This window comes from Dorea sp. (assembly GCF_977044405.1).
Window position 1 is genome coordinate 1 of record NZ_CDRRQK010000004.1, and the last position, 57,671, is coordinate 57,671.

44 protein-coding genes, 1 pseudogene, 1 riboswitch and 1 other annotated feature are annotated in these 57,671 nt (G+C 41.5%); of the genes and pseudogenes, 6 read left to right on the forward strand and 39 right to left on the reverse strand.

Annotated features, from left to right (window positions below; all coding sequences use genetic code 11):
* Positions 1-55: 55 nt before the first annotated feature.
* Complete coding sequence (locus ACWJAF_RS02765) at positions 56-247, reverse strand: hypothetical protein (protein ID WP_016441025.1); 192 nt, start codon at positions 245-247, stop codon at positions 56-58.
* Positions 248-459: 212 nt separating this feature from the next.
* Between ACWJAF_RS02765 and ACWJAF_RS02770 the strand changes: the two genes are divergently transcribed.
* Positions 460-993, forward strand: a complete 534-nt coding sequence (locus tag ACWJAF_RS02770; protein ID WP_075671347.1) for a helix-turn-helix domain-containing protein — start codon at positions 460-462, stop codon at positions 991-993.
* Positions 994-1,506: 513 nt separating this feature from the next.
* Here ACWJAF_RS02770 and tuf read toward each other — a convergent pair.
* The 11 genes from tuf to ACWJAF_RS02825 form a co-directional block, all read right to left on the reverse strand.
* Positions 1,507-2,700 (reverse strand): elongation factor Tu, encoded by a 1,194-nt coding sequence (gene tuf / locus ACWJAF_RS02775; protein ID WP_138376447.1) that lies wholly within the window; start codon positions 2,698-2,700, stop codon positions 1,507-1,509.
* 114 nt (positions 2,701-2,814) lie between these two features.
* A complete protein-coding gene (gene fusA, locus ACWJAF_RS02780; protein ID WP_448862050.1) occupies positions 2,815-4,932 on the reverse strand; it encodes an elongation factor G in 2,118 nt (705 codons plus the stop codon).
* A gap of 18 nt (positions 4,933-4,950) precedes the next feature.
* Positions 4,951-5,421: a 30S ribosomal protein S7 gene (rpsG, locus tag ACWJAF_RS02785; protein WP_022415687.1), complete on the reverse strand. Its 471-nt coding sequence runs from the start codon at positions 5,419-5,421 to the stop codon at positions 4,951-4,953.
* Positions 5,422-5,601: 180 nt separating this feature from the next.
* The gene (gene rpsL, locus ACWJAF_RS02790; protein ID WP_055281947.1) at positions 5,602-6,024 is read right to left on the reverse strand and encodes a 30S ribosomal protein S12; all 423 of its coding nucleotides are present in this window, start codon (positions 6,022-6,024) and stop codon (positions 5,602-5,604) included.
* 160 nt (positions 6,025-6,184) lie between these two features.
* Positions 6,185-6,700 (reverse strand): VanZ family protein, encoded by a 516-nt coding sequence (locus ACWJAF_RS02795; RefSeq protein ID WP_448862052.1) that lies wholly within the window; start codon positions 6,698-6,700, stop codon positions 6,185-6,187.
* A 107-nt stretch (positions 6,701-6,807) separates the two neighbouring features.
* Entirely contained in the window at positions 6,808-7,746 is a 939-nt protein-coding gene (locus ACWJAF_RS02800) for a nucleotidyltransferase family protein (RefSeq protein ID WP_296032616.1), read from the reverse strand.
* 283 nt (positions 7,747-8,029) lie between these two features.
* On the reverse strand, positions 8,030-9,868 hold the full coding sequence (gene glmS / locus ACWJAF_RS02805) for a glutamine--fructose-6-phosphate transaminase (isomerizing) (RefSeq protein ID WP_448862054.1): 1,839 nt from the start codon (positions 9,866-9,868) through the stop codon (positions 8,030-8,032).
* 116 nt (positions 9,869-9,984) lie between these two features.
* Positions 9,985-11,373 (reverse strand): phosphoglucosamine mutase, encoded by a 1,389-nt coding sequence (glmM, locus tag ACWJAF_RS02810; protein ID WP_296032614.1) that lies wholly within the window; start codon positions 11,371-11,373, stop codon positions 9,985-9,987.
* Between the two features lie 209 nt (positions 11,374-11,582).
* The gene (locus tag ACWJAF_RS02815) at positions 11,583-12,530 is read right to left on the reverse strand and encodes a hypothetical protein (RefSeq protein WP_448862056.1); all 948 of its coding nucleotides are present in this window, start codon (positions 12,528-12,530) and stop codon (positions 11,583-11,585) included.
* A gap of 298 nt (positions 12,531-12,828) precedes the next feature.
* Complete coding sequence (locus tag ACWJAF_RS02820) at positions 12,829-18,471, reverse strand: hypothetical protein (protein WP_448862058.1); 5,643 nt, start codon at positions 18,469-18,471, stop codon at positions 12,829-12,831.
* Positions 18,472-18,957: 486 nt separating this feature from the next.
* Positions 18,958-20,718 carry an AMP-binding protein gene (locus ACWJAF_RS02825; RefSeq protein WP_448862060.1) on the reverse strand — a complete coding sequence of 587 codons (1,761 nt, stop codon included), beginning with the start codon at positions 20,716-20,718 and terminating at the stop codon, positions 18,958-18,960.
* Between the two features lie 266 nt (positions 20,719-20,984).
* Here ACWJAF_RS02825 and ACWJAF_RS02830 point away from each other — a divergent pair, with 266 nt between their 5' ends.
* Together ACWJAF_RS02830 and ACWJAF_RS02835 are read left to right on the forward strand one after the other, a co-directional pair.
* Positions 20,985-22,478, forward strand: a complete 1,494-nt coding sequence (locus ACWJAF_RS02830; protein ID WP_448862062.1) for a hypothetical protein — start codon at positions 20,985-20,987, stop codon at positions 22,476-22,478.
* A 216-nt stretch (positions 22,479-22,694) separates the two neighbouring features.
* Complete coding sequence (locus tag ACWJAF_RS02835; RefSeq protein WP_296091657.1) at positions 22,695-23,258, forward strand: HD domain-containing protein; 564 nt, start codon at positions 22,695-22,697, stop codon at positions 23,256-23,258.
* A gap of 174 nt (positions 23,259-23,432) precedes the next feature.
* Here ACWJAF_RS02835 and ACWJAF_RS02840 read toward each other — a convergent pair whose 3' ends face one another.
* The 19 genes and pseudogenes from ACWJAF_RS02840 to ACWJAF_RS02930 form a co-directional block, all read right to left on the reverse strand.
* Complete coding sequence (locus ACWJAF_RS02840) at positions 23,433-24,518, reverse strand: M24 family metallopeptidase (RefSeq protein ID WP_296032606.1); 1,086 nt, start codon at positions 24,516-24,518, stop codon at positions 23,433-23,435.
* Between the two features lie 196 nt (positions 24,519-24,714).
* Complete coding sequence (gene rpoC / locus ACWJAF_RS02845; RefSeq protein ID WP_296091659.1) at positions 24,715-28,422, reverse strand: DNA-directed RNA polymerase subunit beta'; 3,708 nt, start codon at positions 28,420-28,422, stop codon at positions 24,715-24,717.
* 15 nt (positions 28,423-28,437) lie between these two features.
* Positions 28,438-32,310, reverse strand: a complete 3,873-nt coding sequence (gene rpoB, locus ACWJAF_RS02850) for a DNA-directed RNA polymerase subunit beta (protein WP_296091661.1) — start codon at positions 32,308-32,310, stop codon at positions 28,438-28,440.
* Between the two features lie 372 nt (positions 32,311-32,682).
* Positions 32,683-33,060 carry a 50S ribosomal protein L7/L12 gene (rplL, locus tag ACWJAF_RS02855; protein WP_028086477.1) on the reverse strand — a complete coding sequence of 126 codons (378 nt, stop codon included), beginning with the start codon at positions 33,058-33,060 and terminating at the stop codon, positions 32,683-32,685.
* 61 nt (positions 33,061-33,121) lie between these two features.
* On the reverse strand, positions 33,122-33,667 hold the full coding sequence (gene rplJ / locus ACWJAF_RS02860; RefSeq protein WP_118309485.1) for a 50S ribosomal protein L10: 546 nt from the start codon (positions 33,665-33,667) through the stop codon (positions 33,122-33,124).
* A 48-nt stretch (positions 33,668-33,715) separates the two neighbouring features.
* Positions 33,716-33,863, reverse strand: a sequence feature (ribosomal protein L10 leader region).
* 153 nt (positions 33,864-34,016) lie between these two features.
* Positions 34,017-34,217 (reverse strand): tryptophan synthase subunit alpha, encoded by a 201-nt coding sequence (locus ACWJAF_RS02865; protein ID WP_448862227.1) that lies wholly within the window; start codon positions 34,215-34,217, stop codon positions 34,017-34,019.
* Positions 34,209-34,469: pseudogene (locus ACWJAF_RS02870) on the reverse strand (anthranilate synthase component II); the annotation flags it as partial. The gene ACWJAF_RS02865 and the pseudogene ACWJAF_RS02870, both read right to left, overlap by 9 nt.
* Entirely contained in the window at positions 34,469-35,029 is a 561-nt protein-coding gene (locus tag ACWJAF_RS02875) for a chorismate-binding protein (protein ID WP_448862066.1), read from the reverse strand. The pseudogene ACWJAF_RS02870 and the gene ACWJAF_RS02875, both read right to left, overlap by 1 nt.
* Before the next feature lie 218 nt (positions 35,030-35,247).
* Positions 35,248-35,940, reverse strand: coding sequence for a 50S ribosomal protein L1 (gene rplA / locus ACWJAF_RS02880; RefSeq protein ID WP_296033794.1), 693 nt, complete (start codon positions 35,938-35,940; stop codon positions 35,248-35,250).
* Between the two features lie 57 nt (positions 35,941-35,997).
* On the reverse strand, positions 35,998-36,423 hold the full coding sequence (gene rplK, locus ACWJAF_RS02885; RefSeq protein WP_296033793.1) for a 50S ribosomal protein L11: 426 nt from the start codon (positions 36,421-36,423) through the stop codon (positions 35,998-36,000).
* A gap of 57 nt (positions 36,424-36,480) precedes the next feature.
* Entirely contained in the window at positions 36,481-36,996 is a 516-nt protein-coding gene (gene nusG, locus ACWJAF_RS02890) for a transcription termination/antitermination protein NusG (RefSeq protein ID WP_296033791.1), read from the reverse strand.
* Between the two features lie 33 nt (positions 36,997-37,029).
* The gene (secE, locus tag ACWJAF_RS02895; RefSeq protein ID WP_296033789.1) at positions 37,030-37,272 is read right to left on the reverse strand and encodes a preprotein translocase subunit SecE; all 243 of its coding nucleotides are present in this window, start codon (positions 37,270-37,272) and stop codon (positions 37,030-37,032) included.
* 23 nt (positions 37,273-37,295) lie between these two features.
* The gene (rpmG, locus tag ACWJAF_RS02900; protein WP_028086482.1) at positions 37,296-37,445 is read right to left on the reverse strand and encodes a 50S ribosomal protein L33; all 150 of its coding nucleotides are present in this window, start codon (positions 37,443-37,445) and stop codon (positions 37,296-37,298) included.
* Positions 37,446-37,609: 164 nt separating this feature from the next.
* Positions 37,610-39,514, reverse strand: a complete 1,905-nt coding sequence (locus ACWJAF_RS02905; RefSeq protein ID WP_448862070.1) for a zinc-ribbon domain-containing protein — start codon at positions 39,512-39,514, stop codon at positions 37,610-37,612.
* 65 nt (positions 39,515-39,579) lie between these two features.
* Positions 39,580-40,488, reverse strand: coding sequence for a magnesium transporter CorA family protein (locus ACWJAF_RS02910; protein ID WP_448862071.1), 909 nt, complete (start codon positions 40,486-40,488; stop codon positions 39,580-39,582).
* Between the two features lie 229 nt (positions 40,489-40,717).
* Positions 40,718-42,397, reverse strand: a complete 1,680-nt coding sequence (locus ACWJAF_RS02915; protein ID WP_448862229.1) for a formate--tetrahydrofolate ligase — start codon at positions 42,395-42,397, stop codon at positions 40,718-40,720.
* A gap of 147 nt (positions 42,398-42,544) precedes the next feature.
* Positions 42,545-42,629: riboswitch (ZMP/ZTP riboswitch) on the reverse strand.
* A 139-nt stretch (positions 42,630-42,768) separates the two neighbouring features.
* Entirely contained in the window at positions 42,769-44,025 is a 1,257-nt protein-coding gene (locus tag ACWJAF_RS02920; RefSeq protein WP_448862073.1) for a threonine/serine ThrE exporter family protein, read from the reverse strand.
* A gap of 402 nt (positions 44,026-44,427) precedes the next feature.
* Complete coding sequence (locus tag ACWJAF_RS02925; protein ID WP_448862075.1) at positions 44,428-45,690, reverse strand: threonine/serine exporter family protein; 1,263 nt, start codon at positions 45,688-45,690, stop codon at positions 44,428-44,430.
* Between the two features lie 128 nt (positions 45,691-45,818).
* Positions 45,819-46,361 carry a beta-class carbonic anhydrase gene (locus tag ACWJAF_RS02930; protein ID WP_448862077.1) on the reverse strand — a complete coding sequence of 181 codons (543 nt, stop codon included), beginning with the start codon at positions 46,359-46,361 and terminating at the stop codon, positions 45,819-45,821.
* A gap of 224 nt (positions 46,362-46,585) precedes the next feature.
* Here ACWJAF_RS02930 and ACWJAF_RS02935 point away from each other — a divergent pair, with 224 nt between their 5' ends.
* Positions 46,586-47,716, forward strand: a complete 1,131-nt coding sequence (locus ACWJAF_RS02935) for a [citrate (pro-3S)-lyase] ligase (protein ID WP_448862079.1) — start codon at positions 46,586-46,588, stop codon at positions 47,714-47,716.
* Between the two features lie 164 nt (positions 47,717-47,880).
* On the opposite strand, the gene ACWJAF_RS02940 is transcribed toward ACWJAF_RS02935, so the two are convergent.
* Together ACWJAF_RS02940 and ACWJAF_RS02945 are read right to left on the reverse strand one after the other, a co-directional pair.
* Positions 47,881-49,221 (reverse strand): CitMHS family transporter, encoded by a 1,341-nt coding sequence (locus ACWJAF_RS02940; protein ID WP_448862081.1) that lies wholly within the window; start codon positions 49,219-49,221, stop codon positions 47,881-47,883.
* Between the two features lie 154 nt (positions 49,222-49,375).
* Positions 49,376-51,583, reverse strand: coding sequence for an ATP-binding protein (locus ACWJAF_RS02945; protein ID WP_448862083.1), 2,208 nt, complete (start codon positions 51,581-51,583; stop codon positions 49,376-49,378).
* A 174-nt stretch (positions 51,584-51,757) separates the two neighbouring features.
* Here ACWJAF_RS02945 and ACWJAF_RS02950 point away from each other — a divergent pair, with 174 nt between their 5' ends.
* Positions 51,758-52,444, forward strand: a complete 687-nt coding sequence (locus ACWJAF_RS02950; RefSeq protein ID WP_296091672.1) for a response regulator transcription factor — start codon at positions 51,758-51,760, stop codon at positions 52,442-52,444.
* A 113-nt stretch (positions 52,445-52,557) separates the two neighbouring features.
* Here the strand turns inward: ACWJAF_RS02950 and citG are convergent, their stop codons facing one another.
* The 6 genes from citG to ACWJAF_RS02980 all read right to left on the reverse strand — a co-directional run bounded on the left by citG (position 52,558) and on the right by ACWJAF_RS02980 (position 56,962).
* Entirely contained in the window at positions 52,558-53,478 is a 921-nt protein-coding gene (gene citG, locus ACWJAF_RS02955) for a triphosphoribosyl-dephospho-CoA synthase CitG (protein WP_448862085.1), read from the reverse strand.
* 22 nt (positions 53,479-53,500) lie between these two features.
* The gene (gene citF / locus ACWJAF_RS02960; protein ID WP_448862086.1) at positions 53,501-55,063 is read right to left on the reverse strand and encodes a citrate lyase subunit alpha; all 1,563 of its coding nucleotides are present in this window, start codon (positions 55,061-55,063) and stop codon (positions 53,501-53,503) included.
* 1 nt (position 55,064) lies between these two features.
* A complete protein-coding gene (locus ACWJAF_RS02965) occupies positions 55,065-55,964 on the reverse strand; it encodes an aldolase/citrate lyase family protein (protein ID WP_448862088.1) in 900 nt (299 codons plus the stop codon).
* Positions 55,964-56,263 (reverse strand): citrate lyase acyl carrier protein, encoded by a 300-nt coding sequence (citD, locus tag ACWJAF_RS02970; RefSeq protein ID WP_288663570.1) that lies wholly within the window; start codon positions 56,261-56,263, stop codon positions 55,964-55,966. The genes ACWJAF_RS02965 and citD overlap by 1 nt, the downstream gene beginning before the upstream one ends.
* A gap of 157 nt (positions 56,264-56,420) precedes the next feature.
* Positions 56,421-56,726 carry a type II toxin-antitoxin system PemK/MazF family toxin gene (locus tag ACWJAF_RS02975; RefSeq protein WP_296091689.1) on the reverse strand — a complete coding sequence of 102 codons (306 nt, stop codon included), beginning with the start codon at positions 56,724-56,726 and terminating at the stop codon, positions 56,421-56,423.
* Positions 56,717-56,962: an AbrB/MazE/SpoVT family DNA-binding domain-containing protein gene (locus tag ACWJAF_RS02980; protein ID WP_028086491.1), complete on the reverse strand. Its 246-nt coding sequence runs from the start codon at positions 56,960-56,962 to the stop codon at positions 56,717-56,719. Before ACWJAF_RS02980 ends, ACWJAF_RS02975 begins: the two co-directional genes overlap by 10 nt.
* A gap of 181 nt (positions 56,963-57,143) precedes the next feature.
* Here ACWJAF_RS02980 and citX point away from each other — a divergent pair, with 181 nt between their 5' ends.
* Positions 57,144-57,650, forward strand: a complete 507-nt coding sequence (citX, locus tag ACWJAF_RS02985; RefSeq protein ID WP_448862091.1) for a citrate lyase holo-[acyl-carrier protein] synthase — start codon at positions 57,144-57,146, stop codon at positions 57,648-57,650.
* Positions 57,651-57,671: the final 21 nt, after the last annotated feature.

Genomic DNA, 57,671 nt, shown 5'->3' on the forward strand with positions numbered 1-57,671 from the left:
CACATACCAGGTTCCCTGTGTTTTGTCCTTGTAAGCTGACATCTTAACTCCTCCTTCATACTGCTCTCTGAGAGCATCCATAAAATTTTGTTTCCCAGTAGGGACGTGGAATCTTTCCACGAACTGCTACATATCCTTCCTTTGCCAGTTCATCATTGAGCTGCTTCAGAATAGAATATGCTTTACTGCGTTTCACACCTAATTCTTCCATGACATCATCAACATTCATCATATAATTAGTTCTCATAGCGTCCTCCTTTCCAGTCACTTTTGTGACTCTTACGTTGTTCTCTTATAATAATTCACTTTTGTGAATTTGTCAATAAACATTTGCGAATTTATTTTTTCAATTCCATGCATATTGCTTGCGTATCAGCAATTTGTTAAATCTCACTCTTTTGTATCATTCACTTTTGTGCTAGAATAGAAGCACAAATATTATTAAGGAGGCAGCATGTTATGGTAGGTAAAAAAATCCGGGCATACCGGGAATTCAGAGGATACAGTCAGATACAGTTAGCCGAGCTGTCCGGCATTAACGTAGGTACGATCAGAAAATATGAACTTGGAATCCGAAATCCAAAACCGGATCAGTTAGAAAAGATAGCAACTGCGCTGGGATTAAATGTAAGTGTTTTTCTGGATTTTAATATTGAAACAGTCGGAGATGTACTCTCTCTGTTGTTTTCTATTGATAATTCAGTGAACCTCTCACTTGCCGAGACACCTGAGCAGAAGATTTCACTGACTTTTGATAATCCTACAATGCAGGACTTTTTCAGGAAATGGTGTCAATTTAAAAGTGTCTATGAAAAGGAAAAAGCTGAAATATTAGCTATTGAAGATGAAGATAAAAGACAGGAAGAACTGGATAAGCTCAACGCTACCCAGGAAGAATGGAAACTGCGTGCTATGGGAACTACGATAGGTTGCCATACTATCGTTAAGAAGGGCACTGAAGGCAATGACATCAAGACATATGATCTGACTTAATTTTGTGCATAAGAAAAAGAGCTCACGAAGAGCTCTTTATTTTTGGTGGTCTGGGGGAATTGCTTATTATTCCATGCTACCATTACACCATATCGCCGCAAATACCCAGACCTACTAATAAGATTTCTTTTTTCATAATATCAATTCCTTTCTTGTAAATGCACTTTTCGATGTCATATACTATTCCCGAAATCATAGAACTCAAAAGAATTCCTAATATGGTGGCGATATCTGGAATCGAACCAGAACCTATTGCTAACTTAATTATAGTGGTAGTGTAGCATTGATTTCAAATTTGTCAATCAACTTTCAAAATTTTGTTATCATTCTGTTATCACAAACGGTTGTCAGGACTCTCTCCCGGCAACCGTTTTTCTTTATCATTCGTTATTCTTTTCCGACTTATTTAACTTTTTTAAGCAACAGAAAAACCCCAGAAACACAAGGTTTCTGGGGTATCTTACGTTTGGACACAACGTTATCTTGCGATAACAAATCTATATTCAGATTGTATTACTCGATGATTGTAGCAACACGTCCTGATCCTACAGTACGTCCACCTTCACGGATAGCGAAACGAAGTCCCTGCTCCATAGCAACTGGGTGAATCAGTTCGATTGTCATTTCTACGTTGTCACCAGGCATGCACATTTCAACACCTTCTGGAAGGTCGCAAACACCTGTTACGTCTGTTGTTCTGAAGTAGAACTGTGGACGATAGTTGTTGAAGAATGGAGTATGACGTCCACCTTCGTCTTTTGTCAGTACGTATACCTGAGCTGTGAATTTGTGATGGCATGTTACTGAACCTGGTTTACAAAGAACCTGTCCTCTTTCGATTTCTGTTCTCTGGATACCACGAAGAAGTGCACCGATGTTGTCACCAGCCTGAGCTTCATCAAGAAGTTTACGGAACATTTCAACACCTGTTACAACAGTCTTCTTAGTCTCTTCGTGAATACCAACGATTTCTACTTCGTCAGATACATGAAGAACACCACGCTCTACTCTACCTGTAGCAACTGTACCACGTCCTGTGATAGAGAATACGTCCTCTACTGGCATAAGGAATGGCTTATCTGTATCACGCTCTGGATCTGGGATGTAAGAATCTACAGCATCCATGAGTTCCATGATTTTGTCTCCCCACTCTGACATTGGATCTTCAAGAGCTTTAAGAGCTGATCCCTGGATGATTGGAGTATCATCTCCTGGGAATTCATACTCGTCAAGGAGTTCACGGATTTCCATTTCTACTAATTCAAGAAGTTCTTCATCGTCAACCATGTCACATTTGTTCATGAATACAACGATGTAAGGAACACCTACCTGACGAGAAAGCAGGATGTGCTCTCTTGTCTGAGCCATAACACCATCAGTAGCAGCTACAACAAGGATAGCTCCGTCCATCTGAGCAGCTCCTGTGATCATGTTCTTAACGTAGTCAGCATGTCCTGGGCAGTCAACGTGTGCATAGTGACGTTTCTCTGTCTCATACTCAACGTGAGCTGTAGAGATTGTGATTCCACGTTCTCTTTCTTCTGGAGCTTTGTCGATATTTTCGAAATCTACAGCAGCGTTTCCTTCAACTCTTGCTGCAAGTGTCTTTGTGATAGCAGCTGTAAGAGTTGTTTTACCGTGGTCAACGTGACCGATAGTACCGATATTACAATGCGGTTTTGTTCTTTCAAATTTAGCTTTAGCCATTTTGAATATCCTCCTTAATTTAGTGCCATATGGCATATTAACAAATTGTTCGTTTGCTCGGCTACATTTGATTATATTTCAAATGTAGCACTTTTTCAAGCATTTTATAAATAATTAGTCATTTTTGCTGGATAAAATCTTCTCCTGTACAGACTTCGGTACTGGCTCATATTTCTCGAAGAACATTGAGTAGTTACCACGTCCCTGTGTTCTGGAACGTAAATCTGTAGAGTATCCAAACATTTCTGACAATGGAACGAATCCACGAACGATCTTTCCACCACCGAGGTCATCCATACCTTCGATACGTCCACGACGTGAGTTAATGTCTCCAATAACGTCACCCATGTACTCTTCTGGCATAGTAACTTCAACTCTCATGATAGGCTCAAGAAGAACTGGAGATGCCTTCTTCATAGCATCCTTAAATGCAAGAGAACCTGCAATATGGAAAGCCATTTCACTTGAATCGACTTCATGGTAAGATCCGTCATATACGTTAGCCTTAAGACCTACAACCGGGAATCCTCCAAGGATACCAGACTGCATAGCCTCTTCGATACCTTCGCCTACAGCTGGGATGTATTCCTTAGGAATAGCTCCACCAACTACAGTAGATTCGAATTTGAATGTTTCCTCACCGTTAACATCCATTGGCTCAAATTTAACTTTACAGTGTCCGTACTGTCCACGTCCACCTGACTGTTTAGCATATTTGCTATCAATATCAACTGGTTTTGTAAATGCTTCTTTGTAAGCAACCTGAGGAGCACCTACGTTAGCTTCTACCTTGAACTCACGAAGAAGTCTGTCTACGATAATTTCAAGATGGAGCTCTCCCATTCCGGCGATGATTGTCTGTCCAGTTTCCTGATCAGTATGAGCACGGAATGTAGGGTCTTCTTCAGCCAGTTTTGCAAGAGATTCACCAAGTTTACCCTGGGAAGCTTTTGTCTTAGGCTCGATAGCAAGCTCGATAACTGGTTCCGGGAATTCCATTGATTCCAGAATTACAGGATGCTGCTCGTCACAGATTGTATCACCTGTTGTAGTGAATTTAAATCCGATAGCGGCTGCGATATCACCTGAATATACTTTATCAAGCTCTTCACGCTTGTTGGCATGCATCTGAAGGATACGTCCAACACGCTCTTTTTTATTCTTTGTAGCATTCAGTACATAAGAACCTGAGTTCATTGTACCAGAGTAAACTCTGAAGTATGCCAGCTTACCAACGAATGGGTCTGTCATAATCTTGAATGCAAGTGCTGAGAATGGCTCTTCGTCTGAAGAATGTCTTACAACATCGTTTCCATCCTCATCCACACCTTCGATTGGTGGGATATCTGTTGGTGCAGGCATGTACTCAAGGATTGCATCAAGGAGTTTCTGTACACCTTTGTTTCTGTAAGCTGATCCACAGCAAACAGGAACTGCTGTACACTCGCAAGTTGCTTTTCTGAGTGCTTTCTTCATATCATCGATAGATGGTTCTTCACCTTCAAGATACTGCATCATCAGATCGTCATCAAGATCGCAGATCTTTTCTACCATTTCTGTATGGTAAAGTTCTGCGTCGTCTGCCATATCTTCCGGGATATCTGTAACGGAAATATCATCTCCCTTATCATCGTTGTAGATGTAAGCTTTCATTTCCATCAGGTCAATGATTCCCTTGAAGTCATCTTCTTTACCGATTGGTAACTGAAGACAAATAGCGTTCTTTCCAAGTCTGGTCTTAATCTGGTCTACTGCATTGTAGAAATCGGCACCCAGGATATCCATCTTATTGATGAATGCCATTCTTGGTACATTGTATGTGTCAGCCTGACGCCATACGTTTTCTGACTGAGGCTCAACACCACCCTTAGCACAGAAGACGCCGACAGCGCCGTCCAGTACACGGAGTGAACGCTCAACCTCTACAGTAAAGTCAACGTGTCCCGGAGTATCAATGATATTGATACGGTGCTCAAGAGCTCCCTTTTTAGGTTTTGTGAACTCTTCGAGTGTCCAGTGGCATGTTGTAGCCGCAGAAGTGATTGTGATACCTCTTTCCTGCTCCTGTTCCATCCAGTCCATGGTAGCAGTACCTTCGTGAGTATCTCCAATCTTATAGTTAACACCGGTATAGTACAGGATACGCTCGGTAAGAGTAGTCTTACCAGCATCGATATGCGCCATAATACCGATATTTCTTGTTCTCTCTAATGGATATTCTCTTCCAGCCAAGATTTTTTCCTCCTATAATTAGAAACGATAATGAGCAAATGCTTTGTTTGCTTCTGCCATCTTGTGCATGTCTTCTTTCTTCTTTACAGATGCGCCTGTATTGTTTGCTGCATCCAGGATTTCGTTAGCCAGTCTTTCTTCCATTGTTTTCTCTCCTCTAGCACGAGAGTATACTGTCAGCCAACGAAGTGCAAGAGTCTGTCTTCTCTCAGGTCTAACCTCGATTGGTACCTGGTAGTTAGCTCCTCCGATACGTCTAGCCTTTACCTCAAGTACTGGCATGATGTTATTCATAGCCTCTTCAAATACTTCGATAGCTGGCTTTTCGGCTTTTGCTTCAACTCTTTCAAACGCTCCGTATACGATTTTCTGTGCAACACCCTTCTTACCATCAAGCATAATGTTGTTGACAAGCTTGGTTACCACTTTATTGTTGTATACTGGATCCGCTAATACGTCTCTTTTCTGAGTATGTCCTTTACGTGGCACGGTCCTTCCCTCCTTAAACATCTTAATTTAATTCATCGGTACTCACATGTGTCTTTCTAATGATACTGTGTAGTGCATAGGGCATACATATATATACCTTGCAACTTACATAATCATAGTTCTGTTTGTGATTACATTTTTAATTGGTTTGAAATCTTATCTGTTGTCTATGCAATAGATTTATTTCTTAGCATCTTTTGGTCTCTTAGCACCGTATTTAGAACGAGCCTGTCTTCTCTTAGCAACACCTGCTGTATCAAGTGTTCCTCTTACGATATGGTATCTTGTACCTGGAAGGTCTTTTACTCTTCCTCCACGGATCAGAACAACACTATGCTCCTGAAGGTTGTGTCCTTCTCCTGGGATATAGCTTGTTACTTCGATTCCGTTAGACAGACGTACTCTGGCGATCTTTCTAAGAGCTGAGTTAGGTTTCTTAGGTGTAGCAGTCTTAACAGCTGTACAAACACCTCTCTTCTGTGGTGCAGAAGTATTTGTACTTCTCTTCTTTAAAGAGTTGTATCCTTTCTGAAGTGCTGGTGCTGTAGACTTCTTTACAGATGTCTGACGTCCTTTTTTTACTAACTGGTTAAATGTTGGCATTTCTTTCACCTCCTACGATTATAATAAGTTGCTTATTCATCTTGTGAATAGTCGCACATCAAAACAAAGTTGTCCTGTGCACGCTTGATTAGTTTAGTACGAATCCCGGCTCTTGTCAAGGGATTTTCCTTGATTTATCACGTTTTTTGCCACTTTTCTTCTAGATTTTACATGTTTTTTTCTTTTCACTGGATTTTTCAATTTTGTGCTTTATCAAGCTAAATAGAAGAACCCCGGTCAATGCCCCGGCACTGTCAATACAGACATCCCTGAACTGGCAGCTCCGCCCCGGTACAAACAACTGATGAAATTCATCCGTTGCTGCATACAAGGTTGCCACCCCCCAGCTAAGAAGTACCGTTTTTTTCTTCTGGTCTTCTGAAAATGAGTACGCAGTCCCCAGTATCAATACACCAAGGACTGCGTATTCTGATGCATGTGCACATTTGCGTACCGGAAAATCAATTTTTTCCGCAAATTGCTCCTGCTTATCTTCTGACCAGGATCTAAATTCCGGGATTACAAGCCGTCCTATCTCTTTTCCAACCGAATGACTCATTGCCGCCGATTCATCCGCTTCTCTTGCAGAGAAAGAAAAAATCACTACCATCCAAATGATTGTAATAGTCAGCCAGATGATTCCCGCTTTCTTTCTTTTGATCCTATTTCCTGTCATATTCTTTTTATCTTAATCCTTTATTATTTTTCAGATCATAGACTGTGATCTTCAATACAGATCATTTATATCCGTAAACACCAATCCTATATATCCTTCCTCAGTTATTACGCCTGCAGGTCTGAAAACAGATCATTTTTGTATACACCCTCTGCAATCAGTTTTGCAAATGACTCTACCACAACCGGTTTGTCTTCTTTGTATGTGACGCCAAACCATTTATCCTGTGTCTCCAGAAGTTTAACACTTACTTTTCCTTTTTTCAGGAGTTCGTCAATATAGATTGGAAGCAGGTACTCTCCTTTTAATTCTTTTGCTTCGTCTCCTTTAATATTTTCAAAGAACTCTACAAATCCCTCTTCCAGAAGTCCTACAAATTCAGGAGTCAGTCCCCACATATTCATAGATACATGTGAGTTTACATCGATTTTATTGCCCTGAGACTCTGCTCCGTCTTCTGTCTTTTTAATCTCGTATGTCTCAACAACATCTGTCAGATATTCATTTTCATCAATTGCACAGATTCCTCTTGTAACAGTTCCGTTATCACTTAAAGTATTGCCAAGAATGAATCCTGCCATGCAGAGTTCCTCTGCTTTTTCCGGTGTATAATTACTAACCAGGAATTCATGAATCTTTACAAATGCTTCTTTTCCGTAATAATCGTCTGCGTTGATCACTACAAATGGTTCTTTAATAATGTCTTTACATACCAGTACTGCCTGTCCTGTTCCCCATGGTTTGCTTCTGTCTGCCGGTTTTTCGATTCCTTCCGGAAGATCATCCAGTTCCTGATATGCATATGCAAATTCTACACCAAGCTCATTACAGATTCCTTCGATACGTTTTCCGATTGCATCGTGAAACGCATCTTTGATATCTTTACGAATAATAAATACAACTTTATTGAATCCAGCTTCAATTGCATCATGGATTGAATAATCCATAATAATCTCCCCATTTGGTCCAACTGGTTCCAACTGCTTAATTCCACCACCAAAACGAGAACCCATTCCCGCAGCCATGATGACTAATGCTGTTTTCATAATCCTTTTTCTCCTTTGTTCATTTGTCTTTTTCACGGTTAGATTCAGTATAGCACAATTTTCCGCATTCTTCTATGAAACATTTCTTAAACTTTACTCCAACTTTATCACCGGTAGCTTCTTCCACATACAAGATATTCAAAAAGCTGTGTTACAAACAATGCCAATTCGACATAATCTGTTGTAACACAGCTTTTTATTTTCTAATTTTCATTCCAGAATGTCTTAATATTCTCTTATTACACAATCATAAATGACCTATATTTTCATTCACATTCCTGCATTATTCTACTGTAACACTCTTCGCAAGGTTTCTCGGTTTATCTACATCCAGTCCCTTTGCTACAGATACATAGTATCCAAGCAACTGCAGTGGAATAACTGCCAGCGATGTTGCAAAGTGAGGATCTGTCTTCGGAATGTATACAGAAAAATCTGAATTTTCCTCAATATTATAATGTCCAAATGTTGTAAGTCCCATAAGATATGCCCCACGGCTCTTACATTCTACCATATTACTCAATGTCTTTTCGTATAACTCCGGCTGGGTCAGGACACCAATTACGAGTGTACCATCTTCAATCAGAGAGATGGTTCCATGTTTTAACTCTCCCGCAGCATATGCTTCGGAATGAATGTAACTGATTTCCTTCATCTTAAGACTTCCCTCTAATGAAATCGCATAATCAATGCCACGTCCGATAAAGAAAATATCTTTTGCATTTACCTGCTTTGACGCAAACCACTGAAGTCGTTCTTTATCTTCAATAATTCTGCTGATCTTATCCGGAATTGTCTTTAATTCTTCAATATATCCTGTGTACTGTTCTTCTGTGATCTGTTCTCTGATCTTCGCAAACTGGATTGCCAGTACATAAGACGCAATCAGCTGTGTGCTGTATGCTTTTGTAGTTGCAACAGCAATTTCAGGTCCTGCCAGTGTATAGAATACATTATCTGCCTCTCTTGCGATAGATGAGCCGATCACATTTACAATACCAAGTGTCTTAACACCCTGTTTCTTAGACTCTCTAAGTGCAGCCAGACTGTCTGCAGTCTCTCCGGACTGGCTGATAATGATCACCAGACCATTTGGATCTAAGATCGGATTACGGTAACGGAATTCTGATGCCAGCTCTACGCGGACAGGAATTCTTGCAAGGTCTTCCAGTACATACTGTGCCGCAACGCCTACATGGTATGCCGAACCACACGCCACAATATAGATCTGGCTGATTCCCTTTATCTCTTCCTCTGAAAGTCCTACTTCCGAAAGATCGATCACACCCTCTTTTACCACTGAGTTCAGTGTGTCTGCAACTGCTTTTGGCTGCTCGTGGATCTCTTTGATCATGAAATGCTCGTAACCTGCTTTTTCTGCTGCTTCTGCATCCCATTCGATCGTCTTTAATTCTTTTTCAATCTCTTCACCGTCCAGGTTGTAGAACGTAATCTCACCTTTGCGGACACGTGCCATCTCCTGGTTGCCGATATAATATACTTCTCTTGTATATTTTAAAATTGCCGGTACATCTGAACCGATATAAGACTCTCCATTTGCAACACCAAGAATCATCGGGCTGTCTTTTCTTGCCACATAAATTTCTTCCGGATAATCTCTGAACATCATGGCAAGTGCATAAGAACCACGGATACGGACCAGTGCATGATTGATTGCATCTACCGGTGTTCCTTCGTATTTTTTATAATAGTAATCTACAAGTTTTACAGCAACTTCCGTATCTGTCTCTGAATAGAATGTATATCCTTTACGTACAAGCTTATCCTTCAGTTCCTGATAATTTTCAATAATTCCATTATGAACTGCCACTACATTTCCATCATCACTGGTATGTGGATGTGCATTGTTCTCAGATGGCTCTCCATGTGTTGCCCATCTTGTATGTCCGATACCGCAAGTTCCTTTTACAGCTTCTCCATCACTGGTCTTTTCTGCAAGAACTTTCAGTCTTCCTTTTGCCTTGATGACTTCTACATCTTTTTCTCCGTCCCTTACCGCAATTCCGGCAGAGTCATAACCACGATATTCCAGTTTTGACAATCCGTCCAGTAAGACCGGTGCCGCCTGATGATTACCTGTAAATCCTACAATTCCACACATAAAATTCGTTCTCCTGTCTTCTTATACTATAGTGTACTCTTTCTTTATCCTTTTGTGCTGCTGTTCACACACTGTGCAAACAACAGAAACCTTTCCAATATTTGCATTCTATATTGCTATTTTACTGCATAGCCTTTCTTGTTAACCACATCAACAACCTGATCTACATACTTTTTGCAGACTTCTTCTGTCTCTGCTTCCACCATTACACGAAGAAGCGGTTCTGTTCCGGATTCACGAACCAGAATACGTCCGGTATCTCCAAGCGCTTCTGTAACGGCTTTTACTGCAGCCTGTACGTCTGCGTCGTCCTGTGCTGCCTTCTTATCTGTCACACGTACATTTTCCAGTACCTGTGGGTAAATGTGCAGGCCTTCCATCAGTTCACTCATCTTTTTCTTTCTTGCCATCATAACTTCCATCATCTTAAGACTGGTAAGGATACCGTCTCCTGTGGAAGCATATTTTGAGAAAATGATGTGTCCTGACTGTTCTCCACCGAGAATACAGCCATTCTTTGTCATATATTCATATACATATTTATCTCCGACAGCTGTCTTCGCATAACCAATTCCGGCTTCGTCAAATGCTTTGTATAATCCAAAGTTAGACATAACTGTAGTAACAACTGTATTATTCTCCAGTTTGCCACGTTCTTTCATGTATTTTCCATAGATATAGAGGATTGCATCTCCATCCACCAGATTACCTTTTTCATCCACACACAGACATCTGTCGGCATCTCCGTCATACGCAAATCCAACGTCCAGTCCATTTTCCACTACGAACTTCTGAAGTCCGCCGATGTGGGTAGAGCCGGCATTGTTATTAATGTTTGTTCCATCAGGCTCTGCATTGATCACATAAGTCTTGGCGCCAAGTGCATCAAATACTGACTTTGCAAGGTTCCATGAACTTCCGTTTGCGCAGTCCAGACCAACTTTCATTCCCTTGAATGAATAGAGGCCAAGAGAAATCAGGTAACCGATATATCTGTTTCTTCCTGATACATAATCAACGGTACGTCCGATCTTGGATGTGTGTGCAAATGGAATCTCTTCGTATTTTTCTCCGAATACTTCGAGCTTTCCATCCAGATAATCTTCCACCAATGCGATGGTTCCTTCATCCATCTTTTCTCCATTACCATTGATCAGTTTGATACCATTATCATAGTATGGGTTGTGACTTGCAGAGATCATAATTCCACAGTCAAACTCATCTGTTCTTGCGACATATGCTACAGATGGAGTTGTTGTAACATGCAGAAGATAAGCATCTGCTCCGGAGGCTACCAGTCCGCCAACCAGCGTATATTCGAACATGTAGCTGGAACGTCTTGTATCCTTACCAATTACAATACGTGCCGGTGTCTCGTCACCACTTTGACGCTTCACTTCTCCATAATACCATCCAAGAAATCTTCCAATCTTGTATGCATGATCTGCTGTTAAGTTGTTGTTAGCTTCTCCACGGAAACCATCCGTTCCAAAATATCTTCCCATATGTATTCTCCTAAAATTATAATATTTTTTTAGTCATTCCATTATCAAGTAACTGAACCTATTATAGTTGTTATTGGACTTAACTTCAAGCAAAAGTGGCAAAAAAAGTACGCATATGTGCAAATACACTCCTGTTATACGAAAAAAACCGGACAAACAAGTTTACCTCATTTGTCCGGTTAATACTTCGAATCAATTAATCCGTTGTATTATTTTCTTCTTTTTCTCATCATAAGAATTGCTGCGCTAATTACACCAGCTGCAAGTAATGTAACCATGTACCATACATAGTTTGCTGTATCAGCTGTCTTAGGAGCTTTCTTCTGCTGTGCTGCATCAGCTTTTTTAGCTGTTGTGCTTGTCTTTGTAGCAGATGTGTTCTTATTATTTGCTGTATTGTTCTTATTGTTGTCTGTTGTCTTATTATCTTTTGAATCCGGTCTTGGTGTCGGATCTGGTGTTGGTGTCGGATCCGGTGTCGGTGTCGGATCTGGTGTTGGTGTTGGATCCGGTGTTGGGTCTGGTGTCGGTGTCGGATCTGGTGTTGGTGTTGGATCCGGTGTTGGGTCTGGTGTCGGTGTCGGATCTGGTGTTGGTGTCGGATCCGGATCTACATCCGGCTTGTCCGGAGTCTTTGCCGGCTCAATCACAATAATACCATATGCAATAATTGGATAATACTCGTCGCTTCCAACATAGTATGCTGCAACATAATAGAATCCCGGCTGTGTCGGAGCCTGAGCGGATGCATAATATGTACCAGCCTCTGTAGCACCTACATAGAACATGTTAGCATCTGCTACTTTTGCGCTTCCGATTGTTGCACGGATTTCTGCTGATAATCCATGTGCATTTCCATCATAAGTTACTTTCTGAACTGGACTTCCGTTGAATTTAACATAAGTGCTCTTTGTTGCATCTACGTACTTACCACTGTTCATAATCTCTGTTGCTTTTGACTTCAGGGCTGCTTTTGCCTGTGAGTCTAATGATGAATTGCCAATGCTGTATCCTGAGATAGATGGAATTGATACGTTAGATAATGTGCTGCTGACAGCGCTTGTATCAGCTGCGTATGTACTTACAGTTGCTGTTCCTACAGTAAGAGTAGTAGCAAGTGAAAGTACAATTGCTTTGGTTAACGTTCTTTTCTTCACTTTCGTTTCCCCCTATTAATAATAATTTTCAGTTCTAGTCTTTATCATACCATATTTTTCTTTTTTTTCAACCTTTTGTGAACATTTTGTGTCTTTCTCTATTTTAAATTTAAAGATTTTCATACAACATTTACAAATCTTCCATTTATAACTTTCGGCATTTTTCATTATCTACAGATGTTGCCACTGACAGCTTCTTCCGAACGCACATCAATCAAAAAGCAAGGTATAACTTTTTGCATTATACCTTGCTTCTTCGCATTCTACACTGTCACTAACCAGATAACAGATTCAAACATTATTTAATAAACGTTTTTGCATTTGCTGATGTTGGAAGGTTTGGAGTTGTTCCCTTTGGAATCAGACGTACTTCAATTGCCTCAAGACGTTTTGAATGTCCTTCTGTTCCTGAAGATTCACCATTCTTAGCCCATCCAAGCCATCCATAATCCTGAGCATGTACTCTGTAATATACATCATACTTTTCTGCTGCATCACCAGACAGCTTAATCTGGATTGCTTCCAGTCTCTTTGACTTACCTGTTGTTCCCGATAATGCTCCATTAGATGCCCAGTTCTTCTCCCATCCATAATCCTGTACATGAGATCTGTACTGGATTGCACTGTTTGCGGAAGATGGAAGCAACATCCGGATAGATTCCATACGTTTTGCTTCGCCTTCTGTACCTGCCATAGCGCCATCATATACATATTTCTGAGTACCATAGTCCTGTACATGTGTCTGGTATCCTACGAGTCTTGATTCCATAGCTTCTTTATCGCTTGCAGGCGCTTTGTCACCTTTGGCAACAAGCTGGATTTTGATTGCTTCCAGTCTGTATCCGTAACCAGATGTTCCCGCTTCTTCTCCGTTCTTAGCCCATCCGAGCCATCCGAAATCCTGAGCATGTACACTATAGTATACGTCATAATTTTCTGCAACCTCACCTGTCAGTCTGATTTGGATTGCTTCCAGCCTCTTTGACTGTCCTTCTGTACCGGATTCTTCTCCATCTTTACTCCATGTCTTTTCCCATCCGAGATCCTGTACATGTGTACGATATTCGATAGATCCTGATACACCATCTGGTAATTTGATTCTAATAGCCTCTAATCTCTTAGACTGTCCAACAGTTCCTGATTCTTCGCCGTCTTTCTTCCAATCAGTTTCCCAATCTAAATCCTGACGGTGAACCATGTAAGATACAGACATTTTTGCATTCTTTGTAGCTGTTGCTGTGAACTTCTTGCCATTTGCATCTGTGTACTCAGCATTTGCTGTGTAGATGATCTGTCCGTTCTTTTCTTCCTTCGTAACAACTGCTTCTTCCTTATGAGAATCTCCACAACGGCTGCACTTGAATGTTGCAACTGCTGTATATCCTTTCTCTTTATCTGCTGTCCATTTCCATCCATCTTTATCTGAGACTTTATAGTCATGTCCAAGTGCTTCAACGTTTTCTGTCTTAGTATCTGTATAGTCTTTTCCGTCAAATGTTACTGTTGCTGTATATGTGATCTTTCCTGCTTCTGTACAGCTTGCTCCATCTGTCTTCTCTGTTACCTTAGCGTCAACAGTCTCAACATGAGATGCATCATTCTTACATGTAAATGTAGCTGTTGCTGTGTATGTGTTATTGTCACCCTTTGTCCAGTTGAATGTTGGATCTCCGTAGCTGTGTCCCTTAGCCTTCAGTTCTACAGTCTTTGTTCCAGTATATTCTTTACCTTCGAAAGTAGCTTTTGCTGTGTATACAACCTTACCTTTTTCTTCACAGGTAGGTTCTGTTCTTTCAGATGTAACTTTTCCAACTTCCTGCTGCTCATCTTTACATCTTGTACATGTAAATACTGCTACAGCTGTCCATGTTCCATCTTCTTCGTTCTTAGACCATTTCCACTCTGGTTCACCATAATTGTGGCCAAGAGCATCCACGTTTTCTGTCTTTGTATCTGTATAATCTTTTCCGTCAAATGTTGCTGTTGCTGTGTAAGTAATCTTTCCTGCTTCTGTACAGCTTGCTCCATCTGTCTTCTCTGTTACTTTTGCATCAACTTCTTCTACATGAGATGCATCGTTTTTGCATGTACGTTTTGCTTTTACTGTATAAGTATTGTTGTCACCCTTTGTCCATGTAAATTCTGGTTCACTATATTTATGGCCAAGAGCTTTTAACTCAACTTCTTTTGTATCTTCAAGAGTTCCAACTTCATTGTCTCCATCTTTTACAGATACGGTTGCTGTCCAGACATCTTTACCAGCCGCTTCACAGGTTGCTGCTACGCTGGCCTTTTCATCTTTTGCAACTGTTACAGTAATCTGGTCGTCTTTTGGCTCGTCACCGCAGACACTACACTTCACGTCAGATACGGTTGCTGTGTATTCGCCTGTGCCTTTGCCGTCTGCATCTTCTTTTTCTTTCCAGTTGAATTTACCTGTATACTGATGCTTACCAGCTTCTGTTGTTTTGCTTGTTGTTGCTGTGTAACGGATTCCGTCGTCTGTTTTACCAGTTGCCTTGTAGTTTGCTGTCACGCCTTTATCACAAGTTCCTGTGTGACTTACAAGTTCTGCCTTAGCTGTCACTTTCTCAGAAAGTGCTTTGTCGATAGAATCATAGTTTGCTTTGTTTGTTTCATTTGTATCTGAGCTAAGTAAGCAGTCAAGCTTATCTTTCTGCTCGTAACAAGATTCACATCTCAGATTCTGGAATGTAACACTTGAGTTGTCATCACTCCATGTACCATCTGTTACTGTGTAATTATGTCCTTCTTTTGCATTTTCCTGAGCTGCATCCCAGATTTTCTTTCTCTTTTCGTAGTTTGTATTTGCCTGTTCATACTGGGATTTTACTGGTTCTGTAATACAAGCTCCGCACTCTGGGCAAACGTAGTTGTCTGCTTCGTTAGTCTTTCCATCATCGGAAGTTGTGTAATATACTTCATGGAATTTAATATAATGATGTTCATGAGCTGTATCTTTCTGTTCTTTGCGTGTATCTGCTTTAATCAGACCACAGTCAGAACAACGCTCTTCTGTAAAAGCATTACGTCCGCAAGTTGCCGGTACAGAAACTTTTTCATAACTATGAGAGTCACCTGTAAGTGTCTTCATACTTACTTTATCAACAAAGTTTGCTGACCACATGAACTCATCATTGTCATTTGGCTGATTTCCCATGATGCTTGCGTATTTCTTGTAGTTTGTATAGTTTGGATTATAATCTGTCTCTTCGTATTCATATCCATAGCTTGAATGATCTGTCATACTGCTCTTTCCAGAGATGAACGCAAAGTTTGTAGCGATAGAAACAACCATAGTTCCATCTTCTTTGATTGTCAATCCTGCGATTGGGTGGTTCTTAACTGTGAAGTCTGCATTCTTTTCATCTGCTACAGTTGTGAATGCCATACCACCAAATACATTTGTCTTATCTCTTGTTGCTGATACTGTATTGTATTCTTTTACAGTTGCAACCTCTCCACTTGTAAGGTCATAAGACATAATATCGTTAGATACGTTAAAGTAAATCTTACCATTATAAAGTGCTGCTGTAAGACCAATAGATGGATAAATACTCTGCTCGTCTAAGAACTGTGCATACAGTTTTGTAAGAGCTGCATTCTTTTCCAGTTTTCCGTCTTTATTCAGTACACTTACGAATGTATCGTCATCATCTTCATTTTCTTTATCAGTGAAGTTGATCAGTGTCTCATAATCGTTGTCACCATCTGTTCCATCTGTATCTGTCAGTTTATGACGAACTAACTTATACTCTGTTGAACTCTGACTTGACATGCTGCTTGCTCTTGAGAACAAGTCTGTTGAATCATACAGATAATATGCATATGTTCCATCTGTGTATACATTACTTGCTGCACGTGACATCCATGCTGTCTCATAAGACTTATCTGTTGCCGCACTCTTATAAAGAGTTTTGATTTCACTGTAATTTCCGCTATACAGGCTTTCTGTGCTGTCATGACTAAACAGGAAGAATGCATGGCTCATATCGCCATCTGTCTCTACACGGTCACGGCTCATAACTTCTGTGTATACGTCTGTATAACATGGATCAACATAGTACCACTTGCCATTTACCTTTACTGCATTCCAGTAATGGTCAGATGCAAAGTTATCCTCTGTATGTCCAAACATTGTAACTTCTGACTGGAACGAAATTCTTACAAGGTCAACTGTATATCCGGCATCAATGTCAATATTACCATCTTTGTCGTAATACAGATCTTCTGCTGATTTCCAGTTATCACATACCTGTGCAGTTGTTCCGTCGTCCTGTGTTACAGTTGTCTTACTGTCAAATCCCTTGCTTGGTGTCTTCAGATATACATCTTTATTCAGGCACTGTACAAAGTAAGAATATGCTTTGGAATATCCAAGACATACAGATGTACCCATTCCAAGTGCTCCAAACTGAGAACCCTCCCAGTAATTAATAACACCATCTGTCATGCCTGATGCAGCCTGTTTTGCATAAACCGGAATTGCATCGTTTGCTGTGGTATCATTGGTTCCATCGCCGTCGAGGTCGACGATCTTATCATTGGCCATTGAGTTCTGGGTCAGCTGTTCAACTGTCATTGTTACGCCTTCCTGAACTTCAACACCGTTTTCTTCTGCATTTTTAATAAATGCATCAGCCTGCTCTTTTAACTGATCTGCTGCATCATCGCCAAAGTTTTCTCTTGCAAATCCATCTGGATCTTCATCGATTGCATCTTTGTTCTTCTCTACATATGCTTTTGCCTGATCCTGTGCAGCACTCTTTTCTTCATCAGTAGCTTCACTTTCATCTTTTCCAAGAACCTGCTGATATACTGCATTCTGAATTGCATTCTCATAGAATTGCTGACGCAGATTATCTTCGATTCCCGCAAAAATCTGATCATGGAAGTTTGCCTTAATCTGTGGCTCATACACCTGATAGATTACATTATATACATCATCATAATGTTCCTGTTTTGTAGGTGTCTCTGCGATCATCGGCTTCTCATCCTCTTCTTTATCAGAGTTCATGATATAACCCATGTCAAATGTATTCTTGTGTGCAAGCCAGTCATTGATTACTAGCAGCTTCTGAGCATCTGTCTTAGCACCCGATTTTTCTACTGCATCAAGGACTTCATCTCTTGCATCTGTAACATCTTTACCATAATACTGAATACCAAGTTTATCACCATATGTGAAGTTAATGATCATACCTGTCAGATCGTCATAACTATATTTTCCCGTTCTGACATCATCAACGCTCTTTCCAGCCAGCGCAAGCATTTCTCCAAGAATTCCCAAATCATCCTTTTTATCATTGAATGTTCTGAAGAATGGATTCTGTACTCCTAATACATTTGCATTGGCTGACCACTGGTTCAGATACTGCTGATACATAGCTACTACAGTATTGATCTGGTCTTCTGATAATGCATTCTTTGTTTCTTCTGCATCATATGTGGCAATCATGCTGACATTATCTTCAATTCCAGCCTCGCCGCCTACGATTTCCAGGCTTTCAAGTTCTTTACGTAATCCCTTGATCGCCGGATCTGTTTCATCGATCTTTACATTCTTGGTGAGTGCTTCTGCTACTGCAGCATTTGCACCTTTGAATTCGACCGTTGGTGTCTGTATTGTAATACCTGAAACAGTTACCTTATTCTCATTATTTTCTGCCTGTGTAGCAACATCATTATTTGTTGCTGTTTCTGTCTTTGACGAATCTTTGTCCGTCTCTTTTGCAGTTGCTTCTGCTGTGTCAGCATCGGCATCATCCTGCGCTGCTTCTGTGTTGTCTTCCTGATCTGCTGTCTGTTCAGCTGTGGTTTCTTCTGCTGCTGGTTCTGCATAAGCTACTGCAGGTACCACACTGAATACCATCATCGCAGAGAGGAACAAGCTCAAAAGCTTTTTACTTCTCTTTTTCATAATGTCTACCCTTTCTTTTGTGTTTGAATTAGATACTTAACATTATTTGCCCCTTTTTCCTCAGACCACCTCGTTTCTTTATTTTATATTTATACTCCTCCCTATCTATATGCTGATGTAATCACTTTTTTGCATATATCCTTGCATATAAAATAGTTACTTGGTGTCAGTTCTAATATACCACTGTTAATCGTTTTATTCAAGAATTACTCATGTTTTCTTACATAAACAAACTGTGAAGATTCCTGTATTTTCTTTTCTGTTTATTAGCTGTCGTAATACCCGGAATCTGTCATCAGGTACTTTTCTTCTATATTTTATTAATGTAAAGAACCAGACACCAGCAGCTTTTTCTGAAAGCATGATGATATAAAACTTCCCCGTATTTTAACATCATTCAAAATACGGGGCATTCTTTTATATTCTTAGTCAGGCGGATATTTACCATCCGTTCAGCTACTTGATTTAGTTAAATTATCTGTATACTTATGCAACAGATGTATCTTTCTTATTTGCTTTCTTCTCTTCCATGATTGCCGCTGTCAGTTCTTTTCTGTTTGTCTTAAAGTGGAAGAATGGTCTTTCTTTGATCACACGGATCTCTACCGGATATTCATAATCTTCCAGTGCTTCTTTTAATCCTGCTTTAATTTCATCCAGACTCTTTGTTCCATCAGGAATTACAAAGAAGTATGGAAGGACATATCCTTCATGCTCATCATCTGGTACAAAACAGAAGAATCCATCTTCTACACCAGCCACACGTACTGCCTTTGTCTCCATTCTCATCATATAAAGCTCTCCGCCACCGAAACGCTCGGTTGTTCCACGTCCAAGGATATATACAATTCCGTGCTCATTGATGTAAGCCTTATCGCCTGTATGTAACCAGCATTTTCCATCTGGATGATTGATCAGTGCTTTTTCTGTAAGTTCAGTACCTCTCCATCCTGCATAATGAAGCATCATAGCCGGACCTGTCATACATAATTCTCCGATTTCTCCGTAGTTCATCTCTTCCAGATCATCCGAGAATACTGCCATAGTGGTTGCAGGCATTGGCATACCTACGCAGCCATCTACCAACGGGAACATTGGATTCGGCAGTGTAAAGTTAGAACATCCTTCACTCTGTCCATAACCTGCACTTAACGTTGCCTGTACGTTATGTTTGTGGAAGAATGCTTCTACTTCCTGTGTCTTTCTTTCGTTCATTGCCTCTGCACCTGTTCCCAGGGTTCTTAAGTGAGACATATCATAATCTTCCGGAATTCTGTCACTCTTCATGAGGATCTCACACAGCATCGGAACCAGTGCCCAGAAGTTTGGCTTCTGCTCCATGAACGCGATATCAATATCTTCCAGCGGGCAGAACGGATCCAGTACCATAATCAGTCCTGCTGACAATGGGAAGATCGTCATGGATACTGTAACTGCGATCAGTGCCGGTGGCAAGATTGGCAGCCACCATCTCTCCTGTACATCTGATGGTGGGATAAAGATAGACATCTGGAATGCAATTGCTACTATATTAGAAGATGAATGAATAACCAGTTTGGAGATTCCTGTAGAGCCACTTGTGTAAGCTCCAAATACTGCTCTGTTTGCATCCTCCGGTGCCATATAATCTTCTGTATAACCTTTTCCAAGTGCCAGAAATTCGTCCCATGTAAGATCGCCTTCTGTTGTCTCTGTCTCATCCACATATCTGGAAGCAATCTCTTTTTCTACATAATCTGGTACCGCATCTCTGTCTGCATAGTCATACGGAGAAATCTTTATCATACGGGTCATCGGTGTTGTTTTACGGAACAATTCTTCATCTGCCTTTGATGTATAATCCATGACAAATGCTGTCTCTGATTTTGACTTTCTGATTGCAAAGCATAATTCTTCCGGAATATCATCTCTACAGATGATTGCTGCACCGATTCTTTCTGCTGCGAGCAGAAGAATATAATGTGCCGGAACTGTCTGTAAGAATAACGGGATTCTGTTTCCTTCGCCAAATCCAAGAACTTTTAAAGACTTAGCTGCTTTGTCAACTTCTTCCCATAATTCCTTCCATGTGATCTTATTTCCGTAATATTCAAATGCGATTTTGTTCTCATCTGGGTTCTTTGCTCTTAAGAATTTTTCAACTGTAATTACCGGTGTCTCCATATTACGGAGTTCTTCCGGATAGAATTTTAACCACGGTTTGTCAATACTTGCTTTTCCTGTTAACTTTATTCCTGTACTTTCCATTTCTTCTTTTCTCCTTGTTAAATGAAAATTTTTATTCGTAAATATGTTTCGTATTCTATCACGGAAGTTTTTAATCCTCAATAGAATTGGTAATTTCTGCATATTGATTCACTTGAATCAAGTTTTTCAAGATTTTTTCATCTTTTCAGGAGGCAATTTTGCTTATTTCTATGATTTTCTTGCATTTTTATACTTCCTCTCACTTGTTTTCTTATTATCCTTAAAGTACACTAAGTTATATGGTATCAGAGGGGGCATTATATTATATGAAAGAAAAGAACCGTTTCAGCGTGCTTTTAGAGCACCTGACTTCTATGGCAAATTTAAAAAATTACGTACTTGCCAAAGCCGTACAATACGATGAATCTTATATTAGTAAATGGATCAGCGGCAAGCTGCTTCCAACCGAAAAGAACCACGAAACTATCTTACAGAATATCAGTCAGTGTATCGTCGATTCTCTTACTGATGATAATGTAAGAACTTTTTTAGACGAGTATCAGGTACCGGATATTTCCGATCTGCAGCCTGCAATCTATGACCATCTGGAATCGGAATACAGCTATGTAAAAGAACTCCAGACCACTACCGGAGCTGAGGTAGCAACCAAAATTTCCTATTATCCGGAGTTGACACTGGATCAGTTTATATTCAAGATGAAGCATCCTGCGCTCCGTAAAGTACAGTCTCTGAATGTATATGCAATGGTTGATATTCTAAATGTAGACACGAATTATCAACTTCTGATTGCAGAGTTTAACAGTATGCATAATGACAGAGGGCTGGTGCTTCCGGGTGTACATTTTTCCCTGATGATCGATCTGGAATCAACAAGTCTGGATCCAATATATACTGCTGGATTTTTGATGAACCTGCTTTCCAACCTTTCAAATATTGATTTTAATCTCTATTGTGGAACGCAGGCTCAGAGAAAAATGGTATTTGCTATCAAGGATATCTACTCCCTGTCCGGCATGCTAGTGGATCAGAGCCACTGTCTTGCTGTTACAACGATTGAGGATTCGTCTCTGTCAACAGAACTTTATTATAAACTCCGTCTTCTTTGCAGCAAAGAAGCATTACTTATCCGCAGAAGCTCCATTCCCGAGATGATCCGCACCTACGAATACGAGCATTCTCTCTTTGCTCAGAGTCCGGCTTGTCTATGTGGACATTTTACGGAGCATTTTCTTCCATCAGACCTTCACCGTGAACTGGTGGATAAATATGTATCCGAAATTGGAAAAATTAATCGTACCGCTCTTGAAAAAATGCATGCAATCACTGCGCAGATTCTGGCAGCAACTCCTGTCAGAGCCTTAATCTATGTCTCTGTATTTACAGACTTTACGGTTACCGGTGAACTGGATTTTTACGGGTACAGAATCCACCTTACACCAGATCAGCGTCTGCGTTATCTGAAGCACCTGAAGCATTTGCACGAAATCTCAGATTCCCTGCAGCTTAAGATTCTGCCAAATGGTCTTTTGTCTGATTATCAGCATATACCACGGCCAACTCTGTTTCTTGCAGATGACTTTTCTTATCTGAGACTTAAGAAAAACACACCAGATTATAATATCTGTATTCCTAACAAAATTATTTTGAACCGGATATTTACTGAATTTTACAATACCACCTGGGAATCCGATGCTTGTATCGCTCCGGATGCTTGCCTGACACATGCGATACATTCCGTAGAGATCCTGAAAGCAGAATCCGTCATTACGCCTCATCAGCCAAGATTGGATGATTACTAAAATTCAGAAATATTTTTATGAAATATATCTGTTGTATTTACATCTTCACATTGCCTTGCTAATGTGTTAAAATATTCCTAATAATTTGCTGCAATAATATTCAAAGAATTATAGGTTTAACCTAACACTAAAGCAATCCAAGTACATCAGTGCGTGGCAAAATTTACTTTTAACACTCACATCATGATATAAATAATAAAATTGGAGGTATGAATCATGACACGAGAAGAAGCATATGGAATCCTTACAAAATATATGAAAGGCGAACATTACATCACTCACTCCCTGGCAGTAGAAGCCATTATGAAGGGACTTGCAAAACGTCTTGCTCCGGACGATGTAGAATACTGGGGAATCGCAGGACTCCTGCATGATCTTGATGAAGAACAGTGTGACTGGCAGCACGACTTAAGTGTGCATGGACCGACTTCGGTTGAAATTTTGAAAAAAGAGGGAATTGATGATCCTGTTCTCTTCGGTGCGATCTGCGCTCACAATCCAAAAAGCGGTGTGAAAGCAAAGACCAAGATTCAGTATGCACTTCTTGCTGCAGATCCTATGAGCGGATTTTTAAAAGCGGTAGCACAGATATACCCAGACAAAAAGATTGCCAGCGTAAAACGCAAATCTGTATTAAAACGTTTTAACGAAGCCCGGTTTGCCAAGGGTGCTAACCGTGACTATATGGAAGCAATTGAATTTACCGGATTGTCTCTGGAAGATTTGATTGATATCGGTCTGGAAGAAATGTGTGCGATTGCGGATCAGCTTGGATTATAACAGCTTCCTCTGAACGTACGGCAATAAAAACCCCGCCTGTCTTAACTTTGTAAAATCAGTTAAGACAGGTGGGGTTTTATTCTGTATCCTTCAAGAAAACTCAACCGTTAGCACTCCATACAAAAAATACTAACTGTTTCGTTTCTATGTTCTAAGAAATTTTTATATTTCTTTTTACTCTTCTGGTACAACAATCAGTTCTTTTGTATAATCGTTCAGTACTTCGCATCCATCTTCTGTAATAAGTACAAGGTCCTCGATACGAACACCAATGTTCTCATCTGGAAGGTAGATTCCTGGTTCTACCGAGAAGCACTGTCCAACCTGGATAATATCTGTGTTAACAGATGATACATCACCAAACTCGTGATCTTCCAGTCCGATAGAGTGTCCTGTTCTGTGTGTGAAATATTCTCCGAATCCTTTTTCTTCGATATAATTTCTTGCAGCAAGGTCAACATCGCACATTCTGTTACCTGGTTTTGCAGCTGCAATACCACGTAAGTTAGCCTCTAATACTACATTATATACTTCTCTTGCACGGTCAGATACTTCACCGATGAATACAGTTCTTGTCATATCTGATGCATAATTGTCTTTGAAGCCACCGATATCAAGGATTACGCAGTCTCCACGTTTTCCTTTGGAATCATCTGTTACATGATGTGGATCTGCAGCACCATGTCCATATGCTGTGATTGGATCGAATGATACGTCTTCACATCCAAGTTCTTTGTAGATCTCACGCATCTTTGCATTTAATTCTTTCTCTGTTAATCCTTTTGCTACCCACGGAATAATCTTGTCCATAGCGATATCATTTAACTTAGAAGATTTTCTCATCAGATCTTTTTCTTTTTCATCTTTTACCATACGGATGTAATCGATGATCGGAGATCCGTTTACGAATTTGCTTCCTCCGCCTAACTCCTGCAGACGAATGAGGAATTTTGATGGCCATGTCTTGTCGATTCCCATAGTTTTGTCTTTGTCTACGTATCTGCTTAAGATTTCTACTCCATCTTCGATATCATCATAATAGATAAGATCTACCCCAAGATCTGACTCCTGTGGGAATAATTTGTTGATTACCATCTTATGATTTCCGTTCACATTCAGATAAAGTGCCAGAAGTCTTTCTCCTGGGAAAATCCATTTTCCTGTCAGATAGAAGATCGCAACCGGGTCAGAAACGATCATCTGTGGAATCTCATGCTCCTCCATTGATTTTAATACTCTTGTAAGTTTACCTTGATCCATAATAGTACCCAACCTTTCTTAAATGTTGACAGAATCTGTTACTGTTTTTCGCCGATTCTCACTGACAATTATTATAGACTTTCTGAATATAAAAGTCAATTTATTCTATTGTTCTTTCACGGATATCTGAGTATACAAAGAAGCTGTCAGATGTAAATCTACACTGACAGCTTCTTTTGTATATATTCTATATATTTTATTCTTCTTCAGATGTTGCAGCAACAGTATCTTCTGCAGTCTCTTCTACAGCTTCTTCTGTTCCTTCATCAACAGTAATCTCCTGATTCATATCATCTGCATCGTCGAAGTCGAAGTCAAAATCATCATCAAAGTCCAGCTCATCTTCCATTTCCATCTCTGTGTTCAGCTTGATGTCACGGTATTTTCTCATACCTGTTCCGGCTGGGATATGTTTACCGATGATAACATTTTCTTTCAGACCTACCAGTGGGTCAACTTTTCCCTTGATAGCTGCTTCTGTCAGGACTTTTGTTGTCTCCTGGAATGAAGCTGCTGACAGGAATGAGTTTGTAGCAAGTGATGCTTTTGTAATACCCATGATAATCTGCTCACCTGTTGCAGGTTCTTTTCCTTCTGCTTCAAGTGCTTCGTTCACATCTTCGAACTCAAGTCTGTCTACGTTTGTTCCTGGAAGGAATTCTGTATCTCCAGACTCTTCAATACGGATCTTCTTCAGCATCTGACGAACGATAACCTCGATATGCTTATCGTTGATTTCTACACCCTGCAGACGGTAAACTCTCTGTACTTCCTGGATCATGTAATCCTGTACAGCACGGAGTCCTTTGATTCTTAAGATATCGTGTGGGTTAACGCTACCTTCTGTCAGTTCATCACCGGCTTCCAGTTCAGCCCCGTCAGATACCTTAATACGTGATCCGTAAGGGATAAGATATGCTTTGGATTCTCCTGTTTCTTTATTTGTAACGATGATCTCACGTTTCTTCTTGGTGTCATTTAAGTTAGCAGTTCCTGCGATCTCTGTGATGATTGCAAGTCCCTTAGGCTTTCTGGCCTCAAAAAGCTCCTCGACACGAGGAAGACCCTGTGTGATATCTCCACCGGCTACACCACCACTATGGAAGGTTCTCATAGTAAGCTGTGTACCAGGTTCTCCGATAGACTGTGCGGCGATAATTCCGACAGCTTCACCAACCTGTACCGGCTCACCAGTTGCCATGTTGGCTCCGTAACATTTTGCACATACACCACGATGTGAACGGCATGTGAGAATTGTACGGATCTTAATCTGGGTCAGTGGCTCGCCATTCTTATCAACACCCTTCTTGCACACAAGTTCTGCACGCTTTGGTGTTACCATATGGTTTGCTTTTACAAGAACGTTACCGTCTTTATCTACGATATCCTCACAGATATAACGTCCTGTGATACGATCCTGTAAGCTTTCGATTACTTCGTTTCCATCCATGAATGCTTTTACATACATTCCCGGAATTGGTGCTCCTGGTTTTGCACAATCCACTTCGTGGATGATCAGTTCCTGTGATACGTCTACCAGACGTCTTGTAAGGTATCCTGAATCGGCTGTACGAAGAGCAGTATCGGACATACCCTTTCTGGCTCCATGTGCAGACATGAAGTACTCCAGTACGTCCAGACCTTCACGGAAGTTTGACTTGATAGGAAGCTCGATTGTATGACCTGTTGTATCAGCCATCAATCCCCGCATACCAGCAAGCTGTTTGATCTGTTTGTCAGATCCACGGGCTCCGGAATCGGCCATCATGAAGATGTTGTTATATTTATCAAGACCGTCAAGCAGTGCCTTTGTAAGGGCATCGTCAGTTGCTTTCCATGTCTCTACGACTTCTTTATATCTTTCTTCTTCTGTGATGAGACCACGTTTGAAGTTCTTTGTGATCTTATCTACAGTATCCTGAGCATTCTTGATCATCTCCGGTTTCTGTGGAGGTACAGTCATGTCAGAAATTGATACAGTCATGGCAGCTCTTGTTGAAAGCTTATACCCCATAGCCTTAACATGGTCAAGTACTTCTGCTGTTGCAGTTGCACCATGTGTATTGATAACTTTCTCAAGGATCTGTTTCAGCTGTTTCTTTCCTACGTGGAAATCAACTTCCAGAAGCAGTTCGTTTCCTTCTACTTCACGATCTACAAATCCAAGATCCTGTGGAATAATTTCATTAAACATGAAACGTCCGACTGTAGATTCTACGGTTCCAGTCTTCACTGTTCCGTCTGGCATCTTCTTAGATACACGTACTTTTACACGTGAGTGAAGTGTTACTGCTGCGTTCTCATAAGCAAGCAGTGCTTCGTTAAAGCTCTTGAAGATCATGCCTTCTCCCTTGGCACCAGGACGCTCCTGAGTCAGATAGTAGATACCAAGTACCATATCCTGTGAAGGAACGGCTACCGGACCACCATCAGATGGCTTCAGTAAGTTGTTTGGTGACAGCAGTAAGAATCGGCACTCTGCCTGTGCTTCTACGGAAAGTGGAAGATGGACAGCCATCTGGTCTCCGTCGAAGTCGGCATTGAACGCTGTACAAACCAGTGGATGAAGCTTGATAGCCTTACCTTCTACAAGGATTGGCTCGAATGCCTGAATACCAAGTCTGTGCAGTGTAGGGGCACGGTTCAGCATAACCGGATGCTCTTTGATTACTTCTTCCAGAACATCCCATACCTCTGGCTGAAGTCTTTCTACCATTTTCTTAGCGTTTTTGATATTGTGTGCTGTTCCGTTCTGAACCAGTTCTTTCATAACGAATGGCTTGAACAGCTCGATTGCCATTTCTTTTGGCAGACCACACTGATAAATCTTAAGTTCCGGTCCAACGACGATAACGGAACGTCCAGAGTAGTCAACACGCTTACCAAGCAGGTTCTGACGGAAACGTCCGGACTTACCTTTCAGCATGTCAGAAAGAGATTTCAGAGCTCTGTTACCAGGTCCTGTTACCGGACGTCCACGACGACCGTTGTCGATCAGGGCATCAACAGCTTCCTGAAGCATTCTCTTTTCGTTTCTAACGATGATGTCTGGAGCGCCTAATTCAAGAAGACGTTTCAGACGGTTATTTCTGTTGATAATTCTTCTGTACAGGTCATTTAAGTCAGATGTTGCAAAACGTCCACCATCCAGCTGTACCATTGGACGAAGATCCGGCGGGATAACCGGGATGTTTGTCATGATCATCCACTCTGGTTTGTTTCCAGATTCACGGAATGCTTCTACAACTTCCAGACGTTTTACGATTCTTGCACGTTTCTGACCTGTTGCACCTTTCAGACCTTCTGAAAGTTCTGTGTATTCTTTCTCAAGATCAATGTTCTCAAGAAGTTCTTTAATGGATTCAGCACCCATTCCTACACGGAATGCGCTTCCCCATTTTTCTCTTGCTTCCTGATATTCAGCCTCGGATAATACCTGCTTATACATCAGGTCTGACTCGCCCTTATCCAGTACGATATAAGATGCGAAGTAAAGTACCTTTTCCAGAGTTCTTGGAGACAGATCCAGGATCAGTCCCATACGGCTTGGAATTCCCTTGAAGTACCAGATATGTGACACCGGAGCGGCAAGGGCAATATGCCCCATACGCTCACGACGTACACTTGCTTTTGTTACTTCAACACCACAACGGTCGCAGACCACACCTTTATAGCGGATCTTTTTGTACTTACCACAGTGGCATTCCCAGTCCTTGCTTGGTCCGAAGATCTTTTCGCAGAACAGTCCGTCTTTTTCTGGTTTTAAGGTTCTATAGTTGATGGTCTCTGGCTTTGTAACTTCTCCTTTAGACCATTCCAGAATCTTTTCAGGTGACGCCAACCCGATTTTGATTGCATCAAAAGTCATTGGCTGATAAGTTTGTTCCTTGTTATTTTCAGGCATACTTTGGACCCCTTCCTATTCATCGTCAGATGAATCACCGAAATCATAGTCATCATTTTCTTCAAAGTTCATATCGAAGTCGTCTTCTGGCTCTTCATCTACATCAACCAGTTCTTCTCCCTGGAATTCCTGTTTGGTGTATCCGTGTTTACCAAAGTCATCTTCGTCATTATTGCGATATTTTCTATCTCCTTCAATCAGTGAGCGGAAATCTGTCTCTCCCATATCGGATGTTTCCATAATCTCCACTTCTGTATTGTCATCACGTAAAACACGTACGTCCAGTCCAAGTGACTGTAACTCTTTGAGCAATACCTTGAATGATTCTGGAATTCCAGGCTCTGGAATATTCTCACCCTTGATAATTGCTTCGTAAGTCTTCACACGTCCGATTACATCGTCTGACTTCACAGTCAGGATTTCCTGCAGTGTGTATGATGCACCATAAGCTTCCAGTGCCCATACCTCCATCTCTCCGAAACGCTGTCCACCGAACTGAGCCTTACCACCTAATGGCTGCTGTGTTACCAGTGAGTAAGGACCTGTAGAACGTGCATGGATCTTGTCGTCTACCAGGTGGTGCAGTTTCAGGTAATGCATGTGTCCGATTGTTACCGGGCTGTCGAAGTACTCACCTGTACGTCCGTCACGAAGACGAACCTTACCATCTCTTGAAAGTGGAACACCTTTCCAGAGTTTTCTGTGTTCTCTGTTATCAGACAGATACTGCAGTACTTCCGGAAGAAGTTCTTCTTTATGTTTTGCTTCAAACTCTTCCCAGCTTAAGTTGACATAGTCATTAGCCAGATCAAGAGTATCCATAATATCAATCTCGTTTGCTCCGTCGAATACCGGAGTTGCGATATTAAATCCAAGTGCCTTTGCAGCCAGGGACAGGTGAATCTCCAGGACCTGACCGATGTTCATACGTGAAGGCACACCCAGAGGGTTCAGCACGATATCCAGAGGACGTCCATTCGGAAGGAATGGCATATCTTCTACTGGAAGTACACGGGAAACGACACCCTTGTTACCATGACGTCCGGCCATCTTATCACCAACAGAGATTTTTCTCTTCTGAGCGATGTAGATACGAACTGACTGGTTTACTCCCGGTGACATCTCGTCGCCGTTCTCTCTTGTAAATACTTTGGCATCTACTACGATACCATATTCTCCGTGAGGTACTTTAAGAGATGTGTCTCTTACTTCACGGGCTTTTTCTCCGAAGATTGCACGAAGCAGTCTTTCTTCGGCTGTAAGCTCTGTCTCTCCCTTAGGAGTAACCTTACCTACCAGGATATCTCCGGCACGGACTTCTGCTCCGACACGGATGATTCCTCTTTCATCCAGGTTCTTCAGTGCATCATCACCAACACCTGGAATATCACGTGTGATCTCTTCTGGTCCAAGTTTTGTATCACGCGCTTCTGCTTCATATTCTTCAATATGAATAGATGTATATACATCGTCCTGTACCAGTCTTTCACTTAACAGAACGGCATCCTCGTAGTTGTAACCTTCCCATGTCATGAATCCGATCAGTGGGTTCTTACCAAGACCAAGTTCACCATTGCATGTAGATGGACCGTCTGCGATAACCTCACCTTTTTCTACTCTGTCGCCCTTGAAGACGATTGGTCTCTGGTTATAGCAGTTACTCTGGTTACTTCTCTGGAATTTTGTTAATTTGTATTTTTTCAGTTTTCCGTCGTCCTGACGAACTGTAATTTCTGTAGATGTAGAACGTTCTACTGTTCCGCCTTCTTCAGCAACTACACATACACCTGAGTCAACAGCTGCTTTTTCTTCCATACCAGTTCCTACTGCAGGAGCTTCTGTAAACAGAAGAGGTACTGCCTGACGCTGCATGTTAGATCCCATCAGGGCACGGTTCGCATCGTCATTCTGAAGGAATGGAATCAGGGCTGTAGCCACAGAGAACACCATCTTAGGAGATACGTCCATGTAATCGAACATTCTTCTTTCATATTCCTGTGTCTCTTCACGGTAACGACCAGATACATTCTTACGAACAAAATGTCCTTCTTCGTCTAACTGTTCGTTCGCCTGTGCTACATGATAGTTATCTTCTTCATCTGCTGTCATGTATACAACTTCATCTGTAACTACCGGGTTTGTAGGATCATCATGGTTGATCTTACGGTATGGAGCTTCAATAAATCCATATTCATTGATTCTTGCATAACTTGCAAGGGAGTTGATCAGACCAATGTTAGGTCCTTCAGGCGTCTCTACAGGACACATTCTTCCGTAGTGAGAGTAGTGTACATCTCGGACCTCGAATCCGGCACGGTCTCTTGACAGACCACCAGGTCCTAATGCTGACAGACGTCTCTTATGAGTCAACTCACCAAGCGGGTTGTTCTGATCCATGAACTGTGACAGCTGTGAAGATCCGAAGAACTCTTTTACTGCTGCAGTTACTGGTTTAATATTGATCAGGGACTGCGGGGAAACACCCTCCATATCCTGTGTTGTCATTCTTTCACGAACCACTCTTTCCAGACGGGAAAGACCGATTCTGTACTGATTCTGAAGCAGCTCACCTACAGAACGGATACGTCTGTTACCCAGGTGGTCGATATCATCATCAGTTCCGATACCATATTCCAGATGCATATTGTAGTTAATAGAAGCAAGGATATCTTCTTTTGTAATATGCTTTGGAATCAGGTCGTGCATATCTCTCTTGATCGCATCTTTGAGCTCATCGATATCTCCGGCTGTCTCTTCCAGGATTCCGGCAAGTACTGGATAGTATACCTGCTCGTTCACTCCTACTTCTTCCGGATCGATGCCTACTACAGCTTCAAAATCTACCATCATATTAGAAAGAACCTTGATTGGTCTTTCTGTTTCTTCTACACTGATCCATACATATGGAACTGCGTTGTTCTGGATTGTAGAAGCAAGCTCTCTTGTAATCTTTGTTCCTGCTTCTGCCAGAATTTCTCCTGTCATAGGACTTACAACTTCCTCTGCCAGGACCTGTCCGCTGATACGGTTCTTTAATGCAAGCTTCTTATTGAATTTGTAACGTCCAACCTTTGCAAGGTCATAACGTCTTGGATCAAAGAACATACTTGTGATCAGACTCTCAGCACTATCTACTGCAAGAGGCTCACCTGGACGGATCTTCTTATATAATTCCAGAAGACCTTCCTGATAGTTCGTAGCAGCATCCTTTTCAAAGCTTGCCAGGATCTTTGGCTCTTCTCCGAAGAGTTCGATGATCTCTGGATTTGTACCGATTCCTAATGCACGAATCAACACTGTGATCGGTACCTTTCTTGTTCTATCTACACGTACATAGAAAACGTCATTGGAATCCGTCTCATACTCCAGCCACGCACCACGGTTAGGGATTACGGTAGCTGAATACAGTTTTTTACCTAATTTATCATGTGCAATTGCATAATAAATACCAGGGGAACGAACCAGCTGGCTGACGATTACACGTTCCGCACCATTGATTACAAAGGTACCAGTTCTTGTCATCAGCGGCAGATCTCCCATAAAGATTTCATGCTCATTGATCTCATCTGTTTCTTTATTGTGAAGTCTTACTTTTACTTTCAAAGGTGCAGCATACGTTGCATCACGTTCTTTACACTCATCAATTGTATATTTTGCGTCTTCCTTGCATAAAGTAAAATCAACAAAATCCAGACTTAACTTTCCGCTATAATCTGTGATTGGGGAAATGTCATCGAACACTTCATTTAACCCTTCATCCAGAAACCACTTATAGGAATCTGTCTGAACTTCGATTAAGTTAGGCATCTGAACGACTTCTTTCTGTCGGGCATAACTCATTCGTGAACTTTTTCCGCTTTTAATAGGACGAATTCTGTTTTTCTCCATATTGACGTTTCACTCCTCATTTATTTTTATGGCTGGGTTTTATTACCCATATAACTTGCAGAGTCTCCGAAAAACAACTCTATTTCGTTGTTTTTCTGCGAAATCATGGCATAACTTTCCACAATAGCGCATTTTTAACTATACCATAAGCTTGTCAAGTATGTCAAGCTTATATATAAATATTTTCCACTATTTTTCCAAAATATTGCTGGACATAAGAAAAAGCTTTTCATTCGTGTTTTTCACAGCCCGAACTGCCAGCTGCCCTTTGTGCAGCTCTGCGTCCAAAAACTCTTTCTTACATCCAGCATCCAAATAATACGAAAGGGCACCCCGTCACCGGAATGCCCTGATAATTCAATCAAACTCGAATTATTTAAGGTTAACTTCAGCACCTTCTGCTTCAAGTTTAGTCTTGATTTCCTCAGCCTCAGCTTTAGAAGCGCCTTCTTTGATTACCTTTGGAGCTTCGTCAACTAATGCTTTAGCTTCTTTCAGTCCAAGTCCTGTTACTTCACGAACAACTTTGATAACTTTAACCTTAGCTGCTCCTGCAGATACTAATTCTACGTCGAACTCGTCTTTCTCTTCTGCTGCTGCTCCACCTTCTGCTCCAGCTGCTGCTACTACAACACCTGCTGCTGCGGATACACCAAATTCTTCTTCACAAGCTTTTACAAGATCATTTAACTCTAATACAGATAACTCTTTGATAGCTTCAATAAATTCTTCTGTTGTTAACTTTGCCATTTTATTTTCCTCCATTTTTCTTATTTTCTTTTTGAAATAAAATTATTATGCTGCCATCAGCTTATTCAGCTGCTGGTGCCTCTGCAGCTTCCTCTGCTGCTGGAGCTGCTTCACAAGCATCTGCTCCACCTTTTTCTGCGATCTGATTGAGAACGCGAGCCAGGTTTGTGATAGGTGACTGTAAGCTTCCAAGTAATTTGGAAATGAGCTCGTCTCTTGAAGGAATTTTAGCAAGTTCATTTAATGCGTCTGCATCATATAATGTTCCTTCAACCACACCTGCTTTTAATTCAAGGGCTTTTGCATTCTTTGCGAATTTGCAAAGGATTCTTGCTGGAGCTGTTGCATCATCTTTAGAAATAGCGATAGCGCTTGGTCCTTCTAAGTGCTCATCTAATGCTGCGAAATCAGTTCCTTCAAAAGCTCTCTTCATCATTGTGTTCTTACAAACTTTGTAGACAACGCCTGCTTCTCTTAACTGTTTACGCATCTCTGTATCTTCTGCAACAGTCAGTCCACGGTAGTCAACAAGGACAACGCTTGTTGCGTCTTTCACGTCCTCTGCAATAGCCTGTACAACTGGTTGTTTTAATTCAACTTTTGCCACGAATGGTGCACCTCCTTGTAGATTTGTAAGTTTACACCGCCGATAGATATAAATGTAAAAAAACCTCTATATCCAAAGACATAGAGGTTGATAAGTCATACTTTAGTATCGATCTTTCCTCGGTAGGCGTCCGCATAAAATGTGTTCTTACGCTCTTTCAAGCACCTACTGTCTTCGGCAGTCCTTTGGTAGATTATCATATACATATGTTATTGTCAAGAGGTTTTTCCTTTTTTTCAATTTTTTCTTGCTTTTTCCTTTTACTTCCAGCATACCTGTCTGTCCGGCTTTTACACACCGTCCTTCATTACAGGCTTTTAAAATTATTTTATTACTTTATCTCTGTCTTTTACGCTTCCGCCACAGCCGCTTTCATCTTCTTCACATACTCTTTTACATATGACACACAGTCCGTTCCATGCTCTGCTACAATCCTTACAATCGCCGATCCTACAATTGCACCATCCGAAAATGCCGCCATCTCTTTTGCCTGCTCCGGTGTGGAGATTCCGAATCCAACTGCACAAGGAATGTCTGTAACTTCACAGATTGCCTGATGTCCGAGGCATACACCAAGGATTGGGATCTTACCTGCAAGTTTTTTTACTACTTCTTCACATACACCTGCATCTTTTGGATATCCCGGTCCCGGCGAAAGGATAATGTGACTTGGATTTAACTTTTCAATCTCTTCCACCGTCATCGCATCATTTCGTATTACTTTTATATCTGGTCTGATACTTCCGGCCATCTGAACCAGGTTATAAGAAAAGCTATCATAATTATCAATCAGTAATACCATTACGCCAGTACCTCCTTCGCATTTTTCACCGCATTCATAACCGCGAGTGCTTTGTTTGCAGATTCTTCGTATTCATTTTCCGGAATGCTGTCTGCTACAATACCTCCTCCGGCCTGTACATACACCTTACCGTCTTTCTTTACTGCCATACGGATTGCGATACATGTATCCATGTTGCCGGTAAAATCGATGTATCCAAGAGCTCCTCCGTAGATTCCTCTTTGCTCCGTCTCCAGTTCTTCGATGATCTCACATGCCCGGATCTTAGGTGCCTTCATTTCTTTTAAGATCTCTCTGATTACTTCAAGAGGTTTCTTTGTCTCTTTTACTTCTTTTCTTTCTTCTGTCTCAATCGTTACTTTATCGGAATTGCATGTAACACGCATGATCGGATCAAATCCAAGGAATGAATATCTTCCCCATTTTTCTCCACCTTCCACACTTTCCAGCAGATAGTATCTTTTGCTTACCGCTGCGATCTTTCTCAAAAGTGTGATCGGGGTAATTACATCTGCATAGATCTCTTTGCATACCGGAATGATATGATACTCCGGTGGCATTTTTCTATTTTGTCAACTGTTTTTCTTATTTTTTGATTTTTCCTACTTTTTTACTAAGAAATAGAGAGACGGATATCCGCAATCCTCTTCCGAACGCATGACGATGCAGAAAACTTGCCACCGGCAACTTTTCTTGCATACTTAGGCATACAAAAAAAGCCCTGTGTATAAGTTTTCACTCATACACAGGGCTCTTATATTCGTTATTATCTTGCGGATTAAACAAGCTTCATTGGGTTGATTTTTACACCAGGTCCCATTGTAGAAGTAAGTGTCACGCTCTTAAGGTACTGTCCCTTAACTGCTGCTGGTCTTACTTTGTTAATCGCATCAATAAGCGTCTGGAAGTTGTCCGTAAGCTGTTCTTCAGTAAAGCTTGCTTTACCTACTGGCACATGGATAATGTTTGTTTTATCAAGTCTGTACTCGATCTTACCAGCTTTGATTTCCTGGATAGCTTTTGTAACGTCCATTGTTACTGTACCAGCCTTCGGGTTTGGCATTAATCCCTTAGGTCCAAGTACACGTCCGAGACGTCCAACAACACCCATCATGTCTGGTGTAGCTACTACTACATCGAATTCAAACCAGTTTTCGTTCTGGATCTTTGGAATGAGTTCTTCTCCTCCAACGAAATCTGCTCCAGCTGCTTTAGCTTCTTCAGCTTTAGCGTCTTTTGCAAATACAAGGATACGAACTTTTTTACCAGTTCCGTGTGGCAGAACTACTGCTCCACGAATCTGCTGGTCAGCGTGACGTCCGTCACATCCAGTTCTGATATGAGCTTCAATAGTCTCATCGAATTTTGCTGTTGCAGTCTTTTTAACTAATGATACTGCGTCTGCTACATCGTAGAGTGTTCCTCTGTCGATTGATTTCGCAGCTTCAACGTATTTCTTTCCTCTTTTCATTCTATAAACCTCCTAGTGGTAATGGCGGGATAACCCTCCCACATTCATCTTCATCAATTACTCTGTTACAGTTACACCCATAGAACGGCAAGTTCCCTCTACCATGCTCATAGCACTTTCAAGTGTAGCAGCATTCAGGTCAGGCATCTTTGTCTTAGCGATTTCTTCTACCTGAGCTTTTGTGATTGTAGCAACCTTTGTCTTGTTAGGTACACCTGAACCAGATTTGATGTTGCAGGCCTTTTTGATCAGAACTGCTGCCGGTGGTGTCTTTGTGATGAAGCTGAAACTTCTATCATTGTAAACTGTGATAACTACAGGGATAATCATGTCTCCCTGATCTGCTGTCTTAGCGTTGAACTGTTTTGTAAATTCAACGATGTTTACACCGTGCTGACCAAGAGCAGGTCCAACCGGTGGTGCCGGAGTAGCTTTGCCGGCTGGGATCTGTAATTTAATATAACCTTCTACTTTTTTTGCCATTTCAATTACCTCCTTGTGGTGATGGCGGGGAACAAATAATGCCCCTCCCACTTACTGTTACATTTTCTTAACTTCTGCGAAACCAATTTCAACCGGGGTCTCGCGTCCGAAGAGCTCAACATTAATAGTAAGGCTCTGCTTCTGCATGTTGATCGTCTGGATTACTCCGACTGTATCTGCCCATGCACCTGCAATCACCTGGACTGTGTCGCCCTCCTTGTAGTCCATGACTACTTCCTCTCTCTGGATTCCCAGAGGAGCCATCTCCGCATCTGTAAGCGGTACCGGCTTAGATCCAGGTCCGACAAATCCTGTCACACCTCTTGTATTACGAACAACATACCATGTATCATCATTCATAATCATATGGATCAACACATAGCCTGGAAACATCTTCTTCTGAGACACTTTCTGAACGCCGTTTTTCATCTCAACAACGTCTTCCAGCGGAACTCTTACTTCAAGGATCTGATCCTCAAGATGTCTGTTCTCGATTGTCTTATCAATGTTGGCTTTTACTTTGTTCTCGTACCCTGAATAGGTATGAACTACGTACCATTTTGCCTCTGACATAATCTCACCTTTCCTGTCCGTTTTGTTTATCAGTTATTTTACTAATAAATCTACTCCGTACTGGGCGAGAAAATCAACGATTGCGATAATCGCTCCCAGGACCACGGATACCGAAACAACCGCTGCCGTTTCTTTTGCAACTGTCATCTTTTCCGGCCAAACGATTTTCTTGAACTCTTTGCCCAATCCATCGAACCATTCGCTCATTCGTTTAATCCGGCTTTTTTTCTGAGTTTTTTTACTCTTATCTTTCTGAGTCTGAGCTTTTTCACCCATTGACATTCACTCCTTTGCGGCGATTATTTCGTCTCTTTGTGCAATGTGTGTTTTTTACAGAATCTGCAGTACTTTTTGGTTTCCATACGTTCAGGATGAGATTTCTTATCCTTTGTCATGTTGTAGTTACGCTGCTTGCATTCTGTACACTCCAATGTGATTCTTGTACGCACAACTTCCACCTCGCTTTATAATCTTAGTTAACGTGTTTCGTGGCAGCTTGCGAAGCCGCCCGATTTTAGGCATAAAAAAAAGACCTACTTCCATTCGCCCAGATAGCATATCATATCCAGGCTTAAAAAGCAAGTCTTTTCCTATAAAATTTTCATCATCGTGCTTACTGTCTGTACCAGATACTTCCGGGATCTACACTGATGATCTGATAATCTCCGTCCTTGTATATAAATTCCGCACTCATCATCGTGCTGCCATCCGATTGTCCGGCAGTATCACTGCTGCTTCCATCTGTTGTTTCCCCGCTGGCTTGACTATATGTAACTACATAATTATAAGACAATGTTCCTCTTACTTCACCAGTCACCCCATTAATCACATATTTTCCCTGATACTGACTCAGGCTGACCGTCTCTGTTCTATAACCATCTGTCGTCTTTAACGCTTCTTTCAGATCATTATAAAGTTCTTTATTTTCCTTCTTAGTTTCCGGATCCTTCATTGCATCTTTGTCGAGCAATCCTTCTACTTTTGAAAATGATTTTCCTGCTTTTGCTGCATCTATGTAGCTTTTCAGTGTCTGTTTCATTTTCTTATCCAGCTTTTTCCTGCCTTTTCCGGAAATCTTCATCCTTGCTGCAGTCATGCTTCCTTTATCGGATGCCTGAAAGGTGGTTTCATATGTCTGAAACCACGGAATTTTAACTTTTATCTTATGTTCTCCCTCAAACAAAGAAACTTTATACTGATCCAGGCTTTTATTTTCCTCTTTTACTTTGTAATCTTTTCCAAGCTCTGTATCATCAATCCATACCTGGCCGCCAGACGGAATATACAGATTATAATCTCTGGCAATCATCTGATCCGTCGATACTTTCCAATTTGAAAATAATAATAATTTTTTACTTTTCTGCTTTTCCAGAATTACTTTCTCAGAAGTCTTATCTCCGCCACTTTTCTTATAAGTTATGGTAAATGCTCTTCTCTTTCCGCTGGATTCTACTTCGGTCTGATGATCTTCTTTCGTCTCTTTCATCTGATAATCCGAGATATCTGTTACCGCATGTTCTTTCATATATGATACATATTCATCCATGGTTGCCAATCCGTTTTCCGGAATATCAGACATACGTCCGGTCTTTTTCCAGTTTTCCTGTACATATGCCGTACAATAACGGTCAATTACCGCCTCCGGCCGGTTATGATATATCCCGATTCCGCAAAATGCTGCAAATACCGCTACACCCAGCAGAGTTCTCTTTACTATCTTCTGCTGTCTCTCCGTAAGGTCTGACCAGGATCTTGTTTCGCGGATAACCTTTGGAATCCGGCTTGGATCCTTTCCTTCACGCTTGCGTTTTATCTGTTTTTCTTTGCGTTTTCTTTCCCATGACTGGAGAATCTCTTCATATGCATCCTCTTCCGGTACTTCTTCGTAATCTTTTTTCTTCTTTATAAAATCACCGATATCGCCGGTGAACATTCTGGTTGGTTCATCTGTTTCATCCGTCTGTTTACTTCCAATCATCCGGGTCGGTTCATCTATACTGGCTTTTGCATTTTTCTTAGCTATATCTTCTTCTCTTAATTTAATCTTTTTGTGAAGTTCCTGTTCCAGTTCTTCTTTTGTTACTTTTTCAATCTGTTCCCCAAGATTATCAGGAATTGTAAACTGTTTTCTCAGATCTTCTTCCGGAATTTTACCGCAATCTCCGGATAACTCTCCAAGCTCTGCAGTTTCAAACATCTCAGTTATTTCCCCGAAATTTGATTTTTTTGATGCTTCAGACTTTTCTTCCAGTTTTTCAGTTATATTTTCTAAATCTGTTTTTTCACAATTTCCAGATTCTTTTTCTTCATTCGTAACTTTCAGTTGCGCTGTATCTTCCAGTTCTTCCGATATTTCCTCTATATCTTTATCTGAAAAATCAACTTTTGGCGTCTCTTCAAGTCCACTCAACTCACTATACAGGTTTTCTTCTTTTGATTCGGGAAGACGCATTCCGCAATAATTACAGAATCTGGCATCGTCTGGATTATTAGTCTTGCAATTTGGGCACTGACGCATAAGCATTCCTCCTTATAATCAATATCTGCTGCAAGCCATTTTCCCTGGATCGTATCAAAACTGGTCTACAGCATTTTCTTTCTCTTGAATATAATAATACAGGTTACCATCACTACGATGCTTAAGATAATAACACCCGGATACCCATGTTTCAACTCCGGCATGTTATGAAAGTTCATTCCATACCAGCTTGTGATCAATGTAAGCGGGAAGAATATGGTCGATATCACCGTCAGGAACTGCATGTTATTATTTTGCTGGACATCCACCTGTGCCTTATATGCATCTCGGACCTGCTGTGCATATTCCAACAACTGAGATGCCTTGCTCATCAGTCTGTCCGCACGGTCTGAGATAACACCAAAGTATTTTACCTGTTTCTTGGCAAAGAAACCATTTTCATTCTCTTCCAGCTGTTTTCCCATGTCCATGATCTCATCGTAATAGCTTCGAAGTGTCAGAAGTTCACGGCGGATCGGCATGATCGCATTCTGGAATCCCTGGATCTTTCCATCCATGACATCTTCTTCCAGATCCATGATCCTCTTCTCATAATGCCCGAGAAGTTCCAAATCCCGGCTTATAAACTCCAGCATAAAGTTATAAATGAACTTTTCCTTGGATTCTCCCTGCTTTGTTTTCTTTCTTTTGATCCTCCTGATCAGACGGTAAGAAAATTCATCATCATCCACGATCACAACATGGTGCCGGTTGATAAAAAATAAAATCCGGTACCGCTCTCCGAGAATATCCAGAAGCTTCGGTATGCAAAGTGATCCCGCCAGACATTCCTGCTGCGTCTCCATCTTACAAAAACCAACATCCTTTATGTTAATTTCTCCTTCATACTGCATTCCGGCTTTTTCCAGACACTCCCTTGCGGTCTGCGACGTCGCCAGGAACACCGATGGCCTGTCCTCTTCCATGATTTCTTCCTGATATTCCTGCAGTGTCTGTCCTAATACGTATCTCATGTGCTCACCGTCCTCATATGTTCTTCCTACTTTTCTTCTTGCATTATAGCACTATCTTCCCAAGCCTGCTACAGGCAGCTTTTTCCGGGGTGCTTAACAATCCGGGATTTTATCACATTTTTTGACTTATTTTTTTTAGGAAAATGTAAATTTACGGTAAAAAAATCTGGCAGCTCAGCAAAGCCGCCAGATTTTTTGTTCCTGTTACAATTTTTAATAGCAAAATTTTCTAGAATAATCCCGTAATTCTACCTTCATCATCCACATCAATTCTCTCTGCTGCCGGTACTTTCGGAAGTCCTGGCATGGTCATGATGTCTCCGGTCAGAGCTACAATGAATCCAGCGCCTGCTGATACCTTCAGATTACGCACGGTGATATCAAAGTCTGTCGGTGCTCCAAGTTTCTTCGGATCGTCTGTCAGACTGTACTGTGTCTTCGCCATGCAGATTGGAGCATTACCGAATCCAATGTCGGTAAGCTGTTTTACCTGCTTCTGTGCTGCTGGTGTAAGAACCACCTTATTACCACCATAGATTTTCTGAACGATCTGATTCAGTTTGTCTTCAATCGTTCCTTCCAGCTCATAGCAGTACTGGAAATCACTTGGCTCATCACAGAGACGTACGACTTCCTCTGCAAGTTTCAGTCCGCCTTCGCCGCCTTTTGCCCATACTTCTGAAAGTGCAACATTGACTCCGACTTCTTTACATTTTTCCTCTACCAGATCAAGCTCTGCTTTGGTATCTGTCGGGAATGCATTGATTGCAACTACGCATGGAAGTCCATATACATTTTTGATATTGCTTACGTGCTTCATCAGGTTTGGAATACCTTTTTCCAGTGCTTCCAGATTCTCCTCATTCAGATCCGGTTTGGCAACTCCTCCGTTATACTTAAGAGCTCTTACTGTCGCTACGATTACGACTGCATCCGGTTTGATGCCTGCCATACGGCACTTGATATCCAGGAATTTTTCAGCTCCAAGATCCTCTCCGAATCCTGCTTCTGTAATTGCATAATCTGCAAGCTTCATCGCCATTCTGGTTGCTGTCAGGGAATTGCATCCATGTGCGATATTGGCAAATGGTCCGCCGTGTACGATAGCCGGTGTATGCTCCAGTGTCTGTACAAGGTTCGGTTTTAATGCATCCTTTAACAGTGCGCACATTGCACCTTCTGCATGAAGATCATGTGCTGTAACCGGCTTCTGATCTGCGATCTTACCGTATGTGTAACCAACGATGATCTTACCAAGTCTTTCTTTCAGGTCTGCGATATCTTTTGACAGGCAGAGGATTGCCATGATCTCAGATGCAACGGTGATATCATATCCATCTTCTCTTGGCACACCATTGACTCTTCCACCCAGTCCGTCTGTTACGAATCTGAGCTGGCGGTCATTCATATCTACGCATCTCTTCCATACGATCTTTCTTGGATCGATGTTCAGCTCATTTCCCTGATAAATGTGGTTGTCAATCATTGCAGCCAGTAAGTTGTTCGCAGCTCCGATTGCATGGAAATCTCCCGTAAAATGAAGGTTGATATCTTCCATCGGTACGACCTGTGCATATCCGCCTCCTGCTGCTCCACCTTTCATTCCAAACACCGGGCCGAGAGATGGCTCACGAAGGGCTACCATAGGGTGTTTTCCCATTCTCTGAAGTGCATCGGCAAGACCGACTGTTGTTGTTGTCTTTCCTTCTCCTGCAGGTGTCGGGTTGATTGCTGTGACAAGAATCAGCTTGCCATCTTTTTTATCTGATTTTTTCAGGAAATTGTAATCAATCTTTGCTTTGTATTTTCCATACTGTTCCAGATATTCTTCTGGAATTCCTGCTCTTTCTGCCACCTTTGTAATTGGCTCCATGGTACATTCCTGTGCGATTTCAATATCTGTTTTCATCATTCATATCCTCCTGATCGTATGTTTCTTTCATAATCTGAGCAGCCTTTTTTCCAGCCAGATGTATACATAACCCCCGTCGCCCCGCAGGAACTGTATACTTTGATGTAGCAAAGAAAAAAGGACAACACCTATCCTTCTTCGGATAAATGCTGCCCAGACGGTCGGCTTTCTACCAAGTATCTGATTCCCCTGTGGTACTCCACATTATCCGTCAGTCATCAGTACTTTTCTTTATTTTTTACTATATTATATGAAGTGTGAATTGTCAACCGTGCATTTTTTCTTTTCTTCATACGTTTTGAACCTCTTTCTTTACACCACTGCTCTATCTGTTCCTTATTTGCACCGATCAATTTACTGATCTGCTCCTACTCACCCTTTTTTATAATCGTCGATTCTTTTCCCATATGGTATTCTTTACCAAGTGTCCGCATAATGCTTCTCGATATCACATCCACAATGATAAATCCAAATGCAATTCCAAGACAGGTTTCCACTAATACCAGTGCATGTTCCGCTGCCATCTGAAAGTCTCTGCTTACGATCCCATACATCAGATAATATAATCTCGCTCCCGGCATCAGTGGGAATACTGCGGCTGTCAGGAAGATGGTGGATGGCGCACGGCTTACTCTCGACATGACAAATGCAAATCCTGCAACAAAGCAGGACGACACTACGACCGCCAGGAAGTTGCTCGGATACAGCTCATACACGATCAGATAGATTCCCCATGTAAAAAATGCTCCGATACCGGAATATAATACTTTCTTCCCACGTATCCTGAACCAGCTTGCAAGTCCCGTACAGCCAATTGTACAGGATATAAGCTGTGCTGCCACGTTAGCATTCATAATAAATCCTTCGGATGACACATCTTTAAACAGCAATATGGCCAGTGCGATTCCTGACGCGATACCGAATGCTCCTAATAATGAATTCATAACTTCCAGCGAACCGGAGATAAAGTTTCTCTGCATCACATCCCGCATACCGTTAATCGTGCCAAGTGCACTGACGAGCAGCATAACGATACCGATCATGATCCGGTCCGGATGATGTCCGATACCGGCCCTTACCGATACGACGATGACTACTTCAGATAAAAAGGCCAGAATCAGGTTGTAGATCATCAGGTTATTTTCCCGTTTGCTTAACCATTTTCCCACCAGAACAATCATCAGGCTGACTATACATGCCACAACTGCATCCTGAAAATCTCCTCCGAAGAATACAGCAAACCCGGTTCCTGCTACCAGTTCTGCGACTGCGGTAATGATCTCACTCTGGTCTTTTTTCTGCATGATCTTTTCGCAGCGCCGGATGACTTCTTTCTCGTCCGGCTTATGTGAACAGACATAACGCGAAAGATTATTCAGATGATTCAATTTATCAAAATCTGCACTGGTGGATTCAATATTACGGATCTGTGTCAGTATCTGTCCCTCCGGCGTCTCCACGGTAATCTGAATATTGCTCTGTGTTACAAACACATCATATCTTAAGAATTCATAGCTCTTACACATGCGGTATAAGCTATCCTCCACGCGGAATATCTCTGCTCCACACTTTAAAAGTCCTTCCCCTATATTCAAAATCCCCTGCACTAATCTGTCATAATTCATAGGCTGCTCCTTATTTTTATAGCTTCTTATATTGTTTTGAGATGTACATTATGTTAATGTTCCTGAGTACACCTGAATATTGCTTTCTGCAAGGTAGAAAGTATTTCACGTCTGATACACTTCAGATACCTCTATGTTTTCTTATTGGTTACATTTTTTGTGTTACTTTAGTTTATCATACACTTTATTCTTTTAATATATTAAAGAGGCACAAATTCTCTTAAAACCTTTGTGTCTGAGACACATACAGAGAACTTGCCACCTACAGTACCTGCCACTGGAAGCTCCTTACGGATGTTTTGGCAACCGGCAGCTTCTCTTGCATGCTATGATATAAAAAAATCAGTGCCATAATAAGAAATTATATTTCTCATCATGACACTGTTTATATTCTAAATAATTCTATTTTTTCCCAAGTATATTAAGATTCAACGCACTCTTTCCAATATGATACTCCCGCTTCAATGCATGCATGATACTTCTGGATGCCACATCTACGACGATGAATCCGAATGCAATTGCAAGACAGGTCGCAAGAAGAATAATCGTCTCATTAAAGGCCAGTTCTATATCCTGACTGACACAGCCATACATAACATAATACAGATTCGGTCCCGGAATCAGAGGGAATACCGACGCTGTCAGGAATATGGTGGATGGTGCCTTATTCACTCTGGACATGATAAATGCAAAGAATGCTACAAATACTGCTGCAATCATTGTTGCCAGAAAGTTACTTGGCTTCCATGCATAGATTCCTACATAGATTGCCCATGTAAAGAATGCGCCAATACTATTATACCATACCTGTTTTCCCCTGATCTTAAACCACAAGGCGAATCCGGTACATGCCACAGTACAGGAGATCAGCTGGATCGGTACACTATGATTCAGGATAAAATGATCCGACTCCCCTTCATGGAACAGTAAAATTGCAAGACCGATACCAAATGCAATTCCTGCAGCTCCAAGGAATGAATTCATGATATTGATAAAACCAGAGATAAAGTCTCTCTGAAGCAGATCCCTGATTCCGTTCGTTGTACTAAGTCCACTGATCAGAAGCATAACAATACCTATCATGATTCTGTCCGGATGATCTACAAATCCCATTTTCAACGCAATTATAATAATTATCTCTGATATAAATGAAAGAATCGCATTATAAACCATCAGGTTGCTTTCACGTTTTGCAAGCCAGTCTCCGACAGCCACGATCATCACTGATACAATAAGCGCTATAACTGCATCTCTGAAATTGCATCCGAAGAACACTGCAAATCCGGTTCCTCCCATGATTCCTGCAGCATATCTGGTAATTCGTTTTTGCGGCTCCCTGTTGATAACTTCCAAATATTTTTCACGAAGTTCTTTCTCATCCGGTGTATGCTGGCACACATAACGGCACAGATTATTCAGATAATCCAGCTGATCAAAGTTCGGCTCTGATGATTCGATATGTCTGATCTGCGTAATAATCTCGCCTTCTGGTGTCTCTACTGTAATCTGGATATTACTCGGAATAACGAATACATCTGATCTTTTAAATCCATAGCTTCTGCACATGCGGTAAAAGCTGTCTTCCAGTCGGAAATTCTCTGCACCACTTTGAAGCATCGCTTCTCCGATGTCCAGGATTCCCTGTACAATCTTGTCATAATTCATCTCATTTTACCCCTTGTTTTCTTCATAAAACTTCCTTTTTCTAAATTCTAACATTTGAATCATATCACGGATTTTTTATAAGTCAACATAATTATTGTAAAATAAAATAACAGTTTGTAATATCTCTTTTAGAAGTTCTTATATAGCTCTCCTGTAGTTGAATCCATAATGAATCCATAGATTTTAATATCCTTCGGCATAAGTGGATGATTACGAAGTGCAAATACCGTATCCTCCACCGACTGTTCCACACTGTCGAATCCGGCAAGCCAGCCTTCCAGGTCGATTCCACTGTTCCTTATGATATCCATATGCTTCTTATCAATTCCGCGTTCTTCCAGATCTTTTAGCAACACAGACGGATCCATCCCCTGTACACCGCAGTCTGTATGGCCGATCACCATGACTTCTTCTACACCAAGCTCCAGGATTCCTACCAGAAGGCTTCTTACCACACTTCCGTATGGATGAGTGATCACGCCTCCTGCATTCTTGATCATCTTCACATCGCCATTCTTCAATCCCAGTGCAGCCGGAAGGAGACTTGTAAGTCTGGTATCCATACAGGTAAGGATTGCGATCTTTTTATCCGGGTATTTGCTTGTTACATATGGCTCATAACCTTTTTCTTCTACAAATTTTTTATTGTATTCCAGAATTTCTTCTATCATATGCTGTCTCTCCTTGTAACCTTTTTTAGCATCTTTCTATTCTGAATTACATTTTACACCCGGAATCTAAAAAGCAGGAAAGCATTTTCTTATAATTTATTAAGATTACTTCTCTTTGTAAATATTTTGTTATATGATAATTCCATGATTCTATGAGATATCGAATAAAATCCATGATAATATAGTGAATAACACTAAGTAAATATTTACAGAAAGGAAATGCTATGCCTGATTATTATATTTCTCAGATTTCACACACTGACAAAACTGTAATCCAGGGTGTCACCGCCCTTCTTAATGCTGAAGGAATCCGCCTGGATGCCAACCTTGATTATACATGCGGTATGTACGATGATGAGATGAATATCATCGCTACCGGAAGCTGTTTTGGCAATACACTCCGCTGCCTTGCCGTAAGCTCTGAGCATCAGGGCGAGGGACTTATGAACCAGATTATCTCACATCTGATCGAAGTACAGTTTGAGCGTGGCAATACACACCTGTTCCTTTATACCAAATGTTCTTCCGCTAAATTTTTCGGGGACCTCGGATTTTATGAAATTGCAAGGATCGATGAACAAATTGTATTCATGGAAAACAGACGGACAGGGTTTAAAAATTATCTGAAAAAACTGGAAGAATCTTCTGCCCTGCAGCTTCAGACTCTTACAAAAGACACATCCGCTAACACTGCCACCTTGCAGTCTGACAACGCTCTGCCGGATACATCTACTGCCGACCGTAAGATTGCCGCCCTGGTCATGAACGCCAATCCGTTCACACTCGGCCACCAGTACCTGGTAGAAAAAGCAGCCCGTGAAAATGACCTGCTGCATCTTTTCATCGTAAGCGAAGATGCAAGCCTCGTCCCATTCAAAGTAAGAAAACAGCTCGTAATGGAAGGAACCGCACATCTTGACAACATCTGCTATCACGACAGCGGTCCCTACATCATCAGTAACGCAACCTTCCCGAGTTATTTCCAGAAAGATGAAAATGCTGTCATCGAAAGCCACGCCATGCTGGACTTAACAGTCTTCACTGAAATCGCACAGACACTCGGCATCAACCGCCGCTACGTCGGCGAAGAACCAACCAGCCTGGTTACAGGAATCTATAATAATATCATGTCAGAAAAACTACCTGAAAATGGTATAGAATGCATTATTGTTCCGAGAAAAACTGATGGAAAAAAAGCAATCAGCGCTTCTACGGTACGGCAGGCAATCAAAGATAATGATGTGGATACACTTAAGAAACTTGTACCGGAAAGTACACTGCGGTATTTTGAAAGTAAGGAAGCAAAAGAGGTTATTGAGAGGATACGGAATTCGGGAAATGTAATACATTATTAATTAGGGGTTTAATACACTATGCATGCTCCCACAATCCTAAAACATTAATGTTTCATATAAAAAAGAGAGAAGGGACCAGCCCACCAGAACCGGTCCCTTTTGCAGGATATCTCACCCCGCAATGGTAAAACTTTATGAGGAATAACAAACTAATTTGATAATGTCTATAATTTAATCACACCTAAGATCAGTCCGGCAATCAGACAGATAATGCTGACACCCCAGATCCAGAAGAAACATTTCTTAATATGATCCTTGATCTCAACACCTGCAAGACCAACACCAAGGAAGGTGGCAGGTACCACAGGACTGATGAATGTTGCACAGTTACGGCATACAACCATAACAATTGCAATGTGTGCAGCCTCGACTCCGAATTCGCCTGCGATGCTGATCAGGATCGGCATCAGACCGAAGAAGAAAGAGTCGGTATCGAATAATAGTGTAAATGGTACAGCCAGAAGTCCGATAATGATCGGAAGGAATCTTCCCATAGACTGAGGAATCAGTCCAGCCAGTACATTTGCCATGTGCATCATGATCTCTGACTGCTCCATAACACCTAAGAATACTCCGGCGGATAAAATAGTGGAGGCCATCATAATAGCCGGTCCGGAATGCGACTTAATAATCTTATTCTGAAGCTTTGCTCCAGGATAGTTGACAAATAATGCAATAACACAACCAATCATAAATACATAATAGGATGGTACTTGCACAAAGATCAGACATGCGATCACAACCAGTGTCAGGATCAGGTTAAAGATAAAGTTCTGAGGTCTTGCCAGATCATTTTCTTTCACACCTGATTCTCCCTCTTCTTCCTGCATCTCAAGTGCAGCTTTTGCCATCACTTCTTCTGTTCCGGCGCCTCTGCGTTTTTCGATATTTCCCCAGATGACTGCTGTCGCAAGTGCAATGATAATACCTACAATCTGCATCGGAAGAATCTGTAACCATAATTTATTCGGCTCAATTCCAAGAACGGTTGCCGCTCTCATCGTCGGTCCGCCCCATGGCAGAAGGTTCATAACACCCATGGCAGATACACAGATCAGCATCAGTGTTGTAGGTCTCATACCAAGTTTTTTGTATACCGGAAGCATAGCGGGGATTGTGATCAGGAATGTAGCGGCTCCTGCACCATCCAAGTGTGCGATCATAGCGATCAGACAAGTCATCACTGCAACTCCTACAACGTTACTTCCTACTTTTTTCATCAGTTTTCCGATGATCTTATCGAACATTCCCGCATCGGTCATAATACCGAAGAATAATACTGAGAAGATGAACAGTGCAGCGGTTCCGTGAACGCCCTCCACACCGGCCTGGATGAATTCACCCATTTCCTTAATTGTAAATGTTTTTGTCGCCACAAGAATAGCTGTGGTCACTGTTGATACACCAACGAACGCCAGTGCCGGAACCGTTACGTTCCTTAGAAGCAGAACAATAATTGTTATAACCGTTGCAAATCCAAGGACTGCAAGCATTGTTTCATTCATTTCTTCTTCCATCCTTTCCTTTGTACTTTTTTCGTTTTCCTCTTGATGGTTATAAGTATAAAAAAAGAACCTTACATACTTAAGAAATTCATCTTACAGTCTGTTAAGGTTCTTCTTTAAAATCGTTAAGAAACTGTTCTTTTTTCCGAACACTCTAGCCTTCTGCAGCCGCATCTCTTACGGCCTCTAACAACATCGTCGCTGATACCGGTTTCTCCACATAACCGTCAATAATATCCCTGCTCTTTGCCTCTGCAATCTCGCGGGTGATATGACTTACCATCAGGATCTTTTTCATATCCGGATACTTGCCCTGCACCGACATACAAAAATCAATCCCGCCGATATCCTCCATACTTTCATCCACGAACAATACATCCGCACCTTTACTCTTCAGATGCTCCAGTAATTCCTTTTTATTCGTAAATATCTGAATCTCAGCACCAAGTTTTGAAAAATTCTTCTGAAGCAGCTTCAGTACTTTTACATTATCATCTGCTGCCACGATTCTGATTCCCTGAGCTTCTTCTGTCCTGGCCAGTTCCATGCTCTCACTTTTCTCCATAACCGGAAGCAGAATATGAAATGTTGTGCCTATATCCTTTTCACTCTCCGCATAAATGTATCCTTTATGAGAAAGAATAATCTGCTCTGCAAGTGCCAGGCCTAGCCCGGTACCTTCCCCGCCCTTCTTCGTTGTAAAGAACGGATTGAAGATCTGACGCAGCGTCTCACTGTCCATACCACATCCATTGTCCCGGATCTCGATACAGATGTAATGCTCCCATGCATCATTCAAATGTTTCTTAAGCTCCTCATCCATCTCCTGATACGCCATTTCTTTTCCGCTGATCTCAATCTTACCTTCGATCTTATCCTCGTTTTTCCTGCCTTCATTCTTCTTGCCGATCGCATGGACCGCATTGACACAGATATTTAAGATCACCTGGTGAAGCTGCGTTGCATTGCCCAGAATACTCTGATCTGAAATGTCTATATGATTCTCCATATGAATTCCTGCCGGGCATACGGAATCTGCCATCTTCACCGCACGCCTTAACATCTGCGCTACCGGAACTTCTTTGTATACGGTCTCGACATTCTTACGGCTGAGTGTTGATATCTGGCGCACAACATCGTTTGCTTTCTCCGCTGCTTCATAGATCTCCATCACGCTGTCATATTCATCCGAATCTTCTGGAAATTCCATCAGCAACAATTCTGCATATCCCATGATCGGTGTCAGGAAGTTATTGAATTCATGTGCAATTCCGCCTGTCATTGTACCCATGATCTGCAGACGCTGCTGATGTGCGATCGTCTCTTCATTCTGATGGACTTCTTCTAATAATCCATTCAATTCTTTTAAATATGCATTTTCTGATTCAATCTGCTTCCTCTGGTGAAACATTTTCATTGCTAAAAAGAAGGCCAGCATCGAAATTGCAAGAATCCCTGCAAAAAGAAGTAAAAGTCCTGTAAATCCTTCCCGGATCGGCTGATAAAAATCACTGTAATCCGTCACACTGCTGATTACCAGAAAATCATCGCCTATTTTGGCCGGTGTATAGACGCTGATCTTTTTCACTCTTGGAAGGTTCTTCTTAGTCCACCAGTACGAATAATAGATGGACACTCCTTCCACACCTTTTTTCTGATCTTCTATCATCTGCTCCAGACTTGAAAAGTCCAGATCCGGGTACATCTTCTTTCTTCCTGCAATTACATCGATTCCCCACTGTTCATTATCCGGATGCATGAGTATCTTACCGTCCGAAGCTTTGATCACAATGTAACCGTTGCTTCCAATCTTAATATCGGAAATGATATTGTTATAATATTTTTCTTCGTCTACAACCAGACAGATACGTTTGCCTTCTGCAATCGTTTTTTTTACCACCATATATTTTTCCTGCTGCGTATACTCATCTTTCATCTGATAAAGAGATCTTACATCATCCATCTGTGCAATCTTAACCGGATCATGATACTGACGTCCGGATACACTTGTGATAAATGTCCCGTCTTCTTTTTCCCAGAACAGATCTTCGACAAATACTTCTTTCGTATTGATATAGCTTTGGAATATCTTCCTCGTCTCTTCTGATGACTGTACATCATCCAGCAATTCCAAACCATCAAAAAAGTCCAGATCATCTTCGTATTCCTGTATAGATGATTCCATATTCTTACTCAGGATCTGTGTCGTGATCTGCAGCTGATCTATCTGATTGGCCATCAGTGTATCCCTGTAATCTTTCCATATATGGATACCCGCCATAACAAAAAAAGCAAATAAAAGGACTGCTCCCGCAATCCATTTTCTACTCATTGTTCTGGTATTTCCATTCTTTTTCATCATATCACCAACTCCCCTTTTTACTTCACTATCAGTGAACAGTAACATGCTTTCTGCAAGGTTTTTTCAAACACATCCCGATCGAATTGACTTCAATATAGAATAATATTATAATGTTTTTATATGATTGTATAGCCTTTTCAGAAGGTTTTAGCAGATTTTAAGGAGGTTCCTGAAATGGCTGATAAAGTACTGATTGTAGATGACGACCCGGCCATCTGCAAATTATTAGAGAAAGTTATGAAAAGTAATGAGCTGGATCCGACCATTGCAATGTCCGGAAAAGAAGCTCTTAATATCATAAAGAATCACACATTTGATATTATCTTAATGGATGTTATGCTTGGCGACATGGAAGGTTTTGAGGTCATCAAAAAGATCCGTAATCAAGGTATCAGCACCCCGGTTATGATCGTCAGTGGAAGAAACGAAGACTATGATTCCCTGTACGGTCTTTCACTTGGTGCCGATGACTACATTACCAAGCCATTCCGTCCGCTGGTTCTTGGAGCCAAGGTAAAAGCACTGATCCGCAGGAATAAGAATCTGGTTCTGGACAGCTCCGATGTTCTGGAAGCCGGTCCGTTCAGCTATGATTCTTCTACCATGCGGTTCTATAAGAACGGAGAAGAACTGATCCTTTCTGCCAAAGAAAGCGCACTCCTTCTTCTCTTTATGAAGCACCCACAGCAGGTATTCACCAAAGATATGATCTATGAACATGTCTGGGGCAATACCGTCGCCATTGATGACAATGCGATCATGGTCTACATCAACCGTCTGCGCGGCAAAATCGAAGATAATAAACAAAGCCCGCAGCATATCATTACGATCCGCGGGCTTGGGTACAGGTTTATTCCTTAAACCTTGTTTCATACATACATTTTTGCAATGTACGCAGGAGTCTGTTCCGGATATCAGCCGGGATCAGCTCCTGTATTTTTTTGTTTTCGATAAGCAAATCACAAGTCTTCCTTCTAATAGCATGCTTCTTCCTCTTCTAATAACGAATCCAGAAAAACCGCTGTTGCCAGAATATCTGCACAGCCTCCTGCACTGATATTTCTCTGTATAAAGGACTGATCCATCTGAAGTAATATCTGCACTGCATCTTTCTGATAAGCGCCCTCATCATGCAAAAAGCGTCTGGCTTCCTGATGAACATTTTCCAATACTTCCGGACAAGTCCTTGAGAGAATGTTGGAATCCTGTACATGACTCATCAGTGTCATGAGGCCTTGGAGTTTGACAAGATTCCAGTCTCTTCCCTCTCTTTTTCCCTGCTGCAATACCGGAAGAGCTGCTTCTGTGACGGAAGGGTATCCCAGAAGTGCCTCTCCTCTGATGCCTGCTGTTCCATAAGCCCGCAGGTTCTTTATCCCGTTTGTCTGAAATCTTTCATTCAGATTCCCTGCCTCCGACGGCGAAACCAGATGCAGGATCTCTTCCTTTAAGACTTCGGCTGTCATAAGCTGTTCCATATGTACCAGCCCCCTGACAGTCATTCTTTTTCCTTCTTTTTTCATTCTGCCCGCTGCCGCACAGAAGATGCCAAGGGTGAAGACCAGTCCCTTGTGCGTATTCACGCCGCCGGTTGCCCGGTACATTTCCTGTTCTGCTGCGATCCCATAAGTTCTGATTTTCAGAAAAAGTTCACGGGGTGTCCCCTGGAAGGTCTCTCCTTCAAGAGCCATCCGCACAAACCAGGGGTGAAGTGCTGCTGCACTTCTTTCAAATGTATGCACATCCATATCGGTATGTGCTCCGGTCGTCGCAAGATCTACGAGTCCCGGTTTCGGAGTGGTATAGACTTCTTCCAGAAGTGCACGGTATGCGAGCGCCCCGATGTGCTCTGCTGTCTGCACTCCGGTCTGATTTAACATTCTTACAGCTTCCATCTTTCCCACTCCTTTCATTTATTTAGTCCTCAGAGAATTCAAATGGCTTTACTTCTCTTACAACATCCATGATCGTACCGTCACGGCTCTCGATGATTCCTACCACTCTGTCGCCGAATTCAACCTTCTGTGGCTCTCCTGCGATAGAGTAAGCAATATCTCTTAATTCTTCGATCGTCTTGAATGGAAGATCTACATCCTTCATGGCCTCGATCAGATCCTGTCTTCTAGGGTTGATTGCAATACCATAATCTGTTACGACTACGTCTACAGTCTCTCCAGGAGTTGTAACGGTTGTTACGTCTGTACAGATAGCCGGGATTCTTCCCTGAAGCAGCGGTGCGATAACGATCGAGCATTTTGCTCCTGCTGCTGTGTCCGGATGTCCGCCCTGTGCTCCTGTCAGCATTCCGTCTGATCCCACAACTACGTTACAGTTGAAGTGTACGTCTACTTCCAGTGCTGCAAGGATTACGAAGTCCAGTTTGTTTACAACTGCGCCCTTATTGAACGGGTTCGCATATTCTCCTGCACTGATTCGGAAATGTTTCAGGTTCTTTACAGATTCTACGGCTGCAAGGTCGAAGTCCTGTGTATCCAGAAGTACATCTACCTGATCATTGATCAGAAGGTCACACATAGGTTTTGTTAAGCCCCCGACACCGAATCTCATACGGATGTTTCTCTCTTTCATGATCTTGGCAAGTGAAATTGTAGATGCGATAGATGCACCACCTACACCTGTCTGATAAGAGAATCCATCTTTGAAATATGGTGTATTTACAACGAACTGTGTACAGTAATCAGCCATCATAAGCTTTCTCATATCTGTCGTCGGCTTTGCTGCTCCTGTGGCGATCTTCTTCGGATCACCGATCTCATCTACAACTACGACATAATCAACCTTTGTCATAGAAATGTGAGCCGGGAAGTTCGGGAATGGAACCAGGCAGTCTGTGATCGCTACAACCTTGTCTGCATGGTAAGCATCCGCCATCGCATAAGAAAGCACACCACAGTCAGACTTTCCACCGATACCACGGCAGTTACCATATTCATCTGCTGTCGGAGTTCCGACGAATGCGATATCGATCTGTGTCTCCCCGCTTTCAATCGCACGGACACGTCCACCGTGGGAACGCATGATTGCAAGTCCTTTTAATTTTCCATGAGAAATAGCTTCTCCAATCGCTCCACGTACACCGGAAGATTCGATATTTGTAATTGTACCATCTTCGATATATTCAACCAGTGGTGCATGTGCTTTACCAAGGGAACTTGCACAGATTGTGATATCTTTGATTCCCATATCGTGGATCTCTTTCATGACCATATTTACAACATAGTCACCGTCGCGGAAATGATGGTGGAAACTGATTGTCATTCCGTCTTTGATTCCACATTTTTCCAGGACATCGCGAATGTTATCCACAAGTTTGCTTCCGTTCGAGTTGATAACACATTTTGTCATTGGTCCCTGTTTTCTATATTCGTATCCATCAAAATGATGTGTTCCCTGAAATACTTCTTTTCCTGTAGCTTCCAGAATCTCTTCCGGAATGTCTCTTCCAACTGCATTAATCATCTTATAAATCCCCCTTGTACACGCCTGAGGCTTTTGCCAGACTGATCGTTCTCTTTGCGCCGTCGTAGAATGCGATATCGATCATCTTACCGTCTACTGTAAATACACCGATTCCCTGTGCCTTCTTCTCATCGATCTCTTTTACAACCTTTTCTGCAAAAATGATGTCTTTCTGAGATGGTGTATAGATCTCATGTACGGTGTTGATCTGTCTTGGGTTGATAATGGATTTTCCATCGAATCCCATAAGGTGGATCGTCTCTACGTCCTGACGGAATCCTTCCATGTTATCAAGGTCTGTGTATACCGTATCAAAGCACTGCACGCCTGCTGCTCTTGCTGCAATTACAAGGTTCTGTCTTGCTCCCATAAGCTCGATACCAGTTCCTGTGATGTGTGTCTGTAAGTCCTTTGTGTAATCTCCACCGGATAACGCAACTCCGAATAATCGGTCAGAAGCTTCGCAGATCTCAAGGGCATTCATCACACCTCTTGCAGATTCTACCGCTGCCATGATCAGGACACTTCCTTCCGGACGTCCGAACTCACGCTCTGCTCTTACAACTTCTTTTTCTACCAGTTTAACATCTTCTTCTGTCTCTGTCTTTGGAATACGGATCGCATCACAGCCGCCGGCTACCGAACAGCGGATGTCTTCCTTCCAGTAAGGAGAATCCAGGCCATTGATACGTACGACACGTTCGCATCCTCTGTAATCAATGCTTCTCAGTGCGTGGAACAGAGAGAATCTCGCTGCATCCTTCTGATTCTCAGCTACTGCATCTTCCAGATCCAGCATAATAGAATCTGGTTTGTAAATATATGGATCTTTGATAAGTCCAGGCTTCTGGGCATTCAAAAACATCATGGTTCTTCTTAAACGTTTTTTATTTGGATTCATTATCTGATCGCACCTCCCCATGGCAGATTATCTAACTGTTTTACAGAACGGAAAATTGCTCCTTCTACTCTTGCCTTGATCGTACAGTCAAGTGCTCCTTTATCAACGATTGCAATCTTCACATCGTCTACTCCAAGATTCTCAAGTGTCTCAAGGACAACCTTGCGAATCTGATTACCATACTGATTGATTACTGCGCTGTCTAATGACAGGTCGATCTTTCCTTCCCCGGCCTCTACCATTACCTGACAGTCACTGGATTCTAATGTTCCCGCTATTGCAGGTCTTTTAATCTCCATGTTTGTATCCTCCTCTTTCATTTATCTTGTGACTTTGTTTATCTCTTTATGGGTTTATCATAGTAATAAAACCTTACATCAAAGACATCTGTTTCCTTAATATTTGTTAAGAATTCGCAAAAAGGCCGCAGCCATGTAACAGCTGCAGCCTTTGTTTTTATATATAATCAAATATTCCTTGTATTGTATCCGTTATATCCATTACATAATTAATAGAGATTCTGTCTATAACTGAAAATCCTCTCATATTCAAATCCAACATACTAAGATTTTCACACTGTACATATTCTTTCCTGTTTTCCGTTTCTATCTCTATATGAAGTGGACTCTCTATATTATAATCAAATATCGGACATCCTATAATTTCTCCTGTCTCATTAAAAAAATCCTTACTCACAACTAATACTGGATTTTTAATTTTCTCCACTTTTAGAATATCGCCTTGATGGACCATTATTCCCATCCCTCTCTTCCGACTCTTTCTCCCCAATCATACTCTCCGTTTAGATTAAGCTTTCCTCCATACCGCTCTGCCCGTTCCTCCAATGTCTTATGTCTGAAAGGTTTTACTAACGTAATCATTCCATCAGATATTTTCACATCCAGAATATCATCAAGTTTTATATTTGCAGCTTTTAATATTTCTTTTGAAATGCGAATTCCCTGACTATTTCCCCATGTTTTTACTTGTGCCTGCATAAAACAACCTCCTTCGTTTTTTGTATATACATAGTATATACTATGCATATTTATATTTCAATTATTCTTTATTTTCTTTTTCTGGAAAATCCACTGGTAAAATCTTATAATGATTACAAAGAAAATAACATGCCAAATCAATTTAAATATACACTTTTGATACGAAAGGAGTTCTTTCAATATGAACGGAATAAACGTAACTATCACAGATATGATGAACTGCCGCGACCGGCGTGTAAGCATCCAGAACGAACTGATCAGTAAATATGATAAACCAGTCCTGTCTTTTTGCATGAACATCCCAGGACCGGTAAAAACCAACGAACAGATCCGGAAAGCTTTTGATTCCGGGAAAGCGGAATTATTAAAAGCTCTTTCTGCTCACAATATAACAATCCTTCACACCGAAGAATTCCACGAACCTTCCGGTGATGAACTGATCATGGCATTGGATGCCCCCGCCGAAGATATCAAGACACTTGCAACAGAAATCGAAGAAAGCCATCCTCTCGGACGGCTCTTTGATATGGATGTCATTGGAACTGATGGTATGAAGTTATCCCGCGGCACCTACCGCAAATGTATCATCTGCGGATGCCAGGCACAGGAATGTGCGCGGTCGAGGAAGCATTCGGTTGAGGAACTGCAGGCAAGGATTGAAGAATTGTTAAATCAATTTTTTATTTAATTCATGAAGCGTCGGCTCCCC

What these genes read in the sequence shown, in the direction of transcription:
- ACWJAF_RS02765 (WP_016441025.1), bottom strand. Translation starts at nt 247, where the DNA reads ATGAGAACTAATTATATGATGAATGTTGATGATGTCATGGAAGAATTA.
- ACWJAF_RS02770 (WP_075671347.1), top strand. Translation starts at nt 460, where the DNA reads ATGGTAGGTAAAAAAATCCGGGCATACCGGGAATTCAGAGGATACAGT.
- tuf (WP_138376447.1), bottom strand. Translation starts at nt 2,700, where the DNA reads ATGGCTAAAGCTAAATTTGAAAGAACAAAACCGCATTGTAATATCGGT.
- rpsL (WP_055281947.1), bottom strand. Translation starts at nt 6,024, where the DNA reads ATGCCAACATTTAACCAGTTAGTAAAAAAAGGACGTCAGACATCTGTA.
- ACWJAF_RS02795 (WP_448862052.1), bottom strand. Translation starts at nt 6,700, where the DNA reads ATGACAGGAAATAGGATCAAAAGAAAGAAAGCGGGAATCATCTGGCTG.
- ACWJAF_RS02800 (WP_296032616.1), bottom strand. Translation starts at nt 7,746, where the DNA reads ATGAAAACAGCATTAGTCATCATGGCTGCGGGAATGGGTTCTCGTTTT.
- glmS (WP_448862054.1), bottom strand. Translation starts at nt 9,868, where the DNA reads ATGTGTGGAATTGTAGGATTTACAGGTAATCATCAGGCGGCACCGGTC.
- glmM (WP_296032614.1), bottom strand. Translation starts at nt 11,373, where the DNA reads ATGGGAAGATATTTTGGAACGGATGGTTTCCGTGGAGAAGCTAACAAC.
- ACWJAF_RS02820 (WP_448862058.1), bottom strand. Translation starts at nt 18,471, where the DNA reads ATGAAAAAGAGAAGTAAAAAGCTTTTGAGCTTGTTCCTCTCTGCGATG.
- ACWJAF_RS02825 (WP_448862060.1), bottom strand. Translation starts at nt 20,718, where the DNA reads ATGGAAAGTACAGGAATAAAGTTAACAGGAAAAGCAAGTATTGACAAA.
- ACWJAF_RS02830 (WP_448862062.1), top strand. Translation starts at nt 20,985, where the DNA reads ATGAAAGAAAAGAACCGTTTCAGCGTGCTTTTAGAGCACCTGACTTCT.
- ACWJAF_RS02835 (WP_296091657.1), top strand. Translation starts at nt 22,695, where the DNA reads ATGACACGAGAAGAAGCATATGGAATCCTTACAAAATATATGAAAGGC.
- ACWJAF_RS02840 (WP_296032606.1), bottom strand. Translation starts at nt 24,518, where the DNA reads ATGGATCAAGGTAAACTTACAAGAGTATTAAAATCAATGGAGGAGCAT.
- rpoC (WP_296091659.1), bottom strand. Translation starts at nt 28,422, where the DNA reads ATGCCTGAAAATAACAAGGAACAAACTTATCAGCCAATGACTTTTGAT.
- rpoB (WP_296091661.1), bottom strand. Translation starts at nt 32,310, where the DNA reads ATGGAGAAAAACAGAATTCGTCCTATTAAAAGCGGAAAAAGTTCACGA.
- rplL (WP_028086477.1), bottom strand. Translation starts at nt 33,060, where the DNA reads ATGGCAAAGTTAACAACAGAAGAATTTATTGAAGCTATCAAAGAGTTA.
- ACWJAF_RS02875 (WP_448862066.1), bottom strand. Translation starts at nt 35,029, where the DNA reads ATGCCACCGGAGTATCATATCATTCCGGTATGCAAAGAGATCTATGCA.
- rplA (WP_296033794.1), bottom strand. Translation starts at nt 35,940, where the DNA reads ATGAAAAGAGGAAAGAAATACGTTGAAGCTGCGAAATCAATCGACAGA.
- rplK (WP_296033793.1), bottom strand. Translation starts at nt 36,423, where the DNA reads ATGGCAAAAAAAGTAGAAGGTTATATTAAATTACAGATCCCAGCCGGC.
- nusG (WP_296033791.1), bottom strand. Translation starts at nt 36,996, where the DNA reads ATGTCAGAGGCAAAATGGTACGTAGTTCATACCTATTCAGGGTACGAG.
- secE (WP_296033789.1), bottom strand. Translation starts at nt 37,272, where the DNA reads ATGGGTGAAAAAGCTCAGACTCAGAAAGATAAGAGTAAAAAAACTCAG.
- ACWJAF_RS02905 (WP_448862070.1), bottom strand. Translation starts at nt 39,514, where the DNA reads ATGCGTCAGTGCCCAAATTGCAAGACTAATAATCCAGACGATGCCAGA.
- ACWJAF_RS02910 (WP_448862071.1), bottom strand. Translation starts at nt 40,488, where the DNA reads ATGAGATACGTATTAGGACAGACACTGCAGGAATATCAGGAAGAAATC.
- ACWJAF_RS02915 (WP_448862229.1), bottom strand. Translation starts at nt 42,397, where the DNA reads ATGAAAACAGATATTGAAATCGCACAGGAATGTACCATGGAGCCAATT.
- ACWJAF_RS02920 (WP_448862073.1), bottom strand. Translation starts at nt 44,025, where the DNA reads ATGAATTATGACAGATTAGTGCAGGGGATTTTGAATATAGGGGAAGGA.
- ACWJAF_RS02925 (WP_448862075.1), bottom strand. Translation starts at nt 45,690, where the DNA reads ATGAATTATGACAAGATTGTACAGGGAATCCTGGACATCGGAGAAGCG.
- ACWJAF_RS02930 (WP_448862077.1), bottom strand. Translation starts at nt 46,361, where the DNA reads ATGATAGAAGAAATTCTGGAATACAATAAAAAATTTGTAGAAGAAAAA.
- ACWJAF_RS02935 (WP_448862079.1), top strand. Translation starts at nt 46,586, where the DNA reads ATGCCTGATTATTATATTTCTCAGATTTCACACACTGACAAAACTGTA.
- ACWJAF_RS02940 (WP_448862081.1), bottom strand. Translation starts at nt 49,221, where the DNA reads ATGAATGAAACAATGCTTGCAGTCCTTGGATTTGCAACGGTTATAACA.
- ACWJAF_RS02945 (WP_448862083.1), bottom strand. Translation starts at nt 51,583, where the DNA reads ATGATGAAAAAGAATGGAAATACCAGAACAATGAGTAGAAAATGGATT.
- ACWJAF_RS02950 (WP_296091672.1), top strand. Translation starts at nt 51,758, where the DNA reads ATGGCTGATAAAGTACTGATTGTAGATGACGACCCGGCCATCTGCAAA.
- citG (WP_448862085.1), bottom strand. Translation starts at nt 53,478, where the DNA reads ATGGAAGCTGTAAGAATGTTAAATCAGACCGGAGTGCAGACAGCAGAG.
- citF (WP_448862086.1), bottom strand. Translation starts at nt 55,063, where the DNA reads ATGATTAATGCAGTTGGAAGAGACATTCCGGAAGAGATTCTGGAAGCT.
- ACWJAF_RS02965 (WP_448862088.1), bottom strand. Translation starts at nt 55,964, where the DNA reads ATGAATCCAAATAAAAAACGTTTAAGAAGAACCATGATGTTTTTGAAT.
- citD (WP_288663570.1), bottom strand. Translation starts at nt 56,263, where the DNA reads ATGGAGATTAAAAGACCTGCAATAGCGGGAACATTAGAATCCAGTGAC.
- ACWJAF_RS02975 (WP_296091689.1), bottom strand. Translation starts at nt 56,726, where the DNA reads ATGGGAATAATGGTCCATCAAGGCGATATTCTAAAAGTGGAGAAAATT.
- ACWJAF_RS02980 (WP_028086491.1), bottom strand. Translation starts at nt 56,962, where the DNA reads ATGCAGGCACAAGTAAAAACATGGGGAAATAGTCAGGGAATTCGCATT.
- citX (WP_448862091.1), top strand. Translation starts at nt 57,144, where the DNA reads ATGAACGGAATAAACGTAACTATCACAGATATGATGAACTGCCGCGAC.